The sequence below is a fragment of the Pseudoalteromonas sp. SG45-3 genome (genome assembly GCF_014164075.1).
Taxonomy (GTDB): Bacteria; Pseudomonadota; Gammaproteobacteria; order Enterobacterales; family Alteromonadaceae; genus Pseudoalteromonas; species Pseudoalteromonas distincta.
Map to the genome: position 1 here is coordinate 299211 of NZ_JACJEN010000002.1, position 41713 is coordinate 340923.

Genomic DNA, 41713 nt, shown 5'->3' on the forward strand with positions numbered 1-41713 from the left:
TTCCCGCTGCGAGACTTACCAAAGTTAGGCAAAGGTAAAGGTAATAAAATCATCTCTATACCAGGTGCTAAAGTACAAGCCCGTGAAGAGTTTGTAAAAGTACTTGCTGTTGTACCACAAGGAAGCAGTGTTACGCTTCATGCTGGTAAGCGTAAACTAACGCTTAAACCAAGTGATTTAGAGCATTATCATGGTGAGCGAGGGCGTAGGGGTAATAAACTACCGCGCGGCTTACAGCGTGTTGACGAAGCCGTTGTTGAGCTAACCCCACAAGATGATGAACCAATAGAAGCCATTAACGAAGAGTAACCAATTACTTTTTTGTATAAATAAAAACGGTCTGCATTTGCAGGCCGTTTTTGTTTTAAAATAAAGAGCTTGCATATTTCAGCGTACACTTGTGCGCTATTGACTCGTCTGTGTCACAAAATAACGCTATAATGATCATAATTGATCTTTGGAGAAACTCATTTGCTAGCTGTTATACGCGTTTTTATTATGCTGATGTTTATATTATTCAGTTGTATTTTTGGTTTATTACTTTCGATTATAAGACCATTTCATCCCAATAATGTACATATTATAGCGGGCTGGTTTGGCTCAATGGCTAAAATGATTGGCGTTAAATTAGTTTTAATACGTCATAAAGATGCAATTGATGCAGGCCCTGCAGTTTATGTTGCTAATCATCAAAATAGCTACGACTTATTTACAGTGCCAGCAATGGTGCCAAAAAATTGCGTAAGTTTAGGTAAAAAAAGCTTAAAGTGGATTCCGTTTTTTGGTCAGCTTTACTGGTTGTCGGGTAATATATTAATAGACAGATCTAATCGCTCCAAAGCGGCGGGAACTATTTCAAAAGCAGCCGAAAAAATTAAGAAGAATGGCTTATCTGTATGGATGTTTCCTGAAGGTACACGAAGTTACGGAAGAGGTTTATTGCCGTTTAAAACTGGCGCGTTTCACACCGCAATGAGCGCAGATGTACCCATGATTCCAGTATGTATGAATACAACACATAAAACCATTAAGCTAAATCGTTGGGATAATGGTACAATTCACATCGAAATGTTAGCGCCTATACCGCTTGATAAAGAAATTAGCGCGCGTGAGCATGCTAAAAGCGTGCATAGCATTATGGCTGCTAAAATAACTGAATTAGATGCTCAAGTGAGAGAAAAATAATGGAAAACTGGCGTGAAATAAGTGAAGACATCGTAAGTTCACTACTTGAAGATGGATCAGATCCTGAAATACTTTATGAAGTAGAACACCATTTTGTGTGTGAAGACTTCCCTAAACTAGAGCAAGCTGCATTGGCTGCTTTTAAATTAGGCTACGATGTTGAAGAGCCAGCAGAGCTTGAGCTTGAAGATGGCAGTAAAATTTGGAGCTTTGACATTGTAGTTGAAGCTGAGCTAGATGTAGACGTTATTATGGAAGACGTTGATAAGCTAGCGCAACTAGCCGTTGAGTGCGACGTTGAATACGACGGTTGGGGTACTTACTTTCAAGAGTAATTAATTACCCAGCATTAGAAAAATAGTAAAGGCGAGCATTTAACAATGCTCGCTTTTTTAGTTTTACCCCCTATTTAAGCTTTAAATACACTCACTAGCCTCTATATAAATCAAAAATGCACATTACTAATTTAAATATTGTTATTACCAATTTAAATGCGGTTATTACCAATTTAAAATTACCCTTGAATTTATCTCTATTTTTGTTTTTTATTCATACTAAATTAATATTACCCATAATTATTGGTAAGCAGTGTTATTTATTTTTTAGTACTTATGTCTGAAATTAAAATTTATTTTTAAAAATTAATTCGTTACTTAATAAAATCTAATGTTTTGATTAAATTGAAAATTAAATTTGTTTTTAAGTAGTAATAAAGATGGAAGTAATACTTATTTGCTGTACCACACTGTGTTGACATATTGGTAACAATAAATATAACCTTTACCCCGCCTTCGGGTATACTTTTTGGTAATGTTAATTGGTAAGTTTTATTTGCCATTTAAATTACCATTACTATTCATACACAATTAAAAACCTGTATAGCGGTAAGATCTAAGTGTTAGTGAATTTCACTAACCTAAGTAGTTAGGTTGTTTTTATGTTCAGGTTTAAAGGAATAAAGATAATGATTAACCACAAGAAATTGTTTATTTGCACTGCAATTACTGCAACCTCAGCGTTATCTCACGCTGCAACTATTAATAACCCTGGCTTTGAAAGCGGTTTTAGTAGTTGGAACGAAACTGAGCCAGCGGCTATTTCATCTGATGCATATAGCGGATCTAAATCGTTAAAAATTCAGGGTAGTCCTGCACGTGTTTATCAATTAGTAAATATTCAGCCAAACACTGAATATACGTTAAGTGCTTATGTACTTGGTAAAGGGCAGATTGGGGTTAACGACTTAAACGGTTTATTTAAAAACAAAACCTTTGATGTATCGTCTTGGACTAAGGTAACTAAAACGTTTACTTCAGCGAATACCAATTCACTGCAAGTATTTGCTAAGCATTACAATAGCTCAAGTGATGTACGCTTTGATAATTTTACATTAGTTGAGGGCAGTAATAATGGCGGTGGCACTGATGATGGTGCAGGATCTGGAGACGGTACAACGATTCCAAGCAGCATTACAAGTGGTAGTGTTTTTGATTTAGAAGGGGATAGCCCTAACCCGTTAGTTAACGATAGTACGTTAGTGTTTGTACCTTTGGAGGCACAGCATATTACGCCTAACGGGAATGGCTGGCGTCATGAGTACAAGGTAAAAGAAAGCTTGCGTGTTGCCATGACACAGTCTTACGAAGTATTTGAAGCAACTGTAAAAGTTGAAATGTCTGATGGCGGTAAAACAATTATTTCACAGCACCACGCCAGCGATACTGGGACTATTTCTAAAGTGTATGTTTCAGATACTGATGAATCAGGTTTTAACGACAGCGTAGCGGGTAATGGCATTTTTGATGTCTATGTTCGTTTGCGTAATACCAGTGGCAATGAAGAAAAATTTGCGCTAGGTACTATTACAAGCGGTGAGTCATTTAACTTGCGAGTGGTAAATAATTACGGCGATGTAGATGTAAGTGCACTAGGTAATTCGTTTGGTATTCCTGTAGAAGATGATTCTGAATCTTACTTTAAGTTTGGTAACTACTTACAGTCTCAAGATCCAAATACTCTAGATAAATGCGGTGAATCAGGTAACTCTAATTCATTCAAAAATTGCTTTGAAGATTTAGGCATTACCCAATCAAAAGTAACAATGACTAATGTTACTTATACCCGTCAAACAAACTAAGTAGCCACTTAATTATGGCCACTCAATTGAGTGGCCATATTAAATATGCGTTTTAATTTACAGCCATTTTTTATTTTTAAAATACACACCAATACCGCCAGTGAGCACAATTAAAAATATGACAAAAGCACTAAACGCATAAGGGCTCTCTGTACCAGGAATACCTCCTACGTTTACACCTAAAAGCCCCGTTAAAAAGCCCAGTGGTAAAAAAAGTGCTGCCACTACAGACATAACATACATTCGCTGGTTTAACTGCTCAGAAACTTGGTTAGTGATTGTTTGCTGAATAATTTGCGCACGCTCAATCGAACTATCTAGCTCTTCAAGATAACGAATTAATAAGTTAGTGGTTTCATTAAGTTTTGCTTTATCGTCATCTAATAACCATAGGTAGTGGTTATTTACCATTGAGCTAAGGGCTTCTTTTTGCGGTTTTAAATAACGTTTTAAGGCAATAGTTTGGCGTCGCAATTGTGATAAGCCTTGGTTGTCAAACTTTTTACTTGGTTCATCTATTTCTTCTTCAAACTCGTCGAGTGTTTCATCTAGTGAGTCAATAACGCTTTGCATACGTGAGGTTAATTTTTGTGTAATAGAGCACACTAATTCAGAAATGTTGCATGGGCCTTTATTTTCATTTAAACAGGCGAGCGTATCTTGCACCGATAATAAACGGCGCTTACGGGTAGTAATAAGAATGTCTTCGCTAATAAATAAACGAATTGAAACCATGTCTTCAGGGCTTTGTGCTGGATTTAAATTTACACCACGTAAAAATAACATGTGCCCGTTAGTTGTAGCCGTAATACGTGGGCGTGTTTCATCAGCAATTAAAGACTCTAGTTCGTAATCGTTTAAATGAGGCTGTGCCTTGAGCCATTCAACTGCCTCACTTTGGCTATAATCCATGTGCACCCAAAGTTTACCTTGGCTTGGTTGCCAGCTATTTAGCTCATTAGTGCTTCCAATAGGACGAGCGCCGCCTTGTCCATCAAGTACAAGTGCATGTAGTAAACCATTAATCATAATTAGTTCTCATAATAGTGTATTTTTAATACTGTTAACTATAGTGTATCTACTTAGTTGCTTACAGGCTTACCTTTACTTTTAATAAGTTAAGCTTAAATAGCAAAATATATGCAGAGCCTCTGTGTTGAGCAAAGTGGCATTAAAGTACGGCTTAGCAAGGCGTGCATTGTGTGACCAGTTGCTTAAAAAGATCAATTTAATTTACTAATCGACTAGATAAATTTATTTCGTTGGTGTTTTTTGGCCTGTAGCGTATAAGTCACTTTTTTATTAAGGGCACATTTATGACAGCAAAGATCACAGTTGGTTGGCGTGAGTGGTTAAGTTTACCTGAGCTTGGTATTAACGAGATAAAAGCAAAAATTGATACTGGCGCTCGCACTTCATGTATTCATGCAATTAACATTGAAGAATACGAAGTTGACTCAGAAAAATGGGTTAAATTTACGGCCCAACCACTGCAAGATGATGAACAAACACAAGTCACTTGCAATGCAAAAGTTAAAAAAATGAAGTACGTAACCAGCTCAAGTGGGCAAAAAGAGCTACGCTACTTTATAGAAACTACATTACATGCAGGCGAGCATAGCTGGCCGATAGAGCTTACTTTAACAAGCCGTGCAACAATGAAGTTTAGAATGTTATTAGGGCGTACAGCCATGGAAAATCGTATAGTCGTTGACCCGGCTTTATCTCAACTATTAGGTCGTAAGGTTTAACTATGAAAATCGGTATTTTATCTCGTAACAGAAAGCTATATTCAACACGTCGCTTAATTGAGGCAGCAGAAGCACGCGGCCACGAAGTTAAAGTGATTGATGCATTGCGTTGTTATATGAATATCAACTCTGAGCAACCAGAAATTCACTATCGCGGTGAAAACTTAAAAGAATTTGACGCAATTGTCCCGCGTATTGGTGCATCAGTTACATTTTATGGCTGTTCGGTACTTCGTCAGTTTGAAATGATGGGCGTTTATCCTGTAAACGAATCAGTCGCTATTTCTCGTTCGCGCGATAAATTACGTTCACTTCAGTTACTTTCGCGCAAAGGCGTTGGTATGCCAGTAACAGGTTTTGCCAGCAAACCTGATGACGTAAAAGACTTACTAGAAATGGTAGGCGGTGCACCTGTTGTAATTAAATTACTTGAAGGCACACAAGGCATTGGTGTTGTACTTGCTGAAACACGCAAAGCAGCTGAAAGTGTTATTGAAGCGTTTATGGGCTTAAAAGCCAATATTATGGTTCAAGAATATATTAAAGAAGCGGGTGGTGCAGACATACGTTGTTTTGTACTAGGCGATAAAGTAATCGCAGCAATGAAGCGCCAAGCACAAGAAGGTGAGTTCCGCTCCAACCTTCACCGTGGTGGTAGTGCTACATTAGTACGCATTACTCCAGAGGAACGTAAAACGGCAGTAGCAGCGGCTAAATCAATGGGCTTAAATGTAGCGGGAGTTGATTTACTTCGCTCATCTCGTGGGCCACTTGTGATGGAAGTTAACTCATCACCAGGTTTAGAGGGCATTGAAATAGCAACAGGTAAAGATATTGCAGGTATGGTAATTGATTTCATCGAAAAAAATGCCTCAAGTAAAGGAACAGCAACACGTGGCAAAGGTTAAAATTAACCGTCCTTTTTCCTTATTAGGAGAAAATGTAGGCGTAGGCGAGCGTAAAACGCTTGCCTTAGAAGCAGCTAAGCTTTACACCCATTCACCACTTAATATTCCTATTGAAGTGGTTAATGGTGTAATGGAAGGCCCTGTGCTTATGGTGTGTGCGGCTATTCATGGTGATGAGCTAAATGGTGTAGAAGTTGTGCGTCAGTTACTTGCTAAAATAGATCCAAGCCAATTGCGCGGAACAATAATCGCTGTGCCTATTGTGAATGTGTTTGGCTTTATTCACAAATCGCGTTATTTACCAGATAGACGCGATATGAATCGCAGCTTCCCAGGTTCTGAACGTGGTTCATTAGCTGGGCGTATGGCTTATATGTTTTTTAATCAAGTGGCAGTACATTGTACTCACATTATTGATTTGCATACTGGCGCTATTCATCGTACTAATTTGCCGCAAATTCGCGCTAATTTAGAAGATGAAGCAACCGCTGAAATGGCTAAAGCATTTGGTACGCCGGCGGTTATAAATGCATCCCTTCGTAATGGTTCATTACGCAGTGAAGCCGCAAATTTAGGTATACCTGTTATTACTTATGAAGCAGGCGAAGCGCTACGCTTTGACCCTATCGCTATTGCGGCAGGTGTGCAGGGCGTTGATTATGTTATGCGCCATTTAAAAATGATCCGTGGCAAGCGCCCTAAAAAGTTACCAGATCCTATTATTGCAGGTTCGACTAGTTGGATACGTGCAGAGGTTGATGGCATTGTGCGTGCACAAGTATCACTAGGGGAGCATGTAACTAAAGGGCAAGTGCTTGCATATATAAGTAGCCCTCTAGGGGATTCTGAGCTTGAGCTTTTAGCGCCTAAAGGCGGTATTGTTATTGGTCAGCAAACGATGCCATTGGTAAATGAAGGTGATGCGGTATTCCACCTTGCTTACTTTGCAAACGACAATAGTTTAGTAGAGCAGCAACTAGAGAACTTTATTGATGAGATAAATGATTTAGATGACGAGCTTAAAACAGCTGAACTAAATAACTAATAGCTAAACTAAATTCTGTTTAGCTAAGCATTAAAAAGCCGCAGTAGGTAATTACTTACTGCGGCTTTTTTGTGGACATTGCTTTATCAACGATGCTTTTTAAACTATGTTTTTTTAGGACCAATAATACGCTTTATAACAGGGGTTTTAGTTGGCTTTGGTTCTTTATTTAAAACCATGACAGGACGGGTCACAAATAAATTGTTAGGGTAAATTACACGGTGCCCATCAATATGTTCAAGTACTACATTCATTAAGCCCATTTCAACAATGCGCCCTTCAACATGATTCGCACCATCAATAATTCGTACCCAATAACCAACGCGGCAATCGTTTTGAATAAACATCAGTAAAAATGCGGTGAGGTTACTCAATAATGACCAAGCGGCAAAAAGTGCTACCCCTAACATGGCAAATAAAGAAGAGCCTAAAACCAATAAACCACGCAGCTCTATACCCCAAAATACTAAAACCAAACACAGTACTACAAAGGCGAGTATAATTTTTAGTAAAAGTTCTGCACGGTATTTTCGGTGCAAATCTACTTTGCCTTTAATCGCTTTTTCGAGTAGTTTTTTGGTTATTTTTAATAGAAGAGGGAAAACCAAAATAGCGATTATAGTTACAACTAACTTATATTGTGATGCAAACAATTCTAAAACTTCTATTATTTCCACATTAGGTCCTGAACTTTCATAACAATTTAATGCAATTGGTATTAGTTTAACGTGTTTGTATTATTTAAAAAGTGTTTTTAACGCTTACTAGCCACTGGACTGAGTCTACATCATCGTAGCTATCAACAGGGGCGGCAATATCAATGTGGATCATGGTTCCTGAGTTTGCGCGACTCGGTGCCAAACGCAGACCAACGCCTACATTTTTCAATACATGTGCATTTTCACCGTTATCTTCATCGTTAAACCATGCTCTGCCTACATCTACAAAAGCTGCGCCACCCACTTTAAATAGTTGCAGTAAATCGTACTCCCAGTAATAGCGCTTTTCTAAATTAACTAAAAAGCTGCGATCGCCATGTTGATAATCCATCGGGTAACCACGCAGGCCTGTTTCGCCACCTAAAGTAAGCTGTTGATCAGCAGTCAGGTTTTTGGCGTATTGCACGCGGGCTTTAACATACCAAGATTGGTCTTCACTGGTATTTAAATAATATTGTACTTGGCTGGTGGCCATAAAGTTTTCGAGTTTTTTCTGTTCTTTATTCCAATAGCCATCAATATCAGCACTAAAACGCCATAAAGTATTATCGTTAGTAAAGTGGGCTTTTTTAAAGTTAAAAGAATACACCGCGCGGCTGTCGTCATTACTTAAGGACTCATCTGAATAGCCAATTAAGCTTTTAATATTCCAACCTAAATTTAAATCCTCAGTGCGAGATATACTGTCGAAGTTGCGTACTTTTATGTAGTTATCTTCAAACCAATGGCCGCTTATAAAGGGATAACTTAAGCTTCTGTCATCGGCAAGTGGTGCAAGTGTAGTGTCTATAGCTTCAAAGGTATGTTGCTCATCGGTATAGCCTAACGTTAGTCGCTGGGTCCAATTATTATTAAGCGCTTTAGAGTGTCCTATAAATACACGGTTTAAATCGGTAGTTTGATCAAATTCGCTAAACTCTTCGCCGCGTTTATATAGTGACTCTTCGCGCTGCTCAGAATAGCTTAAAATACCGTAACTAAAGGGGGTGTCAATTGCGTAAAATGGATAGGTTAGCTCAAGCAAATGGCGCTTGCCGTCGCTGTTATCGGCGTACTCTAAACGGCCTCGGTAGCGAGTAGATAAAATATTAGGATCGTCGTAAACAAATAAGTAACCGCTGCGATCGCTGTCAGTGGTACGCGAAAAAGAAAGGCGCTTACCCCACCCAAGCAGGTTAGATTCTCTAAAACCTATACTCGATTTGTTTTCTCCACCGCTTCGACTAAAGTTCACTTCAGGTAAAAGTGTCCATAAATCACGGGTAACCACTTCTACATTAACGTCGCCGTCGCAGTTTTCGGTAGCACTAATTTGTGCATCATATAAGTAGCTTTCTTTGCGAAGTAAACGCTCTGATTCTGCGAGCTTTTTAGCGTCGTACTTGTCACCTGGGGAGAATAATAAAAGGTTATTAATGACATCGGGCTCTGTTTGAATGTGAGCGCGATTAGCAAAACGGAATAGGGCAATATTTTCCTCTTCAAGCTCAGTATTAAATACATTAAGTTGCTTGAGCTTTATTGAGGCTATTTTAGCGTTACTATTACTGTGCGTGAGGGTTGTTTTGTCTTGAACTTCTCGGCGTAGGTTTTTATTTGTGCTTAAATCTGTCTGTTCTACAAGGCAGTTATCAGTTTTCATTGAAGATTGTTGTGCGAACGTATTAGGCACATAAAAGCTTAAAACCGTTAAACTAATACAACATTGTGCTATCCATTTCTTGCTCACCATTAAACCTCTTACTGCTACGTAGCAAATGACTATCGTAATATCAGCTTACATCATTGTTATTATAATGTAAGTAAAAGGTATGGATTTTGAAATTAATTAATTGTTACCCATATTCACTTTTGTTAATAGCCAGCTGGTTTGCAGCGACCTATGCGCTAAGCATTAAAAGCTAGCTTAAATAAAATGCTAAAGCGGCGAGTAAGTGTTCAGCTTCATGACCTTCGGCATTAATCCAGATGCTTTGGCTGTAATGCTCATAGTTTAAATTAAAGGTTTGATGATTATAGGTAAAGCGAACTTGATGGCGATCGGCGCCTGCAGAATATTCGTTGAGTGTTACTTCGTCTGAGTGTAAAAATAATGTACTCCACAGCTCAAAGTCTTCATCGTTTGGTAGCTCAATGGGATTAATCAAAATACATTTGTGTGTATGGTCATATTCTATTTGGGTCATAATGCTCTTAATTAGTAGCTAGGTAATGTCGAATTGCCGTTAAAAATTCGCCGCCGTACTTATTTAACTTAGTAAAACCAACACCTGAGACCTTTAAAAATTCACTGTCGTTTGTTGGCATAAGCTGCGCCATTTCGGCTAACGTTTTATCATTAAATACTACATAAGGTGGCACATCGTCGGCATCAGCAAGTTCTTTACGAAGTGCGCGCAGGCGAGCAAAGAGTTTTTTGTCGTAATTAAATTGCGCTAACTTATCTTGATAAACGTGTTTGGCTTGCAGGCGTGGCTCGGCTAATTGCAGTGCGTATTCACCTTTTAAAATTACACGCGCGGCTTCTGTTAATCTAAGTGACGCACCTTGTGTTATATCTTGGCTAAGTAAGCCTTGATGAATAAGTTGGCGTAAAATACTGAGCCAAAACTCACTGCTTTTATCTTTACCTATGCCGTAGGTACTTAATTCATGATGATTATTATCGCGGATGCGGCTCGTGTTTGCACCGCGAAGTAACTCAACAATATAACCAAGTCCAAAACGTTGTCCCGCTCTGTACACACACGAAAGTGCTTGCTGAGCGACTAACGTACCATCAAAGCTTTTTGGCGGATTTAAGCAAATATCGCAGTTGCCACAAGGTTCGCGTTGATATTCACTAAAGTAGTTAAGTAATATTTGACGACGACATGTTTGCGCTTCGGCAAAGCTTGCCATTGCGTTAAAGCGTTGTTCTTCTACGCGGCGGCGTTGTTCGTCGTCTATGTCTTCAAAAAAGCGCCTTACGCGACCTATATCAGCTGGGTCAAAATACATTATAGCTTCTGCGGCAAGTCCATCTCGCCCAGCTCGACCAGTTTCTTGATAGTACGACTCTATACTTTTTGGAATATCGTAATGCAGTACAAAACGCACATTAGGCTTGTTTATGCCCATACCAAAAGCAACGGTTGCGACCACTATCTGTATATCGTCACGGGCAAACCCGGTTTGTACAAATTGTCGTTGCTCGTTACTCATACCAGCATGATAAGCGGCAGCGTTTAGTCCTGCATCTGCAAGCTTTTCAGCAATGTCGTCTACGCGTTTACGGCTGGTGCAATAAATGATACCGCTTTGGCTTTTTTGCTCCTTTAGGTAGCGAAGCAATTGCACCATAGGTTTAAATTTTTCTTCTATGGTGTAACGAATATTGGGGCGATCAAAGCTGCCAGTATGAATATAAGGCTGTTGTAGTTTTAATTGCTCAACTATATCAAACCGTGTGGCTTTATCGGCGGTGGCGGTTAATGCCATCATTGGGACATGTGCAAAACGTTGCTTTAATTCGTTTAAGCGAAAGTAATGAGGTCTAAAGTCATGACCCCAATGCGACACACAGTGCGCTTCGTCAATAGCAAATAAACTCACATTTAAATGCGATAAACGCTCTATAAATTCGTGTTGTAATACTTTTTCAGGCGCCACATATAAGAGCTTAATTTGCCCCTGATGAAGCTGTTGATACACCAATTGCTGTTCTTCTCGTGCTAAGCTGTTATTAACGTAAGCGGCTTTTACCCCAAGAGCTTGCAGTTGCGTTACCTGATCTTGCATTAGCGATATAAGCGGAGATATAACAATGGTTACGCCTTCGAGTACTAAAGCAGGGATTTGGTAGCACACCGATTTTCCGCCGCCAGTAGGAAGCAATACAAGCGAGTCTTGACCGTTAATAGCGGCATCAATAACTGCTTTTTGACCGTCGCGAAATTCACTGTAGCCAAACACTTGTTTGAGGACAGTTTCGGGTTTACGCACAAGGGTGCTAGAAGGTGGAGTTGATGTATTCATTGGCGGGTATTTTAGTGGTTTTTTAGTGAGATGTCTTTAGCTGAGTTACTTGATAAATTATTTAAGTGGAGTCTCGTAGTTTTACACTATGTATGTTTTACTCATCTTACCTGTTTTGACATAGAGAATAATAATGAATAAAGAAATGTTAATTGAACAAGTGGGCGCGTTATTTGTAAATGGCATGCCGTTTAACCAGTTTTTAAAAATATCGGTTGAGTCGTTAAGCCCTGAACAGGCCAAAATTACGTTCCCTTGGCAGGATGTACTCATTGGTAATCCTGCGCAAAAAATACTCCATGGTGGTGTTATTTCAGCCGTACTTGATAATGTAGGCGGTATGCTCGCTGCAGCAAGTGTAATTGATAAACTCACCGATTTAGATATTACAAGCGTGCAAACAAAATTAGCCACGCTTGGGACTATCGACTTACGTACTGATTATTTGCGCCCTGGTAAAGGAGAGAGCTTTACTGCCAGCGCAACACTTATTCGTTCAGGTAATAAAGTATGTGTATGCAGAATGGAATTACATAACGAACAGTCTGTTCAAATTGCTTTTGGAACCGGCACGTATTTAGTTGGATAAAACGCGTATGGCAAGTAAACTAGCGGCCTTTTAAATCACTAAGTGTGTATTATGTCGATTGATACTGAGCAGCGTAAAGGTGCTATTTTTGCTTGTCTTGCTTTTTTAATGTGGGGCCTTGCGCCAATATACTTTAAGTTGATTCAGCATGTTTCTGCTTTTGAAATTTTAATGCATCGGGTTATTTGGTCGGTTGTGTTTTTAGTATTGGTAGTAAGTGTTTTACGGTATTGGGGTAAAATTAAACGCATTATCGTTCAACCTAAGCTTTTGCTTATGCTTGTTATCACCTCTGCACTGCTTGGGTTTAATTGGGGTTTATTTATATGGGCTATAAATAATAACCACATGCTTGATGCAAGCTTGGGCTATTACATAAATCCTCTTTTAAATGTATTACTGGGTATGCTTTTTTTAGGCGAACGCCTGCGTAAGTTCCAAGGCGTAGCAGTAGCCCTTGCCTTTAGCGGTGTAGTGCTGCAGCTAATTAGTTTTGGCTCGTTTCCGGTAGTTGCCTTTTCACTGGCTATATCATTTGCACTTTATGGTTTATTACGTAAAAAGTTACCGGTTGAAGCCTTGCCTGGCATTTTACTCGAAGCACTTATATTACTGCCTGTCGCACTTATTTATTGGTGGTTAATGGTGCCTACAGCAACATCAAGCCTGCCAGCTAATGATTGGCATACTAATGTACTACTGATTAGTGCAGGTATTGTAACTACATTACCACTGCTGTGTTTTACCGGTGCAGCTAAGCGTTTGCAATATACTACACTTGGCTTTTTTCAATACATTGGGCCAAGCTTAATGTTTATACTCGCTGTGGTGTTTTATGGTGAAGTGTTTGATGCAGAGCGGGTAGTAACATTTGCATGTATTTGGAGTGCACTGGCTATTTTTAGTTGGGACTCTTACCATCAATCACGCAAACGTAAAAAAGCGGCTATTACAGCCGCAGAAGTATAATTAACTAATAAAATGGTTAACTAACTACTTTATTACGACCAGATTCTTTAGCGTCGTAAAGCTTTAAGTCGGCCTGTTTTAAAAGTTCATCAATTTGATAAACAGGCCCGTTTGCAAAGCCAATAGAAATGGTGAATTTTATTTTAGCTTTACTAAACTCTTGGCTATTCATTTCTATAAAATACCTAAAGCCTTCAAGGCGTTTAAGGGCTTCTTGTTTATCTGCATCTATAAAATAAACTGCAAACTCTTCACCACCTAAGCGCGCTACTAAGTGCTTTTTAAAGTATTTACTGAAGCAAATAGAGAGCCCTTTTAATACTTCGTCGCCAACATCGTGTCCGTATGTATCGTTAATTGATTTAAAGTGATCAATATCAAGCATAGCTAAAGCACCGTCACCTTTAGTATGTTTTATTTGCTTTAATGATTTTTCAGCTTCTTCAAAAAAGTAACGACGATTTGGTAAATTAGTTAAATAATCCGTGTTGGCTTGTCGCCTTATGGTGGCTATAAGGTCTAACATATCGACGTTTTGACTAAGCCTGCAGTAAAACTCTTCGCTATTAAAAGGTTTGTGCAAATAATCGTTTGCGCCATTTTTTAAAAATAAACTAGAAAGCCCTACAGAGTCAGAACCCGAAATACCAATAATAGCTTTTTCATCATTGCTGTATAAGCGGCGAATCTCGCTACATAGTTCATCGCCATTCATATTGGGCATTTCATTATCAGTAATAATAACTGAAATATCAGGTGAAGCTTCAAGCAGGTTTAACGCTTCTTGTCCGTCTTGTGCTTCAATAATTTGATACTTATGGCGCACTAATAAACTACAAATGTATCGTCGGGTCGATTTAGAGTCGTCAACAACGAGTACTTTTACATTTTCGTTGCGAGGCAGGCGCTGTAACTGTTTTTCGAGGTACTGATAAGCTTGTTTATTTTCTTTAATGATGTAATCGATGATTGGGTATTTTTCTACAGTGTCGCGAGTTTTTTTATCAATATTGCCCGTCATTACAATAGTTGGAATGTCTGCATTAATAGTACAAGGTATTGCCTCACCTAATGGGGCATCAGGTAATATGAAGTCAACTACAGCGCAAAAATAGCTATTTTTACTTATAAGCTCTTTTGTTTGCGCTAATGACTCAGCTATATCAACTTCATAACCAGCCTTAAGCGCGATGTGCTTTTGCACTCGCGCCATGGCAGGTGTATCTTCAACTATTAGTATTTTTCGCGTCACGGAACAACCCTATATATATTTTGCAAAAATATTTGCTTATACAAGTTGTAACTGTTAAAACGCAAAAAAGCAAATAACTTAAATACTTACAGATTATCCGCTTCTGAATAATACTCTTGGCTAATCGGCGCCGGGCTCGACATTTTTGAACGGCCAAATAAAGTATGAAACTTAGTTTTGCAGGTCGTTAGTTTTAAGTATTTTACCCAAGCTCGTTCGATTGGGTTGGTAGGTTCTTGTGAGCCAGTTACGACTGCTACAAACTGTTCTTGGTGTTCGTTTTGCGGCTCAATTGTTTTACTGTATAAGCCTTTTAAAACAACTCCGTGTTGTTCAAGTATGCTGGCTTCTAATAAGGTGAAGTTTCCGCTGCGGCTAAAGCCTCGTGGAAAGTTTTGATCATCATAAAATTGACGTTGGCTAACAAATGCTTGGCGTAGTAATGAAATGTTATTGCTCATAGCTTTATCCTCATACCTTAGTAATTAGCTGGAGTATGATGCAAGTTTGGCAATTTATTAAACAAATTATTTTTATCGTGAGGATAAAAAATTGGATATCGATTTATTAAAAACATTTGTTGAGGTAGTGCGTACGCGTCACTTTGGTAAAGCGGCCGAAAACCTTTATATTACGCAGTCTGCAGTGAGCTTTAGAATTCGCCAATTAGAGCAAGGACTTGGTGTTAATTTGTTTATTCGCCAGCGTAATAACATTCAACTTACAGCACCTGGCGAGCGTTTATTACCCCATGCACAAATGATTATTACGGGCATGCAACGCGCCAAAGTGGATGTTGCGCTTGCCGATAATATGCATAAGCAAATTAGCTTAGCAGGAACGCCCAATATTTGGGATGCTTTTTTACAGTTTGGTATAACAAATATTGTATCAGCGATGCCGGGCGTGTCATTAGTCGCAGAAGTTAAAGCACAACAAGAAAGCACTCGGCTGTTATTAGAACGCACGCTTGATTTGGCAATATTGTTTGATCCACCAAAAGTAGACGAGCTAGTGGTAGAGCGAATCTGTGAGTTGCCAATCATTCCCGTAAGCGGATACGACACTGCAACGAACGAAAACTTTTTTGATAATCAGTATGTATATGTTGATTGGGGAACTACTTTCTCACTTTGGCATGCGCGTCAGTTTACCGGTAAAACACCGCCTTATTTTAGAACCAGCACAGGACGTATTGCACTTGATTTAATACTGCAATGTGGCGGCAGTGCATTTATACCTCAAGTATTGGTAGAAGGGCATTTAGAAAAAGGTGAACTGTTTCATGTTAAAGATGTAGAAAATACCTCGCGAGACGTGTTTATAGCGTATCACAGAGACAACGAGCAAAAAGAGTTAATAGAAACCTTAGTTAATTTACTATCGCAAATGACCCCAAGCTTGTCATTAAAGAAAAGTAAGTAAGTTCGGCCGTTTATTAGGCTTTCATGTTATTTTGATTTCAAATTTAATGCATTTTTATTAATAAAAAAAGACATTAATATTTCCATTGTAATATTACTGTCATTTAGCGGTGACAAAATGCAGCAGTTTTAAAAAATTAGTCTTTTGTGATTATCCAAGGAAATAACATGAAATTTGTAAAATCGAGCTTATGCTTAGCACTATTAAGTGGTTTATCTTTTAATGCACTTGCCGATGTAGACATTTACGGTAAAGCGAATGTAACAGTGCAATCATCTGATGACGGCGAAGGATCTTTTACTGAGATAAAAAGTAATGCATCTCGTCTTGGTGTTAAAGGTTCTGAAAAAATAAATGATAGTTTAGAAGCGGTATATAAGTTTGAGTTTCAAGTTGATGTGTCTGATGCTGATTCAAAAGGCGATAACGACGACAATATTTCTGCGCGTAACCAATACGTTGGTTTAAAAGGTGCGTTTGGCCAAGTGGTTATTGGTCGTAACGATACTGCGCTTAAACAATCTCAAGGTAAGTTAGACTTGTTTAACGACCTTGAAGGCGATATTAAAAATGTATTTAAAGGTGAAAACCGTTTAGGGAATACTGTTAGTTATTCATCAAACTCATACGAAGGTTTTAAAGTACTTGCTACTTTTGTAGCTGAAGATGATGTAGACGCTGATAACGGTTACTCAATGGCGGTTACTTACGGTGACGTGGCACTTAAAAAGAGCGCAGTATATGCCTCTATCGCAGCCGATAGTGAAGTAAATGGCTACGATGTAGTACGCGCGTCAATCCAAGGTAAAGTTGAAAACTTTAAGTTAGGTGCAATGTACCAAACACAAGAAAAAGTTGACGGCAGCGCAGAAGCGGATGGTTATCTATTAAATGCAGCTTACAGCATGGGTAACAACACATTTAAAGTACAATACCAAGACATGGACTTTGACGACAGCGACGATAAGTCAGCAATATCAGTTGGTCTTGATCACAAATTAAATAAAAACATTAAAGTATTTGGCTTTTACTCAAGCTTCGACATGGACAACAACGTTGACCAAGACTACGTAGGCTTAGGTATGGAATACAAGTTTTAACTATTCGCTAAATTAGTTAAAACACTCCCTTTTTAACCGCGCTCTTTTGAGTGCGGTTTTTTTTGCTTTAAATTATTTACTTAGCCGCCCATAATAGAGCTTCATTTGGAATGAGGTGCGAGTCCTCGACTGTTCCCGCAACTGTAATTAGCGCAAAGCTTTAAGTCAGATACAAATGGTATAATACCAATTTTATTAAAAACATGATCTTTCTAGCGAATTAAATAACTTACTAACTTCGTTAAAAATTATTCATATAGAACAAGTATATGTCATAATTTCCGCTTTGTTATTAAGCTATTTCTTTGTCGCTATAATAAATCACTAATTTAGTGCAATTGGTATAAATTCTTTTAACGAGCGGGTTTACTCATTTTTTCTTGTAGTGCATTAGTATTTTTATCGCATTTTAGTGAGTTTAATCCCGTCTAGGACTGACTATTGCACACTCAAACGCCATTAAATATACCATTACTAAACGTTAAAAACGTATCGTGGGGTATTGGCAATAAAACGATCCTCAAAAAAATAAACCTTACAATACACGAAGGTAAATTTGTTGGTTTAATTGGACCTAATGGCGCAGGTAAATCGAGCTTATTGCGTTGTTTATATCGTTTTAATAAACCCAGTGATGGCGTTGTAGAGTTTAACAACACCGATATTTGGCAGCTAAAAAGCGATGAGTACGCAAAAAAAGTAGCGGTTGTTTTACAAGAAACCCCGTCGCAATTTAACTTAAGCGTATTTGATGTTATTGCACTTGGGCTAACGCCTCATAAATCGCTATTTAGCTCAGTAACTAACATTGATAAACAAAAAATTACCCAAGCTATCAACACTGTAGGGTTGGCAGATCATATCGATCAAAGCTTTGAGTCACTTTCGGGTGGTGAAAAGCAACGTGCCTTGATAGCCCGTGCCATAGTTCAGCAACCTCAGTTGTTAATAATGGACGAACCAACTAGCCATTTAGATGTTAAATACCAAATACAGGTAATGGAGCTTGCTAAATCGTTGGGTGTAACGGTGTTTGCATCGTTTCACGATTTAAACTTAGCTTCTGCAATGTGCGATGAACTAGTGATTATTAAAAATGGTGAAATTACACATACAGGCACGCCAAGTGAGGTATTAACCGAAAACATGCTAGGCGACGTTTTTGGTGTCTGCGCTCAAGTAAATAACCACCCGCAAATATCGGAGTCGGGAAATAGCATCCCTCATATCACTTACTTTTATGGTTACGAATAATATGAGCGCAGTTAATACTCGCCAATCACTTGCGCTATTTATCAGTGCTGCAGCTGCTTTATTTAGCTTATTTGCAGCACTTAGTTTTGGCGCAGCAGAGACCTCACTTCAAGATGTATTTAATAGCTTTTTACTCTCAAATGATGCGTCTTTTAATTCGCGTATTATTTTTGAACTAAGAATGCCACGCACATTACTCGCCTTTTTAGCCGGCTCTGGCTTAGCAATTGCGGGGCTTATTTTACAAACGGTAACGCGTAACCCTTTAGCCGATCCTTACTTATTTGGTATATCGTCGGGTGCCTCATTTGGCGTGGTGTTACTTATGGCATTAGCAGGTATTAGCGCAGGTTTTATGTTATCGGCAGCAGCGTTATTAGGTAGCTTACTTGCCATGAGTTTATTAATACTTATTGCAGGTAGGCAGCAAAGTGCACAGGTAGAATCAATGCTATTAGCTGGTGTTGCGCTGTCGTTTTTATTTAGTGCATTTACCAGCTTGTTACTTTATTGGAGCGATCCTCAGGCGGTAGCCGCTATTTTATTTTGGACACTGGGCAGCTTTTCGCGTGCGCAGTGGGCTACGCTTTGGTTACCTTTATTGGTAATCACATTGTGTACGTTTGTAATGCTGAGCTTTAGAAGGCAACTCAATGCTATGTTACTTGGCGATGAAAGCGCAATTACATTAGGTGTTAGGGTTCAGCGCTTTAGAATACTTATGCTGGTGTTGAGCTCATTAATTACCGCTGTGCTGGTGGCTATGTGTGGTGGTATTGGGTTTGTAGGATTAATGGTACCGCACATTGTGCGCTTTTTTATCTCCCAAGGCACCATCGCGGGATTGCTAGTAACCAGCTTAGTGGGCGGTACATTTATGGTGTGGGTTGATGTACTTTCGCGCTCATTGCTGAAAAACCAAGAACTGCCCGTAGGTGTTATTACTGCAGCTATTGGTAGCGTGTTCTTTTTGAGTTTATTGTTTTTTAGAAAGCGAAGGGTGTAATTCCATGAAAACCTTAATGGTGCAAGGCACTACATCAGATGCTGGTAAAAGCACTTTAGTTGCTGCCCTTTGCAGGGTGTTTGCTAAGCGTGGGGTGAAGGTTGCGCCTTTTAAACCACAAAATATGGCACTTAATAGCGCAGTAACAAAAGATGGCGGCGAAATTGGTCGTGCGCAAGCTTTGCAAGCAATAGCAGCTAAAGTAGAGCCAGAAATAGACTTTAACCCTATATTACTTAAACCTAATAGCGATACTGGCGCACAAGTGATTATTCACGGAAGAGCCATTAGTAATATGGAAGCGGGCAAATATCACGACTATAAAAAAGTGGCGATGGATGCAGTAATTACCTCACATAACCGCTTAGCTAAACGCTTTGATTTACTCCTCGTTGAAGGGGCAGGTAGCCCTGCTGAAATAAACCTGCGTGAAAACGATATTGCCAATATGGGTTACGCCGAAGAGGTAGATTGCCCAGTAATTATAATTGCTGATATTGATAAAGGTGGTGTGTTTGCACATTTGGTAGGTACGCTTGCGTTGTTAAGCGAGTCAGAACAGGCGCGCGTAAAAGGCTTTGTTATAAACCGCTTTCGAGGCGATATAAGTTTGCTGCAAGGTGGGCTTGATTGGCTTGAAGAATACACAAACAAACCCGTACTTGGCGTATTACCTTATTTGCACGACCTCGCGCTTGATGCTGAAGACGCCGTCGCCATTGATAATAATGTAACCAACGCCACAATTAATATTGCAGTGCTGCTTGTACCCCACATTAGTAACCACACCGATTTTGATGCACTGCGTTTGCACCCAAACATTAATATAAATTATGTGCGCCACACGCAAACTATCCCAGACGTTGATCTGATAATTCTCCCTGGCAGTAAAAATGTACTGGGCGATTTAACCTTTTTGAAAAATGAAGGCTGGGACACTCAAGTTAAGCGCCACTTACGCTATGGCGGCAAAGTACTTGGTATTTGTGGCGGCATGCAAATGCTGGGCAATACCATTAACGATCCTGATGGTATTGAATCGTCATTAAAGCAAGTAAATGGGCTTGCTCTATGCGACTTTGAAACCACGCTAACAACACAAAAAGTATTAACTAAAATAACCGCTACACTGCTTTTAAATAACCAATCAACACCCTGTAGTGGTTACGAAATACATGCAGGGATTAGCCAAGGTGCAGCGCTTAATAAGCCATTTTTAACCTTTGATGAAAGCCACCCTTATGGCTTTAAAACAGATGGCTTTATTAGCGACGATAACGCCATTGCAGGCACTTATTTACATGGCTTATTTGATGAAGCCGATGCTACATCGCAAATTTTAAAATGGGTAAAACCAGGCGCCTCAATTAATCCAATTAGTATTGCCACTCATCGCGAGCAGCAGTTAGAACGATTAGCAACCATGTGCGAAACACATTTAAACATACAGCAAATTATCTCGATTTATGAAGGGCACAATAATGACTGAACAAAATAACGATAAACACAAGCAGCGCCAACAAAAAGTAAAAGAACAAGTGGATACACGTGTTGCGGCAGCGCAAGATGTAAAAGGTATTTTTCAGGTAATTACCGGTAATGGTAAAGGTAAATCAACCTCAGGCTTTGGCGTTGTAGCACGTTGCGTAGGGCATGGTAAAAAAGCGGCTGTTTGCCAATATATTAAAGGTACGTGGGAATGTGGCGAGCGTAATTTATTACAAGGTGCAGGTGTTGAGTTTGTTGTAATGAACACCGGTTTTACCTGGGATACGCAAAATAAAGAAGCCGATACCGCAGCCGCCCAAGCAACATGGCAAGAGTCAAAACGTATGCTTGCTGATAGCAGTATTGATTTAGTATTACTCGATGAGCTTACGTATATGGTGACCTACGGCTACGTTGATTTAGATGAAGTGGTAACAGCGCTTAATAACCGCCCACCAATGCAGTCAGTTATTATTACAGGGCGTGCAGCGCATCGTACTTTAACAGACCTTGCCGACACAGTAAGTGAAGTACGTAATGTAAAACATGCATTCGACTCAGGCATAAAAGCGCTCGAAGGGTTTGATTACTAATGTTTAAAGCGTTTTTTATTGGGGTGCTGCTTTTTTGTGTATCGGGCAGTGCACTTGCAGAGCTGGCTAATGATTCTAAAAAACTGCGAATAATCGCGCTTGCACCGCACATTGTCGAAAACCTATTTGCCATAGGGGCGGGCGATAATATTGTGGGCACGGTTGATTACGCCGACTACCCAAGTGAAGCCCAAAGTATTGAGCGCATAGGGGGGTATTACGGCATCTCGCTTGAAAAAGTATTGGCGCTTAAACCCGACTTAGTTATTGCGTGGAAAAGCGGAAATCAAAGCGAAGATTTAGCCCAAATAGAGCGTTTAGGTATAAAAGTGTATTTGAGTAATCCCACCACAATCGCTGGTGTAGCCGACGAGTTACTTACTTTTGGTGAATTTACAGGGAATATTGAGCAAAGCCAACAAGCGGCAAGCGCATTTACACAAAAACTAAACGCGATTATTAAAAGCCAGCAAGATAAAAAAAATATTACCGGATTTTATCAGTTATGGGCTGAGCCCATGATGACGGTAGGTAAAAACACATGGATAAATCAGCTGATTGAAACATGCCATGTAAGTAATGTATTTGCCGATAGCGTTACAGATTATCCGCAAATTAGTATCGAAAATGTTATTGTTACTAAGCCGCAAGTTATTATTATCCCTGATGAAAAATCAAAAACACCACAGCCGGTTGTTAATTGGCAAAAGTGGCCAGAAGTACCAGCAGTTAAAAATGATCAATTTATTAGCGTAAATGCCGATTTATTACATCGTTTTACTCCGCGCATGCTAGATGGACTCGCGGATATGTGTGTTAAAATAGACGCATCACGTAAACAGATTAAGAGTACACAATGAGCAATTGGGCTACATTTTTAGAAAGTGAATTACAGCAACCTTACATGCAGCAAACGTTAGAGTATGTGGCTAATCGCCGCAATGAAGGTGTTGCTGTTTACCCGCCTGAAGCTCAAGTATTTAGTGCTTTTGATGCCACCGCACTTAATGACATCCGCGTTGTAATTTTAGGACAAGACCCATACCACGGGGAAGGGCAAGCGCATGGCTTGTGTTTTTCGGTATTGCCTGATGTAAAAAAGCTGCCACCGTCGCTTAAAAATATGTATAAAGAGTTAGCTGTCGATATCAGCGGGTTTATTATTCCTGAGCATGGTTACCTGCAAAGCTGGGCAGATCAGGGCGTGTTTTTACTCAATACAGTATTGACCGTGGAGCAAGGGCAAGCGCATTCACATAAGCATTTAGGATGGGAGCAATTTACCGATAATGTAATTGCCCATATTAATAAGCACTGCGAAGGTGTGGTATTTATTTTATGGGGGGCACATGCACAAAAAAAAGGTAAAGGCATAGATAGCGCTCGCCATCATGTTTTAAAAGGACCGCACCCATCGCCGCTTTCGGCGCATAGAGGCTTTTTTGGTTGTAAGCATTTCTCACAAACGAATGAGTTATTGCAAGCCCAAAAAGATAAGCTAATTAACTGGCAAATCTAATTTATTCTAAAGAACTCAAATTGTTTAAACCATTAAAAAAGGCTTCCAGATTCTGGAAGCCTTTTTGTTTAGTTGGGGCGTATTGAATTAAAAATCGAGCTCATCAATTGCAATACTGTCTGTAAAGTAGTCTAGTTCTTGTAGTTCTTTACGTAGGCGCTGTTTGTCTTTTATTGCTTCTATTTCACGCCATTTTCTTTTTTTATTTTTTTGAGAGGTTTTTCTTGTTGTATCTGGTCCTTCTAATATCTCTAATATATCGTTTAGGCTATCCATGAACTTCTCCTATTGATTTTATTGACCTCAAGAATACCTATACCACAGGCCTAGTTAAAATAGAATAAAAAAGTGACAGTTATGTTACATAAGTGTGATTAATTGATGAAGGTTTATACGAAGATTATATGAAGGTTAAATAGAGAAGTAGCCAATTTTAGGCATAAAAAAACGCCGCTATTGCGACGTTTTCTAAAACACGATTATAGCAAATTACATTGCTTTAAAACGCGCTTCTAGTTGTTCTTGTGCATCAGCAAAAGAGCGAATACCTTCAGCCAGTTTTTCAGTAGCCATAGCATCTTGGTTATGTAACCAACGGAACTGCGCTTCTGTAAGTGGTTCTGGTTTTGGCTCTTTAGGAATATCTGTTTCTAGCAAGTATTCCTGTGCGCCTTCAAGGTTACCTAAATCTTCTAAAAGATTAGGGCTAATAGTTAGCTTGTCACAACCTGTAAGTGCAATAATTTCGCCTGTATTACGGAAACTTGCACCCATCACAACTGTTTTGTAGTCATGGCGTTTGTAAAATTCAAAAATGCTGCGTACAGACTGAACACCTGGATCTTGTAGCGGATCGGTTGGTTTTTCCATACCGTTAGCAACATGCCAATCTAAAATACGACCAACAAATGGCGAAATTAGAAATACGTTTGCATCGGCACATGCGCGAGCTTGGGCATCGCTAAATAATAAAGTAAGGTTACATTTAGTACCTTCTTTTTCTAGCTGCTCAGCGGCTTTAATGCCTTCCCACGTAGACGCTACTTTGATTAAAATTTTATCTTTGCTTACACCTTCTTTTTCGTAAAGGCTAAGTAGAGTATGTGCTTTATCAATAGTCGCTTGCGTATTAAACGAAAGGCGTGCATCTACTTCAGTAGAAATATAACCAGGAACAATCTCACTAATTTCTTTACCAAGTAATACGGCAAAGTAATCACATGCTAGTTCAAGTTGTTTAGCTGGCTCTTGCTCGGTTTCTTTTGCATAGCTCCAAGCTTTATCTAGGTAAGGCTTATATGCTTCAATCTCGCTCGCTTTTAATAAAAGCGACGGGTTTGTAGTTGCATCTTCTGGTTGATGCTTTTTAATAGCTTCAATATCACCAGTGTCGGCTACGATAGATGAATGTTGTTTTAGCCTTTGTAGAGCTGAAGTCATTTGCTTTCCTCATTCCAAGCAAGTTAAAAGAAAAATCTAATCACTCTTAATATATACAATCCATACTGCAACAGTGTGACAATGCTTGATAGGTCTTATGTCCTTATCAATAGAAAAACGGCAATGCATGGGTTATTAAGAGAGGATTTATTTAAACAAAACGTGCTTTTCGTTTCATTTAATGTTGAAATTGACACTAAATAAATTACAAGTCAATAGCTAACTATGATCACTGTTATTTCACCTGCAAAAAATCTTGATTACGAAACGCCACCCGCAACAGACAAGTTCACTCAGCCTGAATTACTAGAGCACAGCGAAGAGCTCATGAAAGTATGCCGTGAACTAACACCAGCGCAAATTGGCAGTTTAATGAAAATTAGCGATAAGCTATCTGGGCTTAACGCAGCACGCTTTAGTGAGTGGGCACAGCCGTTTACACAAAGTAATGCTAAACAAGCAGTGCTTGCCTTTAATGGCGATGTATACGGCGGTTTAGATGCAAGCACGCTTAAAGCTAGCGAGCTTGATTACGCACAAAACCATTTGCGTATTCTCTCGGGTTTATACGGCTTATTAAAACCACTTGATTTAATGCAAGCTTACCGTCTTGAAATGGGCACCAAGCTTGAAAACTCGCGTGGCAAAAACTTATACGAGTTTTGGGGCAGCGTAATAGCGAACAAACTAAACGACGTATTAAAAGCACAAGACGCGCAATACTTAGTTAACCTTGCTTCAAACGAGTACTTTAAAGCGGTAGATAAAAAAGCATTAAATGCACAAATTATTACCCCACACTTTAAAGACTGTAAAAACGGTCAATATAAGGTAATTAGCTTTTACGCTAAAAAAGCACGCGGCATGATGGCGCGCTACATTATCGAAAATAAAGTAACGCAATTAAGTCAGCTTAAAGAGTTTACTGTGGCGGGTTATTACTTTAGCCCTGAGGCAACAGTTAAAGAGCTTGAGCCGGTATTTATGCGCGACGAACAAAATTAGGTCATAAGCTTAAATAAACAATTGAAAAGCCATGCATTGCATGGCTTTTTTGATACTGGCGTTATATTTGCAACTATATCTAATATTAATGAGATTATTAATTAAATAGGTGCAAACAAAATGATCAGTATTCCGTCAGTTGGCGAAGCCGAAAAACTAATAGAGGAAAAGCTCGGAGGGTGGTTTGATGTTGTTATCAGCCATATCCCTAATTTTATAGTGGCAATTGTAATTGCCATAGTATTTTCAATATTGGCGCGCTTTGCTGGCAAGCTGATGAAAAACGTGTTGCGCCGCTCTCTCGATTCAACGCAAATTGCCGACTTAATGGCGTCAATATTTAAAGTTATTGTGTTGTGCATAGGTTTATTTATAGCGCTCGATTTTGTTGGCTTAAAAGGCACTGTTACTTCGCTACTTGCTGGTGCGGGTATTGTGGGTTTAGCCATTGGTTTTGCGTTTCAAGACATGACCGAAAACCTAATTGCAGGTATAGCAATGGGTGTACGTAAGCCATTTAAAACAGGTGATGTAATAGAAACCGATGATGTGTTTGGTTCGGTGCATTCTATAAACCTACGTAACACGCTAATAGAGAGCTTTTACGGGCAACTAATACTTGTACCAAACAAAGTCTTATTTAGAAATGTACTAAAAAATTACACCACGCTAGGTATAAGACGTATAGAAGTACCCGTAGGTATTTCGTATGGCGACGACATAGAAAAAGCAAAAGACGTTATAGTCGATAAGATTAACGAATTTGACTTTGTAATACGTAAAGACGAAACCGCTGTATACGCTGAAGGTTTTGGCGACAGCAGCATTAACTTACTGGTGTGGTTTTGGATTAAATACCCAGGCGAGCCTGACTTTATGACGGTACGCCACAAAGGTGTTGTTGCCGTTAAGCAAGCATTAGACGAAGCTGATATTAGTATTCCTTTCCCAATTCGTACGCTCGACTTTGGCATTAAAGGGGGTGAAAAACTCGATGCCATGATAAGCGATAAAATAAGCCAGCAGTCATCCAATAAAGACAGTAGCGACGGTGCTGACTCTAGCCAAAGTGAGTAATTTAGTTAAAACTCATTAGGCAAAAGCATTGGGAAATAGTTACTTACCAGCAGCGCATTTTTACAGAGTAAAATTGCGCTTTTTTTATAAACGGATTATTAGCTAAAAGTTTAAATACCTAGTTTTGTGTTTATTGAATATCAATTCTAATTAGTTGCGTTTGGTCATGGGAGTATTAACAAGTAAAAGTAGTGTTTACCCAACGATTTTTTTACTGCCTTTGCTGCACACTCTGAAATAACGCCCTCATCTATTTCAATAACTAAATCATCCTTTTTAAGCCCGTTAGGTCGGCTTAAGAATCTGTGTAAGCTTTTTCAGTATCAATTGGGTTAACTTAAGGGTTAAAAGAGCATAGACAAACACGCTAGCATCAATTCTAAATTTATCTTCATAAGTATAAGTATAAGTATAAGTGTGAGCTATCGTTTTAAGGGGAGGAATAATCGTATTGCTTAGGCTTTATTTTATCTTTTTTACAGCAGCAAAACTTGCCTTAAACTGAATATAAAAAAGCGCAGCTTGTGTTGGAGTAACAAGCCGCGCTTATGAATTAGTTATACAAATAGGTTTTTGTGGTGCGTATTAAATAACGCTAATTTTGTTACGAATGATTTTAACCCCATCCATATTTTCTAAAAACTTTTGAGCTAGTGCGCGCTGAAAACCAGTTTGTGCTTCACCGTATAAATCTACTTCACCATTTTTTACCTGCACGCGAATATCACTTAACGCTAGGTTAGGATTAGTTCGTAGGGTGTTGGTGATAGCTTGTTGTAAGTTAGGTTGAGTGGCTACACTGCTTACTACGGCCATGTTGGTTGCTGCACTTACTTTTGTAGCGCAAGCTAATAAAAATAAACAACAAAATGATACTAAAGCGATAGTTAACTTGAAGCGGTTCATAACTTAATCCTTACATTACGGTGAATAGTGCAGCCACAATATGGAAATTCCATCGGCTAGGTTATCTTTGTAGTTACAATTTCGGTGCCAATATTAACGCTATGAAATATAAGGGAATTTTATTAAGTGGGAATTCAGGTGGGCAAAAATTACATTTAAATGAGTATGAGTTACATGCTTGGGTTACATATGTAACAGGTACAAACAGCAGAGCCTGCAAGGCTTGCATTAAAAAGCCGACAAAAGTCGGCTTAGAATAAAAATATGTTAGGTTACTTTTTCTTTTTAACCTTAGCCTTTTTCTTGGCTTTCATTTTTACTGGATCTTTACGCTTTTTAGCCGGCGGCTTAGCTTCTTTATGTTGTGGCTCAACACCTTTAATTACACGGCGTTTTAGTTTTTGTTCAACGTAGCGCTCTACTTTATACAAAATACCAATGTCGTGTGCTTCAACTAACGATATTGCAATCCCTTTTTTACCAGCACGGCCAGTACGACCAATACGGTGTACGTATACGTCGGCAGTGCGCGGCATATCAAAGTTAATAACGTGGCTGATGTCAGATACGTCAATACCACGTGCAGCTACGTCGGTAGCAATTAAGATACGTGTTTTACCACTGTGGAAGTTTTCCATGGCTTTCATACGTTTGTCTTGTGGCATTTCGCCGCGTAACCAAGCTGCTTTAACGCCATTATTGGTTAGCTCGCCAATCAGTGTTTCTAAACGCTCACGGGTTTTAACAAATACAATTGCTTTAGTCACGTCTGGACCATTTAAGGTATTTACTAAAAGCTCTAGTTTGTGATGATAGTCATCGGCTAAATGTACCCACTGGTGAATTTTAGCTTTTTCTTTACGTGACGATTCAGCTTCAAGCAGTGCAGGGTCGTTTAATGTTTTTTCAGCAAACCTTTCTACGCTGTCACCTTCGAGTGTTGCTGAGAATAAAAAACATTGGCGACGATTTTTAGCTTCGTCACAAATACGGCTCATTTCTTTTTTGAAACCCATGTCTAACATGCGATCTGCTTCATCGATAATAAGCATTTCTACGTGTTCAGCATGAAAGTTTTCGGTTTCTAGGTATTCCATTAATCGACCTGGTGTGGCGATTAAAATATCGTTATTTTTTTCGAAAATTTCTTTATGCGTGCCGTAGTTAATACCGCCTGTTACTACACCAATTTTTAGGTGTGTGCGTTTAGCTAACAGTTCACATTGTTCATGAATTTGATAAGCCAACTCACGAGTCGGGGTCATAACGAGGACGCGCGCAAAACCAGGATCACGACGTGGGAAATCCAGTAAGTACTGAATAGCCGGAATTAAAAATGCCGCTGTTTTACCTGTACCAGTAGGCGCAGATGCTAAAATATCGCGCCCCTGTAGTGCTTCAGGAATAGCTTGTTGTTGAATGCTGGTTGGCGTCTCGTAGCCCATTTTATTAATGGCATCGAGTAGCTTGTTATCAAGATCAAATTCAGAAAATTGCATAGAGTGTCTAAAATAAGGGACAATTACCCTGATTATACGCGCTATGCTGCGCTTGGTGAATGAAAAGGTGAAAAAATGTCTGGTTTTGTATTTAAACAATTTAAAGTTGAACACGACCACTGTGCAATGAAAGTTTCTACCGATGGCATTTTGCTTGGCGCATGGGCTAATTTAAGCGGTGCAAAGTCATTACTTGATATAGGCACAGGCACCGGCTTACTAGCATTAATGTGTAAGCAGCGCAGTAATGAGCTTGATATAACTGCGGTAGAAATTGACGAAAGCGCCTATACCCAAGCATTGCAAAATGTAGCTAATAGTCCGTGGCCAACAATAAGTATTAAGCACCAAACTATTCAAAGCTTTAGTAGTGAAGTTAAGTTTGATGTTGTTATCTCTAATCCACCGTATTTTAATCACAGTTTAAAAGGCGATAATGCTGCGCGTAATACCGCGCGCCATACCGACGGCTTAAGTTTTGAAGAGTTAATAAATGCGTTTAAACGTTTAAGCCATAGTGGTTCTCGCTTTAGCTTAATACTCCCAAGCGTTGAAGGTGCATTATTTATTGAGCTTGCTACTCAAAATAGGCTTTATTTAAATACTCATTGCCAAGTAAAAGCCACGCCCAATAAAGATATTAGCCGCAGTTTAATGGCATTTAGCTACGTAAAAAGCGATATAGAAACATCAATTCTGTGCATTAGAAACTTAGATAATACCTACACTGCTGATTATATAGCTCTGTGCAAAGCATTTTATTTGAAAATGTGAAGCAATTGTAAAATAGGAACGAATAACGCAAACTGACTAAAACCATTGTTGAGAACAGATATGGATAGTCAGTTACCAAAATCTTTTATAATTATACTTGCCGTATTACAGGCTATTGCTCTTACCCTTTTGTATAGCAGTATAGAAAATAATGTGTGGCCAGCAACAAGCCCTACATGGTTAGTCTCACTTATTACATTTTCTATGAGCTTTCCTTTATTAATGCTAATGACCGTTAATAAAAATAATATAAAAACGTCGTTGCTTTTAATCCTTCCTTTTTCCTTGTTGTTATCTTTATTGGGGGCGTATGTTGGCTTTCAGCAAGAGCCTCAAGAGTACGTAAGTAATAACACTTTAATGTCAGTTTTTATTTTTACTAGTTTAATAGCTGGCTTTAAAGGCCTTATGTACATACAACAATTTGGTAGCTCAGAAAATGTTAGTTACAGTCGTTTATTTAAGCTCTCTTGGCGTAATTTTATAATATTTGGAGAATGCTGGCTGTTTGTACTTATTTTTTGGGGAATTCTAAATTTAGGTGCGGCTTTATTTGATATTTTAGATATAGAATTTTTCTCTGAGCTACTAAGAAATGAATGGTTTTGGATCCCAACCTTAACGCTCGCATTTGCCTTTGCGAGTGTCATATTTAGAAAGCTTTTGAACATTGAAGATAATATCGCTTTTTTACTACAAACTTTAATTAAGTTTTTATTGCCTGTTTTATCAGTTATTTCTCTCGGTTTTTTAGCAACACTTCCTTTTACCGGACTCAATAAATTATGGGAGACCGGAAGTGGCAGTTTATTAGTAATGTGGCTGCAGGTGCTCACGTTGTTTTTTGTTAACACTGTTTATAAAGATGACTCATCAGTTCGCCCTTATCACATGCTCTTGCACCGACTCGTTTTTATAAGCGTTGCGTTACTTCCAGTTTATAGTGTTATTTCTGCCTATGGAATTTACTTACGGGTAGAGCAGCATGGGCTAACAGTAGATCGTTGTTGGGGCATTTTAATTTGGTTTTTATTGGCGTGTTTTTCGTTTAGTTATCTTGTTGGAATTATAACAAAGCGAGACAATTGGCTAGAGCCGCTTAGCAAAATAAATATTGTGATGGGGTGGGTGGTGCTCGTTAGTATGCTTGCTGTTAACTCCCCTTTATTAAATTTTCAAAGCTTATCTACAAACAGCCAAATAGCGCGTTTAGATGAAGATAAAGTAACAATAGAAAAGTTTGACTATTACTATTTTGAGCACAGCTTAGGTCGCCAAGGTTATTTAGCTATGCAGTTATTAAAACAGAAAATTGAAACGAGTCACCCAGAGCAATACGCTATCATCGATAGGATGTATGTAAATAATGAGTTTGCTTTAACGCTTGAACACACAGTCGATGATTTTATTGAGCGCAGTGTATTTTGGCCATCACAAGCGCTAATACCTCAAGGTTTAATAGAGGCAGTATTTTCTGAACAACATTTTTACGATCGTAACTCTTTAAAAGAACATACTTACTATTTCATTGGCATGGATTTAAACAAAGATGATGAACTCGATTTTATAGTGATTGACGAAAGTAATGAAAATATATCCGCATATTTCTGGTTATTCGACATGGGTAAGTGGCGCTCAAAGTATATGAATGTCGAAAATCCTGAAGAGATTAGATACCTTAAAAGCATGATTGATAATAACGAATTATCTTTAGTTGAGCCTGAATATTCAAATCTAAAAATAGGGGATGTTGTTTTTAAAGTAAGGTAATACGTTGCTTTGTTTTTTATGCTACAGATCCTTAAACCTAAACTAATGATTATTAGTTTAGGTTTGTTGTTATTTTAGGTGGGGCGCTTTGGTAGTGTGTTTATAAATCACCTGTTATGATTAAGTCATTAGTCACTTGATTTAAAGACAACACAATGAAAAAGTTAAATAAAATAGCATTACTTAGCACGTTAGCAGCCACCATTTTTGCAAGCCAAAGTGTGCTTGCTGCTATTACGCCAGTAGGCCTTTGGAAAACGATTGATGAGGATACAAACCAAGCTAAGTCGTATGTACGTATTACCCAAACCAACGGTGTATTAAGCGGCAAAGTTGAAACCATTCTTAACCCTGCAAAACAAAATGATATATGCAGTAAGTGTGATGATGAGCTAAAAGATCAGCCTATTTTAGGAATGACCATAATCACCGATGTAAAAGCACAAGATGATGGCGTATGGGGGGACGGTGAAATACTCGACCCAACAAATGGTAAAACCTACACCTTACAATTAACCCCGCAAGATGAAGGTAAAAAGCTCGAAGTGCGCGGTTACATTGGCTTTTTTTACCGAAACCAATATTGGCTAAGAGTTGAGTAAGTTTAACTACTTACTTAATTACTAAACGTTAAATAATTAAGCATTAACTGAAATCATTTTTGCGCTTTGCCTTTCTTACTCACTAAGCCTGCCATATTTAATTGGCATAAAATTTTGAGTAAATAAAAGGGTAAAATATGATTAAGTACATAGTTGCTTTAATAATGCTTAGCACACTGTTAATAAGCGGTGGGGCAAACGCAAAGGATGATGCGGTAAACACGGGCTGGTTTAATAACACGGCTATTAAAGGGTATGACAGTGTTGCTTATTTTACCCAAAATAAAGCCGTTAAAGGCAGTGACAAATATACGTTTAGTTATTTAGGTGCCGACTGGCATTTTTCGAGTGAAGAAAACAAAACGGCATTTGCAGAAAACCCAAAGCGTTATGCACCGCAATACGGTGGCTGGTGCGCTTATGCAATGGCTGATGAGGGGAATGCCGTAGGGATAGATCCAGAAGCATTTTATATTCACGAAGGTAAGCTTTACTTAAATTACAGCCAAAGCGTACAGCAAAAATGGTTAAGTAATCTAGTGCCGTATATTGTTATGGCTGATGGATATTACCCACAAACGACCAATGTTATGACGTTTCAATAAATTTTTAATTAATATTAACTAAAAAGCCCACAACTAAACTAGTTGCGGGCTTTTTGCTTTTTATTTATTAGCTTATTAATTAAAGCGTTTCGCCGTATTCAGTCATTACCTGTTCAACCCATGTTGCAATACGCTCATCGCTTAGCTCGTATTGGCTGTCTTCGTCGAGCGCAAGACCAACAAAATTTTTACCATCAGGGGTTAATGCTTTTGAGGCTTCAAACTCGTAGCTACTGTCATTTGGCCAAAAACCAAGTTGAGTAAATGTTTGCGTATTTATTTCATCGTGTAGCATGCCTAGGGCATCTTGAAACCATTGCCCGTAACCTTGTTGATCGCCCATGCCAAATAAAGCAATGGTTTTACCATTTAGGTTTACGTCGGCTATGTCGTCCCACTTTGACTCCCAGTCTTCTTGTATTTCACCAAAATCCCATGTTGAAATACCAAAGATGATAAAGTCGTACTGCTCTGCATTTTTTAGTGGCTCGTCTTTAATATTGTGCAGGGTAACTATATCGGCACCAATAATGTCGCGAATCTTTTCTGCTGTCATTTCGGTGTAGCACGTAGTAGAACCAAAAAATAAACCAATTTGCATCGTATTTATCACTGTGTAATTGCCTGATATGATAGGCTCAAGTTTACCGTAAGGTATTTTTAATTGATACCTTAGCAAAGCATGAGAGCATAATGTGACAACGCTATCTGACGATTCTTTTGAAAATAACAGCAGTATGAGCAGTAATAGCGACTACCTAGAAACCTTTTTAGATAGCCTGTACTTAGAACAAGGCGTAAGCGAAAATACATTAAGCGCTTATCGCAGTGATTTAGATAAGTTTTGCCTATTTTTAAAGGGCGAAAATTTAATGACGGTAACGGGGCTAGACATAGAAAGCTACTTAGCCCATCGAGTTGATTTAGGTTTAAAACCACGCAGTACAGCACGTAGCATTAGTGCGCTAAAGCGTTTTTATCAGTATTTTGTGCGCGAAAAAATAATTAGTGATTCGCCGATGCTAAACATTGCTCAACCAAAGGCCGGACAGTCGTTACCTAAAACACTCTCAGAAGCTGAAGTTGAGGCATTGTTAAATGCGCCCAACACAGAAGAAGCGATGGGACTGCGCGACAAAGCCATGCTAGAGCTACTTTATGCAACGGGGTTGCGTGTAAGTGAGCTTGTTGGGCTTCGTATGGAGCAAATTAATTTGCGCCAAGCGGTGGTGTTTGTAAAAGGCAAGGGTAACAAAGAGCGCTTAGTGCCATTGGGTGAAGAAGCCATGTATTGGCTGGAGCAATTTCTAAAGGGTGGGCGTGCACAAATGATAAAACACGCCACCGATTTTGTGTTCCCATCTAAGCGCGGAGTAGGCATGACGCGACAAACCTTTTGGCATAGAATTAAACACTATGCTATTTTGGCATCAGTTGAGTCTCCATTATCGCCCCATACCATGCGCCATGCTTTTGCTACGCACTTATTAAATCATGGGGCAGATTTACGTGTGGTACAAATGATGTTGGGCCATAGCGATTTATCAACGACGCAAATTTATACCCATGTTGCCAATGAACGGTTAAAGTCGGTACACGCAGAGCATCATCCGCGAGCGTAAGTTTGAAAGTAAATATTATTAAGCCGGTCAATATATTAAGTGTTTTTAGGATAGAGAGAAGTTATGAAAAAATTAATGTTAGCAGGTGCCATGTTGTGCACAAGTATTAGTGCATTTGCAAATGGCGTTGCTGTAACACCAGATGCTAATGATCCTATTATTACTAAATTTGCCGAGCTTGGTGTAACTGTAAAGCAAATTAACCCAAGCCCAGTCGCGGGCTTAAAAGAGTTGATCACTAATAAGGGCGTACTTTACGCAAGTCCAGATGGTCAATTTTTAATGCAAGGTACGTTAATCGATTTAAATAATCGTAACAACTTAACAGAGCAAGCATTAAACGGCGTGCGTGTTGAGGGCATTAAAGAATACGAAGATTCGATGATTGTGTACAAAGCACCAAACGAAAAACACAGTATTACCGTATTTACCGACATTAGCTGTGGTTACTGTCGTAAATTACATCGCGAGTTAGACGATTTACTTGATGCGGGTATTACCGTTAAGTACCTTGCGTTTCCACGTGGTGGCTTACAAGGTTCAGGCTATGCCGATTTAATGAACGTATGGTGTGCACGCGATCAGCAAGAAGCACTAACAGAAGCTAAGTCGGGTACAAGCACTAAAGTAGTTGCAGGCTGTAGCGCACCGGTTGCAGAGCATTACCAGCTTGGTCAAAGCTTTGGTATTAGCGGCACACCTGCCATTATTTTAGAAGATGGTACGATGATCCCAGGTTACCAGCCAGCAGCAGCACTAAAAGCAGCATTAGATGCTAACAAAGCGTCGTAATACGTTTTATAGCTAATAAAAAGGCCTTAATGGCCTTTTTTTGTCTTTTTAATACGACCCAATAAGTTAAAACTCTGCATGAAAAAACTAATCATTGCGCGTGAAAACGTTGACGACTCGCATCTACCGAGTAATTTACACCCTGTAATTAAACAAATTTATGCTAACCGCAATGTATTTAATGCCGACGAGCTAAATAACAGCGTAGCTACGCTTCACGATTTTAAATTGTTTAAAGATATCGACAAAGCCAGCGATTTATTAATTGAAGCATTAAAAGCGCAAAGCCAAATATTAATAGTCGGCGATTTTGATGCTGATGGCGCAACAAGTACTGCAACATTAATGCAAGGCCTTGAGATGTTTGGCTTTAAGCATTTAGATTACTTAATTCCTGACCGGTTTAGCTTAGGTTATGGTTTAAGCCCCGCACTTGCAGAGCAAATAGTACAAATAAAGCCTGATTTAGTGATCACCGTAGATAACGGCATATCGTGTATTGCTGGCATTGATATTTTAAAAGCGGTTGGTATTAAAGTGCTGGTAACAGATCATCACTTACAAGGTGAGCAGCTGCCAAATGCCGATGCAATAGTAAATCCAAATAGGCACGAATGTAACTTCCCGTCTAAATCTATAGCAGGCGTTGGCGTTGCTTTTTACTTACTAATAGCACTGAGAAGCGTAATGCGAGACCTTGGTTATTTTGAGCAGCAACCGCCGCCTAATTTAGCTAACTTGCTCGACATTGTAGCGCTTGGTACGGTTGCTGACGTGGTCGCACTTGATGCAAATAACCGCACCTTAGTACATCAAGGTTTAGCACGTATTCGCAGTGGTAAAACACGCCCTGGCATCACCGCGCTTATTGAAGTGGCTAACCGCAATGCTGCGCGCTTAAGCGCAAGCGACTTTGGCTTTTCACTTGCGCCGCGTTTAAATGCAGCAGGGCGATTAGACGACATGAGTTTGGGCATAGCATGCTTACTTAGCACCGATATAAATCAAGCACGTAGTATTGCCAGCGAGCTCGATAGTTTAAACTTTGCAAGGCGCGAAATAGAACAAGGCATGCAAGCCGAGGCGCAAGCCGTGCTTGATAGACTCGCATTTAGCGACGATAACGTCCCTGATGCAATCTGCTTGTTTCAAGACGATTGGCATCAAGGTGTTATTGGCATTTTGGCTGGTCGCTTAAAAGAAAAATACCACCGACCAACCGTTATATTTGCTGGTGGCGAAAATGGTGAAATAAAAGGTTCGTGCCGCTCTATAGAAGGGTTGCACATGCGCGACTTACTCGAAGGGCTTAATACTGCTGAGCCACACTTAATTAATAAATTTGGTGGCCACGCAATGGCCGCTGGTTTAAGTATTAACGAGCAACACTTTAATGACTTTAAAAAAGCGTTTGATGCTGCCGTGAGTGCGCAACTGAGTGAAGAAAGTAAACGCTGCATTGTATTTACCGACGGTGAGCTGCCAAACGATTGTTTTACGATGGAGTTTGCCCAGCTATTAAAGCAATCGGGCCCGTGGGGGCAGCAATTTCCTGAGCCGGTGTTTGAGCACACCTTTGAAGTAATACAGCAGCGCATAGTCGGCGAAAAGCATTTAAAGCTGGTGCTAAAGCATCAATCAGGGCGATTGGTTGACGCCATTGCCTTTGGTATTGATGTAAAAGAATGGCCCGACACAGAAGCGAAGTTTGTAAAAGTAGCCTATCAACTCGATATAAATGAGTTTAGAGGTAAATTTACGCTGCAATTAATAGTTAGAGAGCTTGAAAAAGTGCACTAAAAAATATGCACAAATCATGCATAAAAGGCTAATAAAGCGCGCGGTTTTTTGTTAAAATCGGGCGTTTTTATCATTTGACGATAATTTGTTGCGAAAATCCCATGTAAAGGGGCGCAATTACCTAGCCATTTTGGAGTGATGTACATGTTTGAAGTGAATCCTGTGATTAACCAAATCAAGGAAATTCGCGAACGTACTGAATTGCTTCGGGGGTACCTTTGACTACGCTCTTAAACAAGAACGCCTAGAAGAAGTTAACGCCGAACTTGAAGATTCAGCCGTATGGAATGAGCCTGAACGCGCACAAGCGCTTGGCCGTGAAAAATCAGCATTAGAGGCTGTTGTTGAAACAATCGACAACCTTGTAGCCGGTACTGACGACGTTGAAGGTCTACTTGAACTTGCTGTAGAAGCCGAAGATCAAGATACCTTTGATGAAGCACAAAGCGAACTTAGCGATCTAAACGAGCAGTTAGAAGGTTTAGAGTTTCGTCGTATGTTTTCAGGTCCTCATGACTCAAACGATGCGTACCTTGATTTACAATCGGGTTCTGGCGGCACTGAAGCACAAGACTGGTGTAATATTCTACTTCGTATGTATTTACGTTGGGGCGAGGCTAAAGGCTTTAAAGTTGAGCTAGTTGAAGCAACCGACGGTGATGTTGCCGGTATTAAAGGCGCAACAGTTCGCTTTGTTGGCGAATACGCTTACGGTTGGTTACGTACAGAAACAGGCGTTCACCGTTTAGTGCGTAAAAGCCCGTTTGACTCAAGTGGTCGTCGTCATACCTCATTTGCTTCTGCGTTTGTATACCCTGAGATTGACGATAATATTGAAATTGATATTAATCCGTCAGACCTACGTATAGACGTTTACCGTGCATCAGGCGCGGGTGGTCAGCACGTTAATACCACCGAATCGGCGGTTCGTATTACTCACGTACCAACAAATACCGTAGTGCAGTGTCAAAACGAGCGTTCACAGCATAAAAATAAAGCCCAAGCGATGAAGCAGTTAAAAGCTAAATTATTTGAGCTTGAGCTACAGCAGCAAAATGCTGAAAAACAAACGCAAGAAGACGCTAAATCTGATATAGGTTGGGGTAGCCAAATACGTTCATACGTACTTGATGACGCACGTATTAAAGATTTACGTACAGGCGTTGAAAACCGCAATACCCAATCGGTACTTGACGGTAACTTAGATAAATTTATTGAAGCCAGCCTTAAATCTGGCCTATAACCACCAAGCTAATAAAGAGCTAAAAAATGACTGATAAAATCCAAGACGAAAACAAGTTAATCGCTGAGCGTCGCGGCAAGTTAGACGCGATACGCGAAAATTGCCCAGCCAACGGTCATCCAAACCAATTCCGTCGTGAGCATTACACGGCTGATTTGCAAGCCCAGTTTGGTGATAAGAGCAAAGAAGAATTAGTTGAACTACAAGAAGTTGTGTCTATTGCTGGACGTATTTTAGCAAAGCGTGGACCTTTTTTTGTAATTCAAGACATGAAAGGTCGTGTACAAGCGTATGCATCTAAAGATGTTCAAAAAGACCTTAAAGAGAAATATGGTCAGCTAGACACTGGCGATATTATAGGTGTTAAAGGCGCGTTAAATAAATCGGGTAAAGGCGATTTATACGTAGAAATGACTGAGTATCAATTACTAACTAAGTCACTTCGCCCGTTACCTGAAAAATTCCATGGCTTATCAGATCAAGAAACAAAGTACCGCCAACGTTATGTTGACTTAATTACTAACGAAGCAACGCGCGAAACATTCCGCATTCGCTCACAAGTAGTTGAAGGCATTCGTCGCTTTTTAGCAGAACGTGACTTTATGGAAGTAGAAACACCTATGCTACAGGTTATACCTGGTGGTGCATCTGCGCGTCCGTTTGTAACTCACCATAACGCGCTTGATATCGACATGTACCTACGTATAGCGCCAGAGCTTTACTTAAAGCGCTTAGTGGTAGGTGGTTTTGATCGTGTATTTGAAATTAACCGTAACTTCCGTAACGAAGGGTTATCTACACGTCACAACCCAGAATTTACAATGATTGAATTTTACCAAGCATACGCTGATTACATCGACCTGATGAACATTACCGAAGACATGCTACGTACTGTTGCAGAAAACGTACTAGGTAGTGCAATTGTAGTTAATACAACTAAGGACGAAAACGGCGAAGTTATCGATTCAGTTGAATACGACTTTGGCCAACCGTTTACACGTTTAAGTATGGCGGATGCTATCTTAAAATATAACCCTGAGTTTGATGCTGCGGTATTTAACGACCCAGAAAACCATTTTGAAGAGTTAAAAGCGTACGCTAAACAAGTGCACGTTAAAATTCCTGAAAACTGTGTTTGGGGTCCAGGTAAGTTTCTTTGTGAAATATTTGAAGAAACAGCAGAGCACATGCTTATTCAACCTACGTTTATTACTGGTTACCCGTGGGAAGTATCACCACTTGCACGCCGTAACGACGAAAACCCATTTGTTACCGACCGTTTTGAGTTTTTTGTTGGCGGCCGTGAACTTGCAAATGGTTTCTCTGAGCTTAACGATGCACAGGACCAAGCTGAGCGCTTCACTCGTCAAGTTGAAGAGAAAGACGCAGGCGATGATGAAGCAATGCACTACGACGAAGACTACATACGCGCACTAGAGTACGGCTTACCGCCAACGGCTGGTGAAGGTATTGGTATTGACCGTTTAGTAATGTTGTTTACTGATTCATCAACAATTAAAGACGTTATTTTGTTCCCGCATATGCGTCCACAAGCTGACTAATCTTTAGTAGTACAAAGTAAGTTAATAAACGCCGCTTAATAGCGGCGTTTTTTTTGCTTATAATTAGTGTTTTAATTAATAAGTACTACACTAAAAATTAAAGGTAATTATTAGTGCTGATTAATGTGCAATTCAGCTTCACTAACTTATTGTTATTGGAAGTTTTTAATATTAAAACTAACAGTGCTATAACTTTTTAGTATGATTGTTTTTTAAACATATGTTGTGTTTATACAAAGGTTTTAGCTAGAATACGCACGAAATTTACACTGCTGGTATTTAGCAGTTAAATATAGATTCTTAAAGGACTTAGAATAATAGTATGAAAGACAAACGAGTAGATGATTTATCAGAAGAGTGTACATCAGAGCAAGAACGAAACGCTTACTACCGTGCTTGTATCGCTGAATTTCAACAATTAGGTTACCAAGAACAGTATTTGGCTCAGTTAACTGATGACTTAGTTCCCGTGCTAGGTGTTAATCCTTCAAATAAAAATACGTAACCCGCTTAAATTTCAAACTAATTACACTTTTAAACCAAGCATATGTGCAATCTGTAACCATATAGTCGTTTTTGGTAGAAAAGTGTTTGACATATTTTCTGAAATCTTTATTATACGCCCCACAAGACGGAGAGGTGTCCGAGTGGCCGAAGGAGCTCCCCTGCTAAGGGAGTATAGAGTTTGTAGCTCTATCGAGGGTTCGAATCCCTCCCTCTCCACCATTTCTTTTAATGGCGTGTTTTGTACAATTTTAAAGTATGGGTGCATAGCTCAGCTGGATAGAGTACTCGGCTACGAACCGAGCGGTCGGAGGTTCGAATCCTCCTGCGCCCACCATACTTTAATAACTCGCTTAGAGTCTAAATAAGCAAAAGCTCTACTTAGAGTTAAAATAAGTAAACTATAAAGTGGGTGCATAGCTCAGCTGGATAGAGTACTCGGCTACGAACCGAGCGGTCGGAGGTTCGAATCCTCCTGCGCCCACCACTTTATAGACTCTCACTTAGAGTAAAAACAAGTAATAGTAAAAATGAAAGCGGGTGCATAGCTCAGCTGGATAGAGTACTCGGCTACGAACCGAGCGGTCGGAGGTTCGAATCCTCCTGCGCCCACCACTTTCATGTTTTCATACACTTTTAAGTGTAAGAAAAATAAACCGATGGAAATCGGTTTTTTTATGCCTGAATTAATACGCTCTGCTTAGAGTTTAAATAAGCAATCTATGAAAGTGGGTGCATAGCTCAGCTGGATAGAGTACTCGGCTACGAACCGAGCGGTCGGAGGTTCGAATCCTCCTGCGCCCACCACTTTCATAAACAAGCCGACATTAAGTCGGTTTTTTTGTGCCTAAAATAAAGTGAAATGTAAACTACCACTCCTGTAGCCGCAGAGCTTGCTCGCGTGAGAAGCGCCAGCTTCTAGTTACTTGCCACCGATATAACTGATACTTTATTTACGAGCTACGCTCGTCGCGTCAGCAAGCTGCACGCCTAAAAGTAAAACCAACCCAATCTTTAAATCCAAACTCCGAGTTTATTTATCCGTTGTAGACGCTGAGCTTGCTCGCGTGAGAAGCGACAGCTTCTATTCCCCCCTCAAAAATATAATTTATAAGATTTTATTTGTTGGCAACGCCAGAAATAAGTAATTTATTCACAAAGAGGTTAAGAGGCGCTGCGCTTTTAGAGGTAGTAATAAAGCAAAACTAATAAACCCGGGTTTATGTCTTCTCATTTACTTCTCTTTCGCTTCTCTTTGTATAATAGATCTTTAAGTGGTTCATTGACCAAGAAACTAAATAACTAGAAGCGTTTAGCTCTAAGAAGGTTAAATACGATCTTTAAGCTTAAAATGAGAGGTGGTATTTTCAAGCAAAACCATCTCTAATCTTTAAATCTAAACTCCGAGTTTATTTATCCGTTGTAGACGTTGAGCTTGCTCGCGTGAGAAGCGACAGCTTCTATTCCCCCCTCAAAAATATAATTTATAAGATTTTATTTGTTGGCAACGCCAGAAATAAGTAATTTATTCACAAAGAGGTTAAGAGGCGCTGCG

The 41713-nt window shown here is 39.4% G+C and carries 41 protein-coding genes, 5 tRNA genes and 1 riboswitch (1 of these 47 running past the window's edge); of the genes, 34 read left to right on the plus strand and 12 right to left on the minus strand.

Annotated features, from left to right (window positions below; all coding sequences use genetic code 11):
* The 4 genes from parC to H5126_RS03735 all read left to right on the plus strand — a co-directional run.
* A protein-coding gene (parC, locus tag H5126_RS03720) for a DNA topoisomerase IV subunit A (RefSeq protein ID WP_024605066.1) crosses the window boundary here: on the plus strand, nt 1-309 show its end. 1986 nt of this gene lie to the left of the window's left edge; only the last 309 of its 2295 coding nucleotides appear in the window; its start codon lies beyond the left edge, outside the window; it ends in the stop codon at nt 307-309.
* Between the two features lie 162 nt (nt 310-471).
* Complete coding sequence (locus H5126_RS03725; RefSeq protein ID WP_182721140.1) at nt 472-1185, plus strand: 1-acylglycerol-3-phosphate O-acyltransferase; 714 nt, start codon at nt 472-474, stop codon at nt 1183-1185.
* Complete coding sequence (gene rraB, locus H5126_RS03730) at nt 1185-1520, plus strand: ribonuclease E inhibitor RraB (protein ID WP_002961968.1); 336 nt, start codon at nt 1185-1187, stop codon at nt 1518-1520. The genes H5126_RS03725 and rraB overlap by 1 nt, the downstream gene beginning before the upstream one ends.
* A 629-nt stretch (nt 1521-2149) precedes the next feature.
* Nucleotides 2150-3322: a polysaccharide lyase family 7 protein gene (locus tag H5126_RS03735; protein ID WP_182721139.1), complete on the plus strand. Its 1173-nt coding sequence runs from the start codon at nt 2150-2152 to the stop codon at nt 3320-3322.
* 57 nt (nt 3323-3379) lie between these two features.
* Here H5126_RS03735 and H5126_RS03740 read toward each other — a convergent pair whose 3' ends face one another.
* Complete coding sequence (locus H5126_RS03740) at nt 3380-4351, minus strand: zinc transporter ZntB (RefSeq protein ID WP_024605062.1); 972 nt, start codon at nt 4349-4351, stop codon at nt 3380-3382.
* 287 nt (nt 4352-4638) lie between these two features.
* On the opposite strand from H5126_RS03740, the gene H5126_RS03745 reads away from it, so the two are divergent.
* The 3 genes from H5126_RS03745 to H5126_RS03755 are packed head-to-tail and all read left to right on the plus strand — an operon-like array spanning nt 4639 to nt 7026.
* Nucleotides 4639-5073 carry an ATP-dependent zinc protease gene (locus H5126_RS03745; RefSeq protein ID WP_002961974.1) on the plus strand — a complete coding sequence of 145 codons (435 nt, stop codon included), beginning with the start codon at nt 4639-4641 and terminating at the stop codon, nt 5071-5073.
* Between the two features lie 2 nt (nt 5074-5075).
* Complete coding sequence (gene rimK, locus H5126_RS03750; protein WP_002961977.1) at nt 5076-5981, plus strand: 30S ribosomal protein S6--L-glutamate ligase; 906 nt, start codon at nt 5076-5078, stop codon at nt 5979-5981.
* Nucleotides 5968-7026, plus strand: coding sequence for a succinylglutamate desuccinylase/aspartoacylase family protein (locus tag H5126_RS03755; RefSeq protein ID WP_002961978.1), 1059 nt, complete (start codon nt 5968-5970; stop codon nt 7024-7026). Before rimK ends, H5126_RS03755 begins: the two co-directional genes overlap by 14 nt.
* A gap of 104 nt (nt 7027-7130) precedes the next feature.
* On the opposite strand, the gene H5126_RS03760 is transcribed toward H5126_RS03755, so the two are convergent.
* From H5126_RS03760 to recQ, 4 genes are all read right to left on the minus strand, one after another.
* On the minus strand, nt 7131-7703 hold the full coding sequence (locus tag H5126_RS03760) for a mechanosensitive ion channel domain-containing protein (RefSeq protein WP_138489650.1): 573 nt from the start codon (nt 7701-7703) through the stop codon (nt 7131-7133).
* A 64-nt stretch (nt 7704-7767) separates the two neighbouring features.
* On the minus strand, nt 7768-9477 hold the full coding sequence (locus H5126_RS03765) for a BamA/TamA family outer membrane protein (RefSeq protein ID WP_182721138.1): 1710 nt from the start codon (nt 9475-9477) through the stop codon (nt 7768-7770).
* 169 nt (nt 9478-9646) lie between these two features.
* The gene (locus H5126_RS03770) at nt 9647-9931 is read right to left on the minus strand and encodes a DUF3630 family protein (RefSeq protein ID WP_002961372.1); all 285 of its coding nucleotides are present in this window, start codon (nt 9929-9931) and stop codon (nt 9647-9649) included.
* Nucleotides 9932-9938: 7 nt separating this feature from the next.
* The gene (gene recQ / locus H5126_RS03775; RefSeq protein WP_182721137.1) at nt 9939-11762 is read right to left on the minus strand and encodes a DNA helicase RecQ; all 1824 of its coding nucleotides are present in this window, start codon (nt 11760-11762) and stop codon (nt 9939-9941) included.
* Between the two features lie 133 nt (nt 11763-11895).
* Here recQ and H5126_RS03780 point away from each other — a divergent pair, with 133 nt between their 5' ends.
* Together H5126_RS03780 and rarD are read left to right on the plus strand one after the other, a co-directional pair.
* Nucleotides 11896-12351 (plus strand): thioesterase family protein, encoded by a 456-nt coding sequence (locus H5126_RS03780; protein WP_002961375.1) that lies wholly within the window; start codon nt 11896-11898, stop codon nt 12349-12351.
* 51 nt (nt 12352-12402) lie between these two features.
* Nucleotides 12403-13320 carry an EamA family transporter RarD gene (rarD, locus tag H5126_RS03785; RefSeq protein WP_039488332.1) on the plus strand — a complete coding sequence of 306 codons (918 nt, stop codon included), beginning with the start codon at nt 12403-12405 and terminating at the stop codon, nt 13318-13320.
* A gap of 16 nt (nt 13321-13336) precedes the next feature.
* On the opposite strand, the gene H5126_RS03790 is transcribed toward rarD, so the two are convergent.
* Nucleotides 13337-14572 carry a response regulator gene (locus H5126_RS03790; RefSeq protein ID WP_024605056.1) on the minus strand — a complete coding sequence of 412 codons (1236 nt, stop codon included), beginning with the start codon at nt 14570-14572 and terminating at the stop codon, nt 13337-13339.
* A gap of 86 nt (nt 14573-14658) precedes the next feature.
* Nucleotides 14659-15033 (minus strand): DUF413 domain-containing protein, encoded by a 375-nt coding sequence (locus H5126_RS03795; protein ID WP_024596244.1) that lies wholly within the window; start codon nt 15031-15033, stop codon nt 14659-14661.
* A 91-nt stretch (nt 15034-15124) separates the two neighbouring features.
* On the opposite strand from H5126_RS03795, the gene H5126_RS03800 reads away from it, so the two are divergent.
* The 8 genes from H5126_RS03800 to ung all read left to right on the plus strand — a co-directional run bounded on the left by H5126_RS03800 (nt 15125) and on the right by ung (nt 22957).
* On the plus strand, nt 15125-15997 hold the full coding sequence (locus H5126_RS03800; RefSeq protein WP_024596245.1) for a LysR family transcriptional regulator: 873 nt from the start codon (nt 15125-15127) through the stop codon (nt 15995-15997).
* A gap of 167 nt (nt 15998-16164) precedes the next feature.
* Complete coding sequence (locus H5126_RS03805; RefSeq protein ID WP_002961381.1) at nt 16165-17097, plus strand: porin; 933 nt, start codon at nt 16165-16167, stop codon at nt 17095-17097.
* A gap of 61 nt (nt 17098-17158) precedes the next feature.
* Nucleotides 17159-17293: riboswitch (cobalamin riboswitch) on the plus strand.
* A 245-nt stretch (nt 17294-17538) separates the two neighbouring features.
* Nucleotides 17539-18351 (plus strand): ABC transporter ATP-binding protein, encoded by an 813-nt coding sequence (locus H5126_RS03810; RefSeq protein ID WP_182721136.1) that lies wholly within the window; start codon nt 17539-17541, stop codon nt 18349-18351.
* A 1-nt stretch (nt 18352) separates the two neighbouring features.
* Nucleotides 18353-19357, plus strand: a complete 1005-nt coding sequence (locus H5126_RS03815; RefSeq protein WP_165724264.1) for an iron ABC transporter permease — start codon at nt 18353-18355, stop codon at nt 19355-19357.
* 4 nt (nt 19358-19361) lie between these two features.
* A complete protein-coding gene (locus H5126_RS03820) occupies nt 19362-20846 on the plus strand; it encodes a cobyric acid synthase (protein ID WP_182721135.1) in 1485 nt (494 codons plus the stop codon).
* Nucleotides 20839-21438, plus strand: a complete 600-nt coding sequence (cobO, locus tag H5126_RS03825; RefSeq protein WP_182721134.1) for a cob(I)yrinic acid a,c-diamide adenosyltransferase — start codon at nt 20839-20841, stop codon at nt 21436-21438. The genes H5126_RS03820 and cobO overlap by 8 nt, the downstream gene beginning before the upstream one ends.
* Entirely contained in the window at nt 21438-22298 is an 861-nt protein-coding gene (locus tag H5126_RS03830; protein WP_182721133.1) for a cobalamin-binding protein, read from the plus strand. The genes cobO and H5126_RS03830 overlap by 1 nt, the downstream gene beginning before the upstream one ends.
* Nucleotides 22295-22957, plus strand: a complete 663-nt coding sequence (gene ung / locus H5126_RS03835) for a uracil-DNA glycosylase (RefSeq protein ID WP_024604200.1) — start codon at nt 22295-22297, stop codon at nt 22955-22957. The genes H5126_RS03830 and ung overlap by 4 nt, the downstream gene beginning before the upstream one ends.
* 87 nt (nt 22958-23044) lie before the next feature.
* Here ung and H5126_RS03840 read toward each other — a convergent pair whose 3' ends face one another.
* Both H5126_RS03840 and tal read right to left on the minus strand, forming a co-directional pair.
* Nucleotides 23045-23233, minus strand: coding sequence for a DUF3545 family protein (locus H5126_RS03840; protein WP_002961395.1), 189 nt, complete (start codon nt 23231-23233; stop codon nt 23045-23047).
* Between the two features lie 213 nt (nt 23234-23446).
* Nucleotides 23447-24397, minus strand: coding sequence for a transaldolase (gene tal / locus H5126_RS03845; RefSeq protein ID WP_002961397.1), 951 nt, complete (start codon nt 24395-24397; stop codon nt 23447-23449).
* A gap of 225 nt (nt 24398-24622) precedes the next feature.
* Between tal and yaaA the strand changes: the two genes are divergently transcribed.
* Together yaaA and H5126_RS03855 are read left to right on the plus strand one after the other, a co-directional pair.
* The gene (gene yaaA / locus H5126_RS03850) at nt 24623-25402 is read left to right on the plus strand and encodes a peroxide stress protein YaaA (RefSeq protein ID WP_002961399.1); all 780 of its coding nucleotides are present in this window, start codon (nt 24623-24625) and stop codon (nt 25400-25402) included.
* Between the two features lie 120 nt (nt 25403-25522).
* A complete protein-coding gene (locus tag H5126_RS03855) occupies nt 25523-26479 on the plus strand; it encodes a mechanosensitive ion channel family protein (protein ID WP_024596180.1) in 957 nt (318 codons plus the stop codon).
* Between the two features lie 585 nt (nt 26480-27064).
* On the opposite strand, the gene H5126_RS03860 is transcribed toward H5126_RS03855, so the two are convergent.
* Together H5126_RS03860 and srmB are read right to left on the minus strand one after the other, a co-directional pair.
* Complete coding sequence (locus H5126_RS03860; RefSeq protein WP_010553266.1) at nt 27065-27385, minus strand: BON domain-containing protein; 321 nt, start codon at nt 27383-27385, stop codon at nt 27065-27067.
* Between the two features lie 272 nt (nt 27386-27657).
* The gene (gene srmB, locus H5126_RS03865) at nt 27658-28884 is read right to left on the minus strand and encodes an ATP-dependent RNA helicase SrmB (RefSeq protein ID WP_002961405.1); all 1227 of its coding nucleotides are present in this window, start codon (nt 28882-28884) and stop codon (nt 27658-27660) included.
* A gap of 75 nt (nt 28885-28959) precedes the next feature.
* On the opposite strand from srmB, the gene H5126_RS03870 reads away from it, so the two are divergent.
* The 4 genes from H5126_RS03870 to H5126_RS03885 all read left to right on the plus strand — a co-directional run bounded on the left by H5126_RS03870 (nt 28960) and on the right by H5126_RS03885 (nt 32635).
* The gene (locus H5126_RS03870) at nt 28960-29658 is read left to right on the plus strand and encodes a tRNA1(Val) (adenine(37)-N6)-methyltransferase (RefSeq protein WP_182720536.1); all 699 of its coding nucleotides are present in this window, start codon (nt 28960-28962) and stop codon (nt 29656-29658) included.
* A gap of 60 nt (nt 29659-29718) precedes the next feature.
* The gene (locus tag H5126_RS03875) at nt 29719-31428 is read left to right on the plus strand and encodes a DUF4153 domain-containing protein (protein ID WP_182720537.1); all 1710 of its coding nucleotides are present in this window, start codon (nt 29719-29721) and stop codon (nt 31426-31428) included.
* A gap of 155 nt (nt 31429-31583) precedes the next feature.
* The gene (locus tag H5126_RS03880; protein WP_182711816.1) at nt 31584-32030 is read left to right on the plus strand and encodes a DUF2147 domain-containing protein; all 447 of its coding nucleotides are present in this window, start codon (nt 31584-31586) and stop codon (nt 32028-32030) included.
* A gap of 137 nt (nt 32031-32167) precedes the next feature.
* A complete protein-coding gene (locus H5126_RS03885; RefSeq protein ID WP_182720538.1) occupies nt 32168-32635 on the plus strand; it encodes a YHS domain-containing (seleno)protein in 468 nt (155 codons plus the stop codon).
* A gap of 79 nt (nt 32636-32714) precedes the next feature.
* Here H5126_RS03885 and fldB read toward each other — a convergent pair whose 3' ends face one another.
* A complete protein-coding gene (gene fldB / locus H5126_RS03890; protein ID WP_182720556.1) occupies nt 32715-33236 on the minus strand; it encodes a flavodoxin FldB in 522 nt (173 codons plus the stop codon).
* A 94-nt stretch (nt 33237-33330) separates the two neighbouring features.
* Here fldB and xerD point away from each other — a divergent pair, with 94 nt between their 5' ends.
* From xerD to H5126_RS03945, 11 genes are all read left to right on the plus strand, one after another.
* Nucleotides 33331-34257: a site-specific tyrosine recombinase XerD gene (gene xerD / locus H5126_RS03895; protein ID WP_002961416.1), complete on the plus strand. Its 927-nt coding sequence runs from the start codon at nt 33331-33333 to the stop codon at nt 34255-34257.
* Nucleotides 34258-34320: 63 nt separating this feature from the next.
* The gene (dsbC, locus tag H5126_RS03900; protein WP_002961417.1) at nt 34321-35049 is read left to right on the plus strand and encodes a bifunctional protein-disulfide isomerase/oxidoreductase DsbC; all 729 of its coding nucleotides are present in this window, start codon (nt 34321-34323) and stop codon (nt 35047-35049) included.
* A gap of 78 nt (nt 35050-35127) precedes the next feature.
* Nucleotides 35128-36849: a single-stranded-DNA-specific exonuclease RecJ gene (gene recJ / locus H5126_RS03905; RefSeq protein ID WP_182695430.1), complete on the plus strand. Its 1722-nt coding sequence runs from the start codon at nt 35128-35130 to the stop codon at nt 36847-36849.
* Nucleotides 36850-36993: 144 nt separating this feature from the next.
* Nucleotides 36994-38092, plus strand: a protein-coding gene (gene prfB, locus H5126_RS03910) for a peptide chain release factor 2 (protein WP_100218355.1) whose coding sequence is annotated in 2 segments (ribosomal slippage) — nt 36994-37068 and nt 37070-38092 — 1098 coding nt in all. Because the reading frame shifts where the segments join, the coding sequence is not laid out codon by codon here.
* Between the two features lie 26 nt (nt 38093-38118).
* The gene (lysS, locus tag H5126_RS03915; protein WP_182695429.1) at nt 38119-39654 is read left to right on the plus strand and encodes a lysine--tRNA ligase; all 1536 of its coding nucleotides are present in this window, start codon (nt 38119-38121) and stop codon (nt 39652-39654) included.
* Between the two features lie 322 nt (nt 39655-39976).
* Nucleotides 39977-40159, plus strand: a complete 183-nt coding sequence (locus H5126_RS03920; protein WP_010553261.1) for a hypothetical protein — start codon at nt 39977-39979, stop codon at nt 40157-40159.
* A gap of 128 nt (nt 40160-40287) precedes the next feature.
* Nucleotides 40288-40380, plus strand: a tRNA-Ser gene (locus H5126_RS03925).
* Between the two features lie 38 nt (nt 40381-40418).
* Nucleotides 40419-40495: transfer RNA gene (locus H5126_RS03930), tRNA-Arg, on the plus strand.
* Between the two features lie 73 nt (nt 40496-40568).
* Nucleotides 40569-40645: transfer RNA gene (locus H5126_RS03935), tRNA-Arg, on the plus strand.
* A gap of 51 nt (nt 40646-40696) precedes the next feature.
* Nucleotides 40697-40773, plus strand: a tRNA-Arg gene (locus tag H5126_RS03940).
* Nucleotides 40774-40888: 115 nt separating this feature from the next.
* Nucleotides 40889-40965 (plus strand) — tRNA-Arg (locus H5126_RS03945).
* The last annotated feature ends 748 nt before the right edge of the window (nt 40966-41713 follow it).

What these genes read in the sequence shown, in the direction of transcription:
- H5126_RS03860 (WP_010553266.1), bottom strand. Translation starts at nt 27,385, where the DNA reads ATGAACCGCTTCAAGTTAACTATCGCTTTAGTATCATTTTGTTGTTTA.
- H5126_RS03920 (WP_010553261.1), top strand. Translation starts at nt 39,977, where the DNA reads ATGAAAGACAAACGAGTAGATGATTTATCAGAAGAGTGTACATCAGAG.
- H5126_RS03765 (WP_182721138.1), bottom strand. Translation starts at nt 9,477, where the DNA reads ATGGTGAGCAAGAAATGGATAGCACAATGTTGTATTAGTTTAACGGTT.
- recQ (WP_182721137.1), bottom strand. Translation starts at nt 11,762, where the DNA reads ATGAATACATCAACTCCACCTTCTAGCACCCTTGTGCGTAAACCCGAA.
- H5126_RS03840 (WP_002961395.1), bottom strand. Translation starts at nt 23,233, where the DNA reads ATGGATAGCCTAAACGATATATTAGAGATATTAGAAGGACCAGATACA.
- H5126_RS03740 (WP_024605062.1), bottom strand. Translation starts at nt 4,351, where the DNA reads ATGATTAATGGTTTACTACATGCACTTGTACTTGATGGACAAGGCGGC.
- H5126_RS03805 (WP_002961381.1), top strand. Translation starts at nt 16,165, where the DNA reads ATGAAATTTGTAAAATCGAGCTTATGCTTAGCACTATTAAGTGGTTTA.
- H5126_RS03735 (WP_182721139.1), top strand. Translation starts at nt 2,150, where the DNA reads ATGATTAACCACAAGAAATTGTTTATTTGCACTGCAATTACTGCAACC.
- H5126_RS03780 (WP_002961375.1), top strand. Translation starts at nt 11,896, where the DNA reads ATGAATAAAGAAATGTTAATTGAACAAGTGGGCGCGTTATTTGTAAAT.
- rraB (WP_002961968.1), top strand. Translation starts at nt 1,185, where the DNA reads ATGGAAAACTGGCGTGAAATAAGTGAAGACATCGTAAGTTCACTACTT.
- H5126_RS03795 (WP_024596244.1), bottom strand. Translation starts at nt 15,033, where the DNA reads ATGAGCAATAACATTTCATTACTACGCCAAGCATTTGTTAGCCAACGT.
- H5126_RS03880 (WP_182711816.1), top strand. Translation starts at nt 31,584, where the DNA reads ATGAAAAAGTTAAATAAAATAGCATTACTTAGCACGTTAGCAGCCACC.
- rarD (WP_039488332.1), top strand. Translation starts at nt 12,403, where the DNA reads ATGTCGATTGATACTGAGCAGCGTAAAGGTGCTATTTTTGCTTGTCTT.
- H5126_RS03875 (WP_182720537.1), top strand. Translation starts at nt 29,719, where the DNA reads ATGGATAGTCAGTTACCAAAATCTTTTATAATTATACTTGCCGTATTA.
- dsbC (WP_002961417.1), top strand. Translation starts at nt 34,321, where the DNA reads ATGAAAAAATTAATGTTAGCAGGTGCCATGTTGTGCACAAGTATTAGT.
- H5126_RS03855 (WP_024596180.1), top strand. Translation starts at nt 25,523, where the DNA reads ATGATCAGTATTCCGTCAGTTGGCGAAGCCGAAAAACTAATAGAGGAA.
- H5126_RS03885 (WP_182720538.1), top strand. Translation starts at nt 32,168, where the DNA reads ATGATTAAGTACATAGTTGCTTTAATAATGCTTAGCACACTGTTAATA.
- H5126_RS03745 (WP_002961974.1), top strand. Translation starts at nt 4,639, where the DNA reads ATGACAGCAAAGATCACAGTTGGTTGGCGTGAGTGGTTAAGTTTACCT.
- H5126_RS03815 (WP_165724264.1), top strand. Translation starts at nt 18,353, where the DNA reads ATGAGCGCAGTTAATACTCGCCAATCACTTGCGCTATTTATCAGTGCT.
- recJ (WP_182695430.1), top strand. Translation starts at nt 35,128, where the DNA reads ATGAAAAAACTAATCATTGCGCGTGAAAACGTTGACGACTCGCATCTA.
- H5126_RS03870 (WP_182720536.1), top strand. Translation starts at nt 28,960, where the DNA reads ATGTCTGGTTTTGTATTTAAACAATTTAAAGTTGAACACGACCACTGT.
- H5126_RS03820 (WP_182721135.1), top strand. Translation starts at nt 19,362, where the DNA reads ATGAAAACCTTAATGGTGCAAGGCACTACATCAGATGCTGGTAAAAGC.
- yaaA (WP_002961399.1), top strand. Translation starts at nt 24,623, where the DNA reads ATGATCACTGTTATTTCACCTGCAAAAAATCTTGATTACGAAACGCCA.
- H5126_RS03770 (WP_002961372.1), bottom strand. Translation starts at nt 9,931, where the DNA reads ATGACCCAAATAGAATATGACCATACACACAAATGTATTTTGATTAAT.
- rimK (WP_002961977.1), top strand. Translation starts at nt 5,076, where the DNA reads ATGAAAATCGGTATTTTATCTCGTAACAGAAAGCTATATTCAACACGT.
- cobO (WP_182721134.1), top strand. Translation starts at nt 20,839, where the DNA reads ATGACTGAACAAAATAACGATAAACACAAGCAGCGCCAACAAAAAGTA.
- fldB (WP_182720556.1), bottom strand. Translation starts at nt 33,236, where the DNA reads ATGCAAATTGGTTTATTTTTTGGTTCTACTACGTGCTACACCGAAATG.
- lysS (WP_182695429.1), top strand. Translation starts at nt 38,119, where the DNA reads ATGACTGATAAAATCCAAGACGAAAACAAGTTAATCGCTGAGCGTCGC.
- ung (WP_024604200.1), top strand. Translation starts at nt 22,295, where the DNA reads ATGAGCAATTGGGCTACATTTTTAGAAAGTGAATTACAGCAACCTTAC.
- tal (WP_002961397.1), bottom strand. Translation starts at nt 24,397, where the DNA reads ATGACTTCAGCTCTACAAAGGCTAAAACAACATTCATCTATCGTAGCC.
- H5126_RS03830 (WP_182721133.1), top strand. Translation starts at nt 21,438, where the DNA reads ATGTTTAAAGCGTTTTTTATTGGGGTGCTGCTTTTTTGTGTATCGGGC.
- srmB (WP_002961405.1), bottom strand. Translation starts at nt 28,884, where the DNA reads ATGCAATTTTCTGAATTTGATCTTGATAACAAGCTACTCGATGCCATT.